The following is a 55,410-nucleotide window of genomic DNA, read 5'->3' as shown; positions in this document are numbered from 1 at the left end:
GAAGGACGAGCCGCGGCCCACGGGGTACCTGGCCGTTGTCGACCGGCCCGCGCAGAGCGCGGACGGCAAGGCCGAGGGTGACACGGCGGCGCCGTCCCCCGCGGGCGTGCCGCCGGCTCCGTACGAGGAGGTGTTCGACGAGGAGGGCTTCCGGCTCGCGGTGCCGCGGGGCTGGGTCCGCCAACTGGTCGAACCGACCGAGGATTTCAACGTCGTCAACTACCGCAGTCCGAAGGGTGACCGGCGGCTGCAGGTGTACCGGGTGAGCGAGCCGTCGCCGTACGACTCGCTGCGGACCTGGCTCGACGAGACATCGATGCCCGTTGGCTTCGACCAACTCGCGCCGCTGGAGCGCATGGACGATGAGGGGCGCCCGGCCGCCCGCCTTGAGTACGTGGCCGACACGTTCAAGGACGAGCCGGACATCGGGACGTGGCACGTCATCGACCACCGCTTCGAATCGGTGGACGGCGAGCTGTACGCCCTCGCGGTGTACGGCTCGGACGCGGACGGCAGGGACGACGAGGAGGAGCTCATGGCCACCGCCCTGTCGTGGTTCTGCCCGCCGGACGAGATCTGTCCCGCTCCTTGATCCCCAAGAGCCGCCCTTCGTTGCCAACCTGCTCATCGATGTAGTACTTCTTATACATGAGCGAGCAAGTGCACAACAGGTTGGCGATGGTGCGCGCGGAGCGGAAAGTGTCGCGCCAGAGCCTGGCCGAGGCGGTGGGGGTCCACTACCAGACCATCGGCTACATCGAGCGCGGGCAGTACAACCCGAGCCTCGACCTGGCGCTGAAGATCGCGGTGTTCTTCGGGCTGCCGGTGGAGGCGCTGTTCTCCCTCGAGCCGTTCCGCCCGCTCACGGACGAGGTCTACGGGAGGAGTCAGGGATGACGGGCCAGCAGGTGCGGGAGACGGGGACCCAGCGGATGACCGGCTACGACCGGCGGATGTTCGCGCTCATGAACCGGCGCGAGGCGGCGCCGATGTACGCCACCGCCACGCGAAGGCGCCTTGCGGTCGGCGCCCACATCGCGCTGACGGCGGCGAGCGTCGCGGCCTGGCTGCTCACGGTCGTCGGCGACCAGCGCTGGGCGATGTGGACGATGCTCGGTCTCCTTCTGCCGTGGTGCGTCGCCACCGGCGTCATCAACGGCGCCACGCGCGGACTTCTCGAACTGCGGGAGCGCGCCCTCGACGAGCGGCAGCGCGCGGAGCGCGTGCGGGTCGCCGCACGGGCCCGGCAGATCATGCTGTGGCTGCTCCTGGCCGCCGCCGCGGGTGCGGGCGTCGCCGCGTACCAGGGGTGGGACGCCGAAGGGCTGCTCTTCCCCGTCCTCTTCACCGCGTTCGTCGTGCACTGGCTGATGCCCCTGTGGGTGGCGGGACTCGCCGTGCAGGACGAGCCGGCGGACCTCGATGACATCGACGCGTAGCGGCCCATAGCGCCACCTCTGTTCCCAAATGCCCCTTCACGCGGACGTATTGCCCCAGGTGCCTGCACGCGCAGTGACACAGCGCACTTTCGGTTATCTAATGCGCATGGTTTCTCCGCCTCGGGGCATGTGCCCCCGGCTACCGCGAGTGACAGGCGGGGCGTATGACAGGAATGGAAGGCAAACGGGACGTGTCCGCACAACAGACCATCCATGTGGGCGGAGAGTGGCGTAGCGCCCTCTCCGGCGCCACACGCGAGATCCTCGACCCCGCGGATGCCAAGCCGTTCGCGACGATCGCCGAGGGCGGCACCGAGGACACCGACGCGGCCATCGCCGCCGCCCGCGAGGCCTTCGACAACGGACCGTGGCCGGCCACACCCGTCGCCGAACGGGCCGCGCTGCTGCGCCGCGTGGCAGACCTCCTCGTACGCGACCGCGAGAAGATCGGGCTCTTGGAGAGCCGCGACGCGGGCAAGACCGTCGAGGAGGGCCGCGTCGACGTCGACTGCGTCGCCGACGCCTTCCGCTACTTCGCCGATCTGGTGATCGGCGAGGGCGCGGGCCGCGTGGTCGACGCCGGGTCCGACGACATCCACAGCGTCGTCGTGCACGAGCCCGTCGGCGTCTGCACGATGATCACGCCCTGGAACTACCCGCTCCTCCAGGCCAGCTGGAAGATCGCCCCCGCGCTCGCCGCGGGCAACACCTTCGTCATCAAGCCGAGTGAGGTCACTCCGCTGACGACGGTCGCGCTGATCGAACTGCTCGTCGAGGCGGGCCTCCCGGCCGGCGTCGCGAACATCGTGACCGGTCCGGGCCACACGGTCGGGGCGCGCCTCTCCGACCACCCCGACGTCGACCTGGTCTCCTTCACCGGCGGCCTCGTCTCCGGCACCAAGGTCGCCCAGGCAGCGGCCCTCGGCGTCAAGAAGGTCGCCCTCGAACTCGGCGGCAAGAACCCGAACGTCGTCTTCGCCGACGCCTGCGCCACCGAAGAGGGCTTCGACACCGCCGTGGACCAGGCGCTCAACGCCGCCTTCATCCACAGCGGGCAGGTCTGCTCCGCCGGTGGCCGCCTCATCATCGAGGAGTCGGTGCGCGAGCGCTTCGTCGCCGAACTCGCCCGCCGTGCGAGCCGCATCAAGCTCGGCCGCGGCACCGAGGACGGCGTCGAGTGCGGCCCGCTCGTCTCGCAGCAGCAGCGCGAGAAGACCGAGATGTACGTCGCGTCGGCACTGGAGGAAGGCGCTGTCCTGCGCACCGGCGGCAAGCGCCCCGAGCCCAGCGACGTGCGCCCCGCGACCGGCTACTTCTACGAGCCGACCGTCCTCGACCAGTGCCACCGCGAGATGCGCGTCGTGCGCGAGGAGGTCTTCGGCCCGGTCCTGACCGTCGAGACCTTCCGCACCGAGGACGAGGCCGTCGCGCTCGCCAACGACACCGAGTACGGTCTCGCGGGCGCCGTCTGGACCAACGACGCCGGCCTCGGCCGCCGCATGGCCCGGCGCCTGCGCCACGGCACGGTCTGGATCAACGACTTCCACCCCTACCTTCCGCAGGCGGAGTGGGGCGGCTTCGGCAAGAGCGGCGTGGGGCGCGAGCTCGGACCCGCCGGACTCGCCGAGTACCGCGAGTCCAAGCACATCTACCAGAACCTCGCCCCGCGGCCGGTCCGCTGGTTCGCGGGCTGAGCCCGACTCTCAGAAGCGTGCGCGGGGGCGGCAGTCCCGCCCCCGCGCACGTATCTGTATCCGTACGTCCGAGCGCCCCCCCCGCTCTATACGCGCAAGCACCTTGCATCACACCTCGCAGGAAGAGGAGCAGCACGCATGGCTGAGACCACTGAGTACGACTACGTCATCGTCGGTGGCGGAACCGCAGGGTCGGTGATCGCGTCCCGGCTCACCGAGGACCCGGGAGTCACCGTCGCCGTCATCGAGGGCGGCCCCAGCGACATCGACCGCGAGGACGTCCTCACGCTGCGCCGCTGGCTCGGCCTGCTCGGCGGCGACCTCGACTACGGCTACACCACCACCGAGCAGCCGCGCGGCAACTCGCACATCCTGCACAGCCGCGCCAAGGTCCTCGGCGGCTGCTCGTCGCACAACACCCTGATCTCCTTCAAGCCGCTGCCGTCCGACTGGGACGAGTGGGAAGAGGCGGGCGCCACCGGCTGGAACGCCAAGGCGATGGACCCCTTCTTCGGCAAGCTGCGCAACAACATCGTGCGCGTCGCCAAGAAGGACCAGAACCAGATCGCCACCGACTGGGTGGAGGCGACGAAGACCGCACTCGGCGTCCCCGAGGTCGTCGGCTTCAACGACAAGCCCTTCGACGAGGGCGTCGGCTTCTTCGACCTCTCCTACCACCCGGAGAACAACAAGCGTTCCTCCGCCTCCGTCGCCTACCTCCACCCCCACATGGAGGCCGGCGACCGTCCGGGCCTCCACCTGTTCCTGGAGACCTGGGCCACCAAGCTGGAGCTCGAGGGCAAGACCGCGCGCGGCGTCCACATCCGTACGAAGGACGGCGAGGCGCAACTGCTCACCGCCCGCCGCGAGGTGCTCGTCTGTGCCGGCGCCGTCGACACGCCCCGGCTGCTCCTGCACTCCGGCATCGGCCCCGCCAAGGACCTCGAAGCCCTCGGCATCCCCGTCACGCACGACCTGCCGGGCGTCGGCGAGAACCTCCTGGACCACCCCGAGTCGGTCATCGTCTGGGAGACGAACGGGCCGATCCCCGGCAACTCCGCGATGGACTCCGACGCGGGCCTCTTCGTCAAGCGGGACCCGGACCACAAGGGCCCTGACCTGATGTTCCACTTCTACCAGATCCCGTTCACGGACAACCCGGAGCGCCTGGGCTACGAACGCCCGGAGCACGGCGTCTCGATGACGCCGAACATCCCCAAGTCCCGTGCGCGCGGCCGCGTCTACCTGACGTCGGCCGACCCCGAGGTGAAGCCCGCCCTCGACTTCAATTACTTCGAGTACGACGAGAACGGCGTCGACTACGACGGCCAGACCCTCGTCGACGGCATCAAGCTGGCCCGCAAGGTCGCGCAGGCCGAGCCCTTCGCCAAGTGGCTCAAGCGCGAGGTCTTCCCGGGCCCGGACGTCACAGACGACGCCGAGATCAGTGAGCTCGTGCGCAAGGCGGCGCACACTGTGTACCACCCGGCCGGAACCTGCCGAATGGGAGCTTCCGCTGATGAACTTGCTGTGGTCGACCCGGAGCTGCGGATCCGGGGTCTCGAGGGAATCCGAATCGCGGACGCATCCGTCTTCCCGACGATGCCTGCCGTGAACCCGATGATCGGAGTGCTCATGGTCGGGGAAAAGTGCGCGGAACTGCTGACCGGGAGTGATGTCCGATGACCACCACCACCGACAAGACGCCGGCCCCTGAGGCGCCCGCCTCCGACGAGGCCGCGCCCGTGTTCGCCGTCCGGGACCTGTGGAAGGTCTTCGGGTCCAAGGCCAAGAGCATCCCGGGCAACGAGGAGTTCGCGGATCTCTCGGCCACCGAGCTGCGTGAGCGCACCGGCTGCACCGCGGCCGTGCGGGACGTCAGCTTCGACGTCAGGCGCGGCGAGGTCTTCGTCGTCATGGGCCTTTCCGGCTCGGGCAAGTCGACCCTGGTGCGCACCCTGACCCGGCTCATCGAGCCGACCAGCGGTTCCATATCCATGGACGGCCAGGACGTGCTCGGCATGGACAAGAACGAGCTGCGTGCGCTGCGTCGCCACAAGGCCGCGATGGTCTTCCAGAACTTCGGCCTGCTGCCGCACCGCTCGGTCCTCGACAACGTCGCGTACGGCCTGGAGATCCAGGGTGTCGGCAAGGCCGAGCGCCGCGCCAAGGCCCTGGAGGTCGTCGCCAAGGTCGGCCTCGAAGGCATGGAGGAGCGCCGCCCCACCCAGCTCTCCGGCGGCCAGCAGCAGCGCGTCGGCCTGGCCCGCGCCCTCGCCGTCGACCCCGAGGTCCTGCTCTTCGACGAGCCGTTCAGCGCGCTCGACCCGCTGATCAGGCGGGACATGCAGGAAGAAGTCATCCGCCTGCACCGCGAAGAGGGCCGCACGATGGTCTTCATCACCCACGACCTGAGCGAGGCGCTGCGCCTGGGCGACCGCATCATGCTGATGCGGGACGGCGCCATCGTGCAGCTCGGCACCCCCGAGGAGATCGTCGCCAACCCGGCCGACGACTACGTACGCGACTTCGTCCAGGACGTGTCGCGCGAGCAGGTCATCACCGTGCGCCGCGCCATGCGCCCCGCCGAGGGCGACGAGGCCGAGTCCGGTGCCGCGATCGGCCCGGACACGCTGGTCGTCGACGCGATCGAGGCGGTGGCCCGCAGCGGCGCGTACTGCCGTGTCGTGGACAACGGACGCACCCTCGGCATCGTCGACCACGAGCAGCTCCTCGCGGTGGTCGCGGGCCTCGACAGTGATCCCCGGGACAAGGCGGTGGCCGCCGTATGAGCGCAGCCCCGACGTCCGTGATCGACAAGACGGAGGGCGTGTCCCCGCCGGGCCCGCCCGCCGAAGGACCCGGCCCGCTGGCCGCGTTCCTGCGCAACCCCAAAGCGATCCTGCTGCTCTGCGCCCTGCTGGTCGCGGTCGTCTCCGCGGCCGTCACCGCCAACGGCGCCTGGCCGTCCGACCTGACCTTCGACGTGCGCTCGCCGCTCGACGACGTCAACACCTGGATGGCGCAGAACCGCGACACCCACCCGATCTTCCTGTACTTCCTGCTACACATCAGCAACACCTCGGAATCCGCGGTGGACGGTGTGCTCAGCGGTCTGGAGGCCCTCGGCTTCATCGGGGTGACCGTCGCCGCGGTACTCATCTCCTGGTACGCGGGCGGGGCGAACCTGCGCCGCCGCGCGCTGACCCTCGCGGGCGTCGCCTTCGGCACGTTCGCCGTGATCGGCGTGCTCGACGTGTGGGAAGAGGCGATGGAGACCCTCGCCCTGATGGTCGTCTGTGTGGCCGTCGCTGGGCTTGTCGGTGTCCTGCTCGGCCTCGCCGCCGGGCTCTCGGACCGTGCCGAGCGCATCCTGCGGCCCGTCTTCGACACCATGCAGGTGCTTCCGGCCTTCTCGTACCTGCTGCCCTTCGTTCTGATGTTCGACGTCGGCACGCCGGCCGTCTTCATGGCGACCGTCATCTACGCCGCACCGCCGATGGCCAGGCTCACCTCGCTCGGCCTGCGCGGCGCCGACGCGGCGGCCCTCGAAGCCTCGCAGTCGCTGGGCGCCAGCGCCTGGCAGCGGCTGTGGACGGCGCGGCTTCCGCTGGCCCGCAAGCCGATGCTGCTCGGCCTCAACCAGACGATCATGATGTGTCTCTCGATGGTCGTGCTCGCGACGGTGGTCGGCGCCGGTGGTCTCGGCGACCCGATCTTCACCGCGATCTCCACCCTCGACGTGGGCCTCGCGGTACCGGCCGGCATCGCGATCGTGCTGATCGCCGTCTGGCTGGACCGCACGACCGCCGGGTTCGGCGAACGCGTCGACGACGCGGCGCCCGCGCGCAGCGCCTTCGCGACGCGCGTCCTGTGGGCCGTCATGGCCGCCGTGGTGGCGGGCGCCGCCGTGCTCGGCCAGGCGCTCGGCCGTACGGAGTGGCCGGAGAACTGGGTCGTCTCCATCTCCCAGCCCATCAACGAGGCCGTCGGCTGGATCGAGCGCGAGCTCGGCTCCGGCATCCCGGTCATCGGCGGCACGCTCACCTGGGCCAACGCCTTCATCGACTACGGCATCAACCCGCTGTTCGACGCCCTGCTCGCCACCCCGTGGTGGGCGGTGCTCCTGGTGGCCGGTGTCCTCGCCTACCTCGCGGGCCGCTGGCGCGCGGCGGTCACCGTCGTGCTAGCGCTCGCCGCGATCGGCGCGATGGGGCTGTGGAGCCGCTCGATGGACACCCTCTCGCAGGTGATCGCCGCCCTGGTCGTCACGCTGATCCTGGGCTTCGCCATCGGTGTGCTCGCGGCCCGGGTGTCCTGGGTGGAGCGTGGCATCCGGCCGGTGCTCGACACCATGCAGACCCTGCCGGCGTTCATCTACCTCATCCCGATGATCGCGCTGTTCGGCTCCAACCCCGCGGCCGCCGCGGTGGCCTCGATCATCTACGCGCTGCCCGCCGTCATCCGCATCACGACCCAGGGCATCCGCCAGATCGACCCCTCCGCCCTGGAGGCGGCCCGCTCGCTCGGCGCCTCCACCGGCCAGCAGCTCCGGCAGGTCCAGCTCCCGCTGGCCAGGCCCGCGCTGCTCGTCGCCCTCAACCAGGGTGTCGTCCTCGTCCTGTCCATGGTCGTCATCGGCGGCATGATCGGCGGCGGCGCGCTCGGCGTGGACGTGGTCAGGGGCCTCACCAAGGGCGACCTCGGTCTCGGTCTGACGGCCGGCATCGCGATCGTCTGCCTCGGTCTGCTGCTCGACCGCATCTCTCAGCCCGGCGCCGACGTCAAGGCACGCACACTGCGCTGACGTACGCTTCCGGACCCCGCTCTCCTGCTACGTAAGGGAACAATCTCGTGAACTACAGCAAGCGGATACGCACTTCGGTCATCGCCGGTCTCGGCGCCGCGTCCATGGTGGCGCTCAGCGCCTGCGGTGCCGCCGACACGAAGTCCTCCGGTGGTGCCGACGAGGTCACCATCACGGTCCCCTCGTGGGTCGGCGCGCGCGCCAACGCCGAGGTCGCCAAGAAGCTCCTCGAGGACGAGGTCGGCGTCAAGAAGGTCGAACTGCAGCAGCTCGACGAGCCGATCGCCTGGGACGCCCTGAACAACGGCAAGGCCGACGCGATCCTGGAGGACTGGGACGGCCAGCCCAAGAAGCAGAAGCTCTACATCGACCAGAAGAAGACGGTCGTCAAGGGCGGCGACCTGGGCGTCACCGGGCACATCGGCTGGTACGTGCCGAAGTACTACGCGGACAAGCACCCGGAGATCCTGGACTACAAGAACCTCAACAAGTTCGCCAAGGACTTCAAGAGCAACCGCAGCGGTGACAAGGGCGAGTTCATCGGTGCGGCGCCCTCGTACACCACGTACGACGAGTTCCTGATCAAGAACCACAAGCTGAACTTCAAGATCAAGGACACCGGCAACGAGGCCGCGCAGATCAAGGAGATCCAGCGCAAGTACGCCGCCAAGGAGCCCTTCATCAGCTACTGGTGGGAGCCCCTGTGGGCGAACGCCGACATGGACATGGTCGAGGTGAAGCTCCCGCCGTTCAAGGAGGGCTGCAACGAGCCCGAGACCAAGACCGAGTGCGGCTACGCCAACACCCCGCTGCAGAAGTACTTCAACGCCGACTTCGCCAAGGACGGCGGCGACGCCGCGGAGTTCCTGAAGAACTTCAAGTGGACGACCGAGGAGCAGAACGAGGTCGCCATGTCGATCGCCAAGGACAAGATGTCCGGCGAGGCCGCGGCCGAGAAGTGGATCAAGGACAACAAGGCGACGTGGGAGAAGTGGCTCCCGAAGAAGTGACGTCGTCGCTGAACGCACTGGTGTGACGATGACGGTGCCGGGGGTGTCCTTCGCGAAGGACACCCCCGGCACCGTCACGTCTGCTGCAAGCTCTCCGCGATCTCCCGCAGCGCCTCCGACGCACGGAACAGCAGGCCAGGGCCGAACGTGATGCGCGTGGCGCCCAGTTCGCCCAGCTCCCGCGGGGACGGCGGCCCTGCCGGCTTCGCCGCCACGTTGACGGGGCCCTCGATGCCCGCACGCAGCCGCGGGAGCACCGCGGTCGGCGCGAGGATCGGATAGACGCAGTCCGCGCCCGCCTCGACGTACAGCCGTGCCCGCTCGATCGCCTGCTCCGGATCGCCGTCGCCGTGCACGAACGTGTCCACCCGGGCGTTCACGAACAACCGGTCGCCCGCGACGGAACGCACCTCCGCGAGCCACTCCGCCTGCTCGCGCGGGTCCTTCAGGTCCCCGCCCGACGAATCCTCCAGGTTGCAGCCGACCGCGCCCGTCTCCAGGAGCCGCTCCACCAGCTCCTTCGGCGGCAGCCCGTAGCCGTCCTCGATGTCCGCGGACACCGGTACGGGCACCGACCGTACGATCCTGCGCACGGCGGCGAACATCTCGTCCGGCGGCACCGCACCGTCCGCGTACCCCAGCGACGCCGCGACCCCCGCGCTCGGCGTGGCAAGGGCCGGGAACCCGGCGTCCACGAAGACCCGCGCGCTGGCCGCGTCCCACGGCCCGGGAAGGACCAGCGGATCACCGGGCGCCCGCCCGTGGTGCAGCGAGCGGAAGTCGTCCACCAGGCTCACGGCGCGTACCCGCCCGGCTCGATGCGGCGGCTGACCATCAGCCGGTTCCAGCTGTTGATGACGGTGATCACCCCGATGAGATGGGCGAGTTCGGCCTCACCGAAGTGCTTGGCGGCCGCCTCGTAAACCTCGTCGGGGACGAACGCTCCCCCAGAGCCGAAAGCCTGGGAGGTGCCCCCAGTCAAGACCGTGACCGCCTCGGTCAGCGCGAGAGCGGCCCGCTCGCGCTCGCTGAACAGCTCACCCGCCTCGGCCCACGCGTTGAGGAGAGCGATCCGCTTGACCGTCTCGCCGTTCTTCACGGCGATGTCCACATGCATGTCCAGACAGAACGCACACGCGTTGATCTGCGAGGCCCGGATCATCACGAGCTCGGCGAGCACCGGGTCGCCGAGCCCCTTCTTCGCGGCCGCGCTCAGCGCGGACAGCGCGCCGGCGACGCCCTTGTCGAGGTGGTTGGTCCGAGCGCTCACTTGTGGTCCCCGGCCTTGTAGTGGCCCGGCACCTGCCGCGTCGAGACGCCGAAACGGTTCCACGCGTTGATCACCGTGATCGCGGCGATCAACTGCGTCAGCTCCTCCTCGTCGAAGAGGGCCGCCGCCTTGTCGTACACCGCGTCCGGCACGAAGCCGTCCGTCAGGACGGTGATCGCCTCCGCCAGCTCGATCGCGGCGACCTCCTTCGCCGTGTAGAAGTGCTGCGACTCCTCCCACGCGCTGAGCTGGATGATCCGCTCCACGCTCTCGCCCGCCGCGAGGGCGTCCTTGCTGTGCATGTCGACGCAGAGCGCGCAGTGGTTGATCTGCGAGGCCCTGATCTTGACCAGTTCGAGGATCACCGGGTCGACGCCCTTACGGGCGGCCGCGTCGAGCCTGACCATCGCCTTGAAGACCTCGGGGGCCCGGGAGTGCCAGTCGAGGCGGGGGGTGTGCTCGTGGAGGTATTCCTTGGCCTGCGGCTGCCCGGGGGTGCTTTCGGGGGTGTTCTCGATCGTCGTCATGACATCGACCGTACGGCGGGAGTAGCCCACGGGTATGGTCCATTTCCATGGAAGAATCCTGGGCCACTCTGGGCGTCGACCTCCACCTGGAGACCGGGGCAGAGGCGACGCGCTCCGGCGTGCGCAAGGGCCTCACGGACGCCCTGCGTGAGGCGGTGCGCGGCGGCAGGCTCGCTCCCGGCACCCGCCTGCCCTCGTCCCGCTCCCTCGCCGTCGACCTGGGCATCGCCCGCAACACCGTCGCCGACGCGTACGCGGACCTCGTCGCCGAGGGCTGGCTCACCGCACGCCAGGGCTCGGGCACCCGCGTCGCCGAACGCTCCGTGCCGCGCCCCGCGGAGCCCGCGCCGCGCCGCAGGGCGGCGGGCGGCCCGACGTACGACCTGATGCCGGGCACCCCCGACCTCTCGGCGTTCCCGCGCGCCGCCTGGCTCAAGGCCGCGCGCCGGGCCATGGCCACCGCCCCGAACGACGCGCTCGGCTACGGCGACCCGCGCGGCCGCGTCGAGCTGCGCACCGCCCTCGCCGACTACCTCTCCCGGGCGCGCGGCGTCCGCGCGGACCCGGACCGCATCGTCATCTGCGCCGGGTTCGCGCAGGGCCTGAGCCTGCTGGGAGGCGTACTGCGGGCCCGCGGCCAGCGGGAGGTGACGGTCGAGTCGTACGGCCTCGACGTGCACTGGGATCTGCTGAAGCGGGCGGGGCTGCGGACGAGGCCGCTGCCGTTCGACGAACTGGGCACTTCGACGGCCGAGTTGGGGGCGGGTTCCGGGTCGGGCTCTGGCTCCGGTTCGGGTTTCGGTTCGGCCAAGGCGGTGCTCCTCACGCCTGCCCACCAGTTCCCCATGGGCGTCCCGCTGCACCCCGACCGGCGTGCCGCCGCCGTCGACTGGGCGCGGCGCGAGGGCGGCCTGATCCTGGAGGACGACTACGACGGGGAGTTCCGCTACGACCGGCAGCCGGTGGGCGCGCTCCAGGGCCTCGACCCCGACCGCGTGGTCTACCTCGGCACGGCCAGCAAGTCCCTGGCCCCCGGGCTCCGGCTCGGCTGGATGGTGCTGCCCGAGCCCATCGCCGCCGAGGTCGTCGAGGCGAAAGGGGGCGCGGAATGGGCCTGCGGGGCGCTCGACCAGCTGACGCTCGCGGAGTTCATCACGTCGGGTGCGTACGACCGCCATGTGCGGGGCGCGCGGCTGCGCTACCGCCGCCGACGGGACCAACTGGTCGCCGCGCTCGCCGCTCGGGCGCCGGAGGTACGGGCCACGGGGATCGCGGCGGGCCTGCACGCGGTGCTCGAACTCCCGCCGGGAACGGAACGGACGGTGATCCAGGCGGCAAGCTGGCAACGCCTGGCGGTGCAGGGCCTGTCCAGCTTCCGCCACCCTCTGGCACGCCCGGCGGAGCGGGACGCGCTGGTGGTGGGGTACGGGACACCGGCGGACCATGGGTGGGCGGGGGCGCTGGAGGCGTTGTGCAGGGTGTTGCCGTAAGGGGGGAATCCAGCCCGTCCGGCGTTTGAGGACACTTGTAAGGGGGTCCAGGGGGCGGAGCCCCTTGGTTTCGGGAAGGGGCGGGGTGGGGGAAAGCCCCGCAGGGCCGGCCCCTACCGAGCCCCACCCCCAGGCCCGCCTACCCCGGGGGCCGCTTCCGCGCTCTCCGCAGGAGCCGCCGCCTCCCCGAACCGCGCCAGCGCCAACGCCCCCGCCACAGCCACCACGAACCCCAGCACCGCCACCCACGCCATGCCGCTGCGAGTCCGATCCCCGAGCCACACCACCCCCACCACCGCGGGCCCGACCGTCTCCCCGATCACCATTCCCGCGGTGGCGGTCGTCACCGACCCCCGCTGCAACGCGGACGTCAGGAGCAGGAACGCCGCACCCCCGCCCACCAGCAAGGCGTAGGCGGCCGGATTCCGGACCAACGCTCCCGGCGAGACGTCGTCGATGAGCCGCACCGCCACCTCCACCACGCCGAAGCCGAGCCCGGCCCCGAGCCCCAGGGCCGGCGCCCGCCCCCGCCCCGGCAGCCGCCCGGCCACCGCGCCGAGCAGCAGGACCGCCACCGCCACGCCCAGCAGCACGTACCGCAGAGTCGTCGATCCGGTGCTCTCCCCTTCGTCCCCCGACGCCAGCCCCAGCATCGCGAGCCCCGCGCACACCACCCCCACCGCTGCCCACTCCACCCCGCTCAACCGCACCCGCAGCATCCGCGAGGCCACCACGGCCGTGACGGCGAGGCTCGCGGCGAGCGCCGCACCGACGGCGTAGATCGGGATGGAGCGCAGCGCCACGATCTGCAGCAGGAACCCGAGCCCGTCGAGCCCGAGACCCACGACGTACCGCCACTGCTTCACCGCGCGCAGCAGGAGCGCGGGGTCGACCCCGGAGCCCGTGCCCGGCGCCGTGGCGCGGGCGGCGATGGCCTGGAAGACGGAGGCCGTGCCGAAGCAGACCGCTGAACCGAGCGCGCAAATCATCCCAAGAGACACGAAGTGACTGTAGAGGAAGGGGATTCGGCTGAGCCGGTTGGCACGACCCGGGGCCCCTTACCTACGCTGATCGCCGATCACGTAGGGCAACGGGGGAACGGAAGCACAGATGGCACCGGAACAGCAGACGCAGACGCAGACGGAGCAGAGGGAAGAGCGCAAGGCCCCGCGAAGGCTGCGTTCCAGCACGGTCGTACTCGGCGGAATGGGCGTCCTCGCGGCGGCCCTGACCTCGTGCGGCTCGGAGCCGGACAGGCGGTGCGTGGACCGCGACAGCTACGACCTCCTCACCGGCTACAGGATCGTCGCCGACAAGAACTGCAAGAGCGGCGCCAATTCGTCGTCCTCCTCCTCGTACGGCAAGGGACGCAGCGGCAGCGGCAGTTCCTACGGAACAGGGTCGAGCTCCGGCACCGGCACTGGCAAGTCCGGCCGCATGGACGCCGACTGGTACTACGACGCGGACATCGACGGCCGCCGCGCCGACTACGGCACCTTCAGCCGCAGCGAGGCCGTCGACCGCGACGGCTTCGGCTGCTCGGGCAGCGGCAGCGGCGGCGGCTGACCCGCAAGCGAGCGAGCCCCCGACCCGCTACTTCCCGCGACCTGCGACCCGAGACCCGAGACCCGAGGCCATGGAACGCCGCACCATCACCCCCCGCCCCGGCTGGCAGCAGACGGTCGAGGATCAGGGGCTCATCTACCCGCTGACCCGCTACCCCGACGACTCCCTCCGCCCCTACTGGGACGAGTCCGCGTACTACGCGTTCACGCTCCCCGAGGTGGAGGCCCTGGAGGAGGTCGTCGAGGAACTGCACGCGATGTGCCTCGCGGCCGCCGAGCACATCGTCACGCGGGGGCGCCTCGCCGATCTCGGCATCACCGACCCCCGGGTGGCGGACGCGGTCACCGAGGCATGGCACCGCCGCGCCGAACTCCCGTCCCTCTACGGCCGGTTCGACCTGCACTACGACGGCACGAGCGGCCGCCCGGCCAAGATGCTGGAGTACAACGCCGACACCCCCACCTCGCTGGTCGAGGCCGCGAGCCCCCAGTGGTTCTGGATGGAGGAATGCTTCCCGGGCGCCGACCAGTGGAACTCCCTCCACGAGCGCCTTGTCGACGCCTGGAAGAAGCAGGCGCCGCTGCTTCCGCCCGGCGGCCCGCTGTACTTCGCGCACTCCGCGGGCGACGAGCTCGGCGAGGACCTGATGACGGTCGCGTATCTGCGCGAGACCGCGCAGCAGGCCGGGCTCGACACCGAGGCGATCTCCATGGAGGACATCGGCTGGGACCGGCTCTCGCGGCGCTTCGTCGACAAGAAGCTCGGCTTCATCCGCAGCTGCTTCAAGCTCTACCCGTGGGAGTGGCTGACCACCGACCGCTTCGCCCCGCACGTCCTGGAGACCCTGGACAACGGCGGCGGCACCGGCTCCACCCTCTGGATCGAGCCCGCCTGGAAAATGCTCCTCTCCAACAAGGCGCTGCTGGCCGTCCTCTGGGAGCTCTACCCCGGCCACCCCAACCTCCTCCCCGCCTACCTGGACGGCCCCCGGGAGCTCGCCGCCGAGCGGGGTTACGTCGCCAAGCCCCTCCTCGGCCGCGAAGGCGCCGGAGTCACGGTCCACCCGCCGGGCGCCGAACCCCTCGTACGCGAGGACGCCTGCTGCTACCAGGAGTTGGCGCCCCTGCCCGACTTCGACGGCAACCGTGTGGTGCTCGGTGCGTGGGTCGTCGAGAACGAGGCGGCGGGGCTCGGCATCCGGGAGTCGGCGGGCCTGATCACGGACGAGTACGCGAGATTCCTGCCGCACGTCATCCTCTGAGCCGACCTTGGGCTGCCCCACCGAACCCCAAGTCGCCTGAGTACGCTGCCGATTGATCGACGACTGACTCGGAGGCGACCGCGCACATGGCCGACAGCAGGATCAACACGACGCAGCCTCACACGGCCCGTATCTGGAACTACTGGCTCGGCGGCAAGGACAACTACCCCGTCGACCAGGCCGCCGGGGACCAGATCCGCACGCTGCACCCCGGCATCGGCGCCTACGCGCTGGCCGACCGGCAGTTCCTCGGGCGCGCTGTGAGCCACCTGGTCACCGAGTGCGGGATCCGGCAGTTCCTCGACATCGGCACCGGGCTGCCGACCGCCGACAACACCCACGAGGTCGCCCAGCGGATCGCCCCCGAGACCCGTGTCGTCTACGTCGACAACGACCCGCTGGTTCTCACCCACGCGCGCGCCCTCCTCACCAGCACCCCCGAGGGCAGGACCGACTACCTCGACGAGGACCTGCGCAACGTCGACACCATCCTCGAACACGCCGCCAGGACCCTGGACCTCGACCAGCCGGTCGCGCTGATGCTGCTCGGAGTCGTCATCTTCATCGACGACGACTCCGAGGCGTACGGCATCGTGCGCCGCCTGCTCGACGCGCTCCCGGCCGGCAGCCACCTGGTCCTCTCGCACACGATCACCAGCCCGGAGATGCCCGACGTCGACGAGGCGGTGGCGTTCTGGAACGAGAACGGCACGCCCAAGCTGACGCAGCGCACGCCCGACCAGGTGGCGCGTTTCTTCGAGGGCCTGGAGCTCCTCGAACCCGGAGTCGTCTCGTGCAACCGCTGGCGCACGGAGCCGGCGGCCGGGGTCGAGGACGTGGCCATGTTCGGCGGAGTCGGCATCAAGCGCTGACGTCGGCACCAAGCGCTGACGCCGAGGTCGACGTCGGCCTCCGCCCCACGCGGCGCCCCACGAGGCGCCCCCCGCGGAACTACGCCAGCACGGCCCGCAGCTGATCGAGCCCCCAGTCCAAATCCTCCTTGCTGATCACCAGTGGGGGAGCGATCCGGATGGTGGACCCGTGGGTGTCCTTGACCAGCACACCCCGGTCCATCAGCTTCTGGGAGATCGCGCGGCCCGTGCCGTGCGAGGGCTCGATGTCGACGCCCGCCCACAGCCCGCGGCCCCGCACCTGCGTCACCGCGCCCGTACCGGCGAGGAGCCCCAGCTCGGCGTGCAGATGCTCGCCGAGCTCGGTGGCCCGCTGCTGGTATTCGCCCGAACCCAGCATCGCCACGACCTCCAGCGCCACCGCGCAGGCGAGGGGATTGCCGCCGAACGTCGACCCGTGCTCGCCCGGCTTGAACACCCCAAGGACATCCGCGTCCGCCACCACCGCGGACACCGGCACCACGCCCCCGCCGAGCGCCTTGCCCAGGATGTACACGTCCGGCACCACGTCCTCGTGCTCGCACGCGAACGTCCTGCCCGTCCTGCCGAGCCCCGACTGGATCTCGTCCGCCATGAAGAGGACGTTCCGCTCCCGCGTCAACTCCCGTACGCCCGCCAGATATCCGGCCGGCGGCACCAGGACCCCGGCCTCTCCCTGGATGGGTTCCAGGAGCACGGCCACGGTGTTCTCCGTGACCGCGGCGCGCAGCGCGGTCAGATCGCCGTACGGCACGATCTCGAAGCCCGGCGTGTACGGGCCGAAGTCCGCCCGCGCCTCCTGGTCCGTCGAGAAGCTGACGATGGTCGTGGTCCGCCCGTGGAAGTTGTCGCGCGCGACGACGATCTTCGCCCGCCCGTCGGGCACGCCCTTGACCTGATACCCCCACTTCCGCGCGGTCTTCACGGCCGTCTCCACCGCCTCCGCCCCGGTGTTCATCGGCAGCACCATCTCCTTGCCGCACAGCTCCGCGAGCCGCGTACAGAAGTCGGCGAACCGGTCGTGGTGGAAGGCCCGCGAGGTGAGCGTCACCCGCTCCAGCTGCGCCTTGGCCGCGTCGATCAGGCGGCGGTTGCCGTGCCCGAAATTCAGCGCCGAGTACCCGGCCAGCATGTCGAGATAGCGGCGCCCCTCGACGTCCGTCATCCAGGCACCCTCCGCCGTCGCGACCACGATGGGCAGCGGGTGATAGTTGTGCGCGCTGTGCGCTTCGGCCGAGGTGATGAACTTTTCGGTAGTCGACACGGGGTCTCCGTTCGTCCTGCGGCGTGGGGCGGTTGTGGCGCCCAATTTCTATCGTCGCTCGGATCGTGGACGAAGAAACCTGCCGACCCGGCGTGCCCGATACGCTGGCCCTGACAGCACGGCGACTGGCGCACGGGGAACGGACCCCGAGGAAGCCGTGCGAGGCAGAACCTTCGAGGTGCCGACCGCCTGGGCACCCCGGGACCACGACCGGACACTCACCGCTCGCCCCGGAGGACGCCATGACTCACTCTCCTTCCCTCAGCCACCCCGCGCTCGCCGCGCAGGACCCCGAACTGTCCGCTCTCGTCGGCGCCGAGGAGCAGCTCCAGGCCGACACCCTGCGCCTGATCCCCAGCGAGAACTACGTCTCCTCCGCCGTCCTCGAAGCCTCCGGCACGGTCCTGCAGAACAAGTACAGCGAGGGCTACCCGGGCCGCCGCTACTACGAGGGCCAGCAGAACATCGACCCGATCGAGCGCCTCGCCGTCTCCCGGGCCAAGGCCGTCTTCGGCGTCGAGCACGCCAACGTCCAGCCCTACTCCGGCTCCCCGGCCAACCTCGCCGTCTACCTCGCCTTCGCCGAGCCCGGCGACACCGTGATGGGCATGGCCCTCCCGATGGGCGGCCACCTCACCCACGGCTGGGGCGTCTCCGCCACGGGCAAGTGGTTCCGCGGCGTCCAGTACGGCGTCCGCCACGACACCGGCCGTATCGACTTCGACGAGGTGCGCGACCTCGCCCTCAAGGAACGCCCGAAGCTGATCTTCTGCGGTGGCACCGCCCTCCCCCGCACCATCGACTTCGCCGCCTTCGCCGAGATCGCCCGCGAGTCGGGGGCCGTCCTCGTCGCCGACGTCGCGCACATCGCCGGCCTGATCGCGGGCGGCGCCCACCCCTCACCGGTGCCGCACGCCGACGTGATCTCCACGACGACCCACAAGACCCTGCGCGGTCCGCGCGGCGCGATGCTGATGTCCCGCGAGGAGCACGCCAAGGCCATCGACAAGGCGGTCTTCCCCGGTCTGCAGGGCGGCCCGCACAACCAGACCACCGCGGCCATCGCCGTCGCCCTGCACGAGGCATCGCAACCCTCCTTCCGCGACTACGCCCACGCGGTCGTCGCCAATGCCCGGACCCTCGCCGAAGCGCTGCTCGTCCGCGGCTTCGACCTGGTCTCCGGCGGCACCGACAACCACCTGATCCTGATGGACCTCACCCCCAAGGAAGTCCCCGGCAAGGTCGCCGCCAAGGCCCTCGACCGGGCCGGGATCGTCGTCAACCACAACACCGTGCCGTACGACCCGAGGAAGCCCTTCGACCCCTCCGGCGTCCGTATCGGCACCCCTTCCCTCACCTCCCGCGGTCTCGGGACGGAGCACATGCCGACCGTCGCCGACTGGATCGACCGGGGTGTCGCCGCGGCCCGTGCCGGTGACGAGGACGCCCTGACGAAGATCCGTTCCGAGGTCGCCGACCTGATGTCCGCCCACCCGGCCCCGGGCCTGTCGGCCCACTGACCCACCGGACCGGACAACCACGTCGAACAGCTACCCCGGCCGGCCGACGCACCGGCCGGGGCCGGCCGCAGCCCTCACAGGTCCCGCAACTCCTGCCGCGGGCCGCCCTCATGAGGCCGCCGCCCGACGAGCGACCCCCGCAGCAGCAGCGCCCCCGCGGCCCCCGCCGCGGCGCCCGGTATCGCCCACCACCAGTCCGTGCCGCCGTCGCCCGGCGTGACATCGGTCCCGCCACGCGCGGCGGCCTGCCCGGACTCGGCTCCGGCTTCGGCTCCGGCCCCGGCTTCGGCTTCGGCTTCCGAGGCGGGCGTCGGTGGCGGGTTCGAGTCCGACCCCGGCCCTATCGCCTGGTTGCCCTTGTCCGTCGGCGGCCCCAGGACCCCGAGCTTCTTGAACAGCGCCGTCAGGTGAGCAGGGTCCTTCGCCTTGTGCCAGACGCCCCTCATGGACTCGACGTCCGTCGTGGTGTGGATCCACACCGCATCGGCGCCCTTGCCGCCCTTGCTGCCCTTGCCGTCCCCGCCGCCCTTCGTGCCGGGCGCCACCGGATAGGCCCGGTCCACCCGCCACGGCCGCACGTCGTGGACCATCCACGTCACATTGATCTGACGGCTTCCGTCACCCATGGCCAGCCCTGGTGGCTGCTCACGCTGTCCCTTGCCGATGTCGGCCCCGAGGTGGCCAAGACCGGCCTCCAGCTCGGCGTACTCCTTGTCGCTGACGTAGAGCGCCGTGCTCTCCCCGCTTCCCGGCGCGACCACGAGGACGCTCGTCGAGCCGCCCGCCACCGCCTGCGGCGCCCCCGCCACCACCAGCGCCAGCGCGGCCGCGAACCCCGTCACCGACCCGCACACTGCCCTTGCCGTCCGCATCCGCATCTCGATCCCCCAGCCGATCTCCGCCACGACCCGTCCGCCGCGCCGTGCGCCCGGCGCTCCGCAGCGCCGCCACCGCCGGACCGCCGAACGTACTGTGTTCCTCGTCTCATTGGCGACGATCGCGAGCAGCCACGGCTCGAACGCCGAACCGTCCACTGGGCCTCCCCGGCGCGCACACGCGCGACCACCGCACCCTCGTCGACGGCGCGGCCCCCCTCCAGGACCTCCGCGGGCGGGACACGGCCGCGGGACAAGATCGCGGCACACCCGTCACATGGCTGTTTCCGAGCAATGAGAGACACCTGAGAGAATGGCTCCATGGCCCTTGATCGTCCTCGCGTGCTCTCCGGAATCCAGCCCACCGCAGGCTCGTTCCACCTCGGCAACTACCTTGGCGCGGTCCGCCAGTGGGTGGCGCTGCAGGAGTCCCACGACGCGTTTTACATGGTGGTGGACCTGCACGCGATCACGATCCCGCAGGACCCGGCCGAGCTCCGTGCCAACACCCGGCTCGCCGCCGCCCAGCTCCTGGCCGCCGGTCTCGACCCGGAGCGCTGCACGCTCTTCGTGCAGAGCCACGTCCCCGAGCACGCCCAGCTCGGCTGGATCATGAACTGCCTGACGGGCTTCGGCGAGGCGTCGCGCATGACGCAGTTCAAGGACAAGGCGGCCAAGCAGGGCGCGGACCGCGCCTCCGTGGGCCTCTTCACGTACCCGGTGCTCCAGGTCGCCGACATCCTGCTCTACCAGGCCAACCAGGTCCCGGTCGGTGAGGACCAGCGCCAGCACATCGAGCTGACCCGCGACCTCGCGGAGCGTTTCAACGGCCGCTTCGGCGAGACGTTCACCGTCCCGGCGGCGTACATCCTCAAGGAGACGGCCAAGATCTTCGACCTTCAGGACCCGTCGATCAAGATGAGCAAGTCGGCGTCCACCCCGAAGGGCCTGATCAACCTCCTCGACGAGCCCAAGGCCACCGCCAAGAAGGTCAAGAGCGCGGTCACCGACACCGACACGGTCGTGCGTTACGACACCGAGAACAAGCCGGGTGTCAGCAACCTCCTCACCATCTACTCGACGCTCACCGGCACCGGTATCCCGGAACTGGAGCAGAAGTACGCCGGCAAGGGCTACGGTGCGCTGAAGACTGACCTCGCCGACGTCATGGTCGACTTCGTGACGCCCTTCCGGGACCGGACCCAGGCCTATCTGGACGACCCGGAGACGCTCGACTCGATCCTGGCCAAGGGTGCGGAGAAGGCGCGTGCCGTCGCCGCGGAGACCCTCGCCCAGGCGTACGACAGGGTGGGCCTCCTGCCCGCCAAGCACTGAGCCACACAGCCCCCTGCACCACGCCAGGTACAACAGCGCCCTCTGCCCGCCACCCGACCGACAGGAGTACGACGTGGGGACCGTAACGATCGGTGTGTCGATCGCGGTCCCGGAGCCTCACGGCAGCCTGCTCCAGGAGCGGCGCGCGGGCTTCGGGGACCCCGCGGCGCACGGCATCCCCACCCACGTCACGCTGCTGCCGCCGACCCTGGTGGACGCCGCGGCGCTGCCCGCCGTGGAGGCGCACCTGGGGGCCGTCGCGGCCGCCGGGCGCCCCTTCCCGATGCGGCTCTCCGGGACGGGCACGTTCCGGCCGCTGTCGCCCGTCGTCTTCGTCCAGGTGGTGGCGGGCGGGTCGGCCTGTGGCTGGCTCCAGGAGCGGGTGCGGGACGCGTCCGGGCCCATCGCGCGCGAGCTGCAGTTCCCGTACCACCCGCACGTCACGGTGGCGCACGGCATCTCCGAAGAGGCCATGGACCGGGCGTACGCGGAGCTTTCCGAGTACGAGGCCGAGTGGCCCTGCACCGGCTTCGCGCTCTACGAGCAGGGCGCGGACGGCGTGTGGCGCAAGCTGCGCGAGTTCGCCTTCGGCGGTGGCGGCCCGGTCGTTCCTCCACAGGCGGCGGCCCCGGCGGCGCACGGCGCGCTGCCCACCCGCTGACCGGCGCCCCCGCAGAGCCTCACACCGGAAGCCGCCGGAACACCGTCCGCGGCACGTGCCGCAGCGCCGACATGACGACCCGCAGCGCGCCGGGCACCCACACCGTCTCCGAGCGCCGCCGCAGCCCCGTCTCGATGGCCTCGGCGACCGCCTCCGGAGTGGTCGCCATGGGAGCCTCCTCCAGGCCCGCCGTCATCTTGGAGCGCACGAAGCCGGGGCGGACCACCATCACGTGCACCCCGGTGCCGTGCAGCGCGTCGCCCAGGCCCTGCGCGAAGGCGTCGAGGCCCGCCTTGCTCGACCCGTAGATGAAGTTCGAGCGCCGGGCACGCTCGCCGGCGACCGAGGAGAGCACCACCAGGGAGCCGTGCCCCTGGGCCTGCAGCGACCGCGCGCACACCAGGCCGGCCGAGACCGCCCCGGTGTAGTTCGTCTGCGCGACCCGCACCGCCGACAGTGGCTCGTCCTCGTCGCGTGCCTGGTCTCCGAGGATGCCGAAGGCCAGCAGGACCATGTCGATGTCGCCCTCGGTGAAGATCTTCCCGAGGGTGGCCTCGTGGGACTCGGAGTCGAGTGCGTCGAAGGCGACGGTGCGGACGTCCGCACCCATGTCGCGCAGGCCCTCGGCGGCCTTCTCCAGGCCCGGGGAGGGCCGCCCGGCCAGCCACACGGTCCGGGTGCGCCGCGCGACCAGACGGCGGGCCGTGGCGAGGCCGATCTCGGAGGTGCCGCCGAGTACGAGCAGGGACTGGGGGGTGCCGAAGGCGTCCTTCATGGGACCAACTCCTGGAGTTGCTAGATAGCGAGGCGGCGCGAGAGGTCCGAGCGGAACACGCCGCGCGGGTCGAGGTCGGCCCGCAGCGCGCGGAAGTCGTCGAGCCGCGGATACATCGCGGCGAGCATCTCCGGCCGCAGGCGGGAGTCCTTGGCCAGATAGACGCGGCCGTCGGCGGAAGCGACCTCCTCGTCGAGGTCGTCGAGGAAGGCGCCGAGCCCCGGCAGTCCTGCCGGGATGTCCAGGGCGAGGGTCCAGCCGGGCATCGGGAAGGAGAGCCAGCCCGGATCGCCCTCTCCGAAGCGCTTCAGTACGGCGAGGAAGGACGGGCAGCCGCGCTCCGAGATGCGCCGCACGATGCGCCGCAGGGCCTCTTCCTTGCCGTACCCGACGACGAATTGGTACTGCACGAAACCGCCGCGGCCGTACACGCGGTTCCAGTGCGGGACGCCGTCCAAGGGGTGGAAGAACGTCGACATCTTCTGGAGTTCGCCCACGCGGGAGCGGGGCGCCTTGCGGTACCAGAGCTCATTGAAGAGGCCCACCGACCGGCGGCCGAGCAGCCCGTCGGGCAGGAAGCGCGGGGCGGGAGGCAGTTGCCCGGGGCGGAAGGTGAGCGGGGCTCTACGCGCGCGTGGCGGAAGGGCGTCCAGGGGAGCGTGATCGCCGCGTGTGAGCACCGAGCGGCCCATCGACGCCCCGCGCGCGAGGAGGTCGATCCACGCCACGGAGTAGCGATAGCGGTGGTCGGTGGCGGTGAGGCGGGCCATCAGGTCGTCCAGGTCGGTGGCGCGCTCCGTGTCCACCGTCATCAACGAGGTCTCGACCGGCTGCAGTTGCAGCGTCGCGGCGAGGATCACGCCCGTCAGGCCCATGCCGCCCGCCGTCGCGTCGAACAGGGGGGTGCCGCGCTCGACCGCCTGCACGGCGCCGTCGGCCGTGAGCAGTTCGACGGCCATCACGTGGCGCGAGAAGGACCCGGAGCCGTGGTGGTTCTTGCCGTGGATGTCCGTGCCGATCGCGCCGCCCACGGTCACATAGCGGGTCCCCGGAGTGACCGGCACGAACCAGCCGAGCGGGAGCAGGACTTCCATCAGGTGGTGCAGGGAGACCCCGGCGTCGCACAGGACGGTGCCCGCGTCCGCGTCGATGGCATGGATACGGTCCATGCCGGTCATGTCGAGCACCGCGCCGCCCGCGTTCTGCGCGGCGTCCCCGTACGCCCGCCCAAGGCCTCGGGCGATGCCTCCGCGCTCCCCGCACGCCTGGAGGGCCGCCACGGCCTCCTCGGGCGAACGAGGGCGGATCAGACGGGCGGTGGACGGGGCGGTGCGCCCCCAGCCCGACACGGACACGTACGGCGCCAGGGGGGCGGCCCCGGGCGCCGTCGCGGTCGCGGGGTCGGCGGGCGGAGCGGAGTCGGCAGGCATACGCGTGACCGTATCGTCCGAGCAAGGGCAGTTTGCCCATATTCGTCAGAGCTCTCACCGAAATGGGTGATTGATGGAGTGTCGTCGTATATTGCCGTAAATATTGAGAGGTCGCCTAGAAGAGTCGGGAGGTCAGGTCCTTGAAGTCCCCGGAGAAGGAGGCCACATGCACGACATGGACCACCGGCTGCTGTCGGCCCTGCGCGACTGCGGCTCCGACGCGCGCGTGGCCGCCGCCGCACGGGCCCTGTCCTGGACCGGCGAGCACGGCGCCCTCTGGCTCGTCGCCGGGCTCGCGGGCGCCGCGGTCGACCGCGAACGGCGCGGCACGTGGCTGCGCGCCACGGCACTGACCGCCGCCGCACACCTGGCCAGCATGGGCGTCAAACGCGTCGTACGGCGTCCGCGTCCCGGCGGTGACAAGGGGCCGGAACCCCTCGTGAGGACCGCGGGCCGGCACTCCTTCCCCAGTTCGCACGCCACTTCGGCCGCCGCGGCCACCGTCGCGTACGGCGCGCTGAGCCCCCTGGGAGCCCGCGTCGTCCCGCCGCTCGCCGCCGCGATGTGTGTCTCGCGGATGGTCGTCGGCGTCCACTACCCCAGCGACGTGGCGGCCGGAGCGGCGCTCGGCGCCCTCACCGCGCGCGTGGGCTCCGCCTGGATGAACGGGAGCCGCGCGCATGGCTGACCGCACCGCCCTGCTCGAACGCCCCCAGCCGCCCGTGCCGTCGGACGCCGGCACCCTCGCCCTGCCGCTCGGCCTCCTGAAGACCGCGCGCCCCCGCCAGTGGGTGAAGAACGTCCTGGTGGTCGCGGCCCCCGCCGCCGCGGGCGAGCTCTTCTCGCGCCATTCGCTGATCCAACTCGTCCTGGTGTTCGCCCTGTTCACGGCCGCCGCGTCCGCCGTCTACCTCATCAACGACGCACGTGACGCCGAGGCCGACCGCGCGCACCCCACCAAGTGCCGCAGACCGGTGGCCGCAGGGCAGGTGCCCGTGACGGTCGCGTACGCGGTCGGCGGGCTGCTCGCCGTGCTCGCACCGGTGACCGCCGCCGCGCTCTGCACACCCCTGACCGCGTGCCTGCTCGGCGCCTACGTAGTGATGCAACTGGCGTACTGCGTCAGTCTCAAGCACATCCTGGTCGTCGATCTCGCCGTCGTCACCACCGGCTTCCTGATGCGGGCGATGATCGGGGGAGTGGCCCTCGACATCCCGCTCTCGCGGTGGTTCCTGATCACCACGGGCTTCGGCGCCCTCTTCATGGTCTCCGCCAAGCGCTACTCCGAAGCCGTGCAGATGTCAGGAAAAGCAGGCGCCACGCGCGCGTTGCTCACCGAATACACCACCGGCTACCTCCGCTTCGTCTGGCAGCTCGCCGCCGGGGTCGCCGTCCTCGCGTACTGCCTGTGGGCCATGGAGAGCGGCGGTACCGCGAACGGCCTGCTGCCCTGGCGGCAGCTGTCGATGGCCGCCTTCGTCCTCGCCGTCCTGCGCTACGCCGTCTTCGCCGACCGGGGCACGGCGGGCGAGCCCGAGGACGTCGTCCTGCGCGACCGTGCGCTGGCCGTCATCGGCCTGGTGTGGATCGCGATGTACGGTCTCGCGGTCGCCGACTGGTGAGCGCCCTCAGGGAGCGGCTACGGGCCATGGGCCCCGAACTGCTCGGCTTCGCCGCCGCCGGGATCTGCGCGTACGCCGTCGACCTCGGCCTCTTCGTCTGGCTGCGCGGACCAGGCGGCCTCGACCCGCTGACCGCCAAGGCGCTGTCCTTCGTGGCCGGCTGCACGGTCGCCTACGCGGGCAACGCGCTCGGCACCTACCGGCGGCGCGAAGGTGCGGGCGTCTCGCGCCTACGCCAGTACGGCGTCTTCTTCGCCGTCAACATCGCAGGCGCCCTGGTGCAGCTGCTCTGCATCGCGGTGTCCCACTACGGCCTCGGCCTCACCTCGCAGCGCGCGGACACCATCTCCGGAGCGGGAGTGGGTATGGCACTCGCCACGGTGCTGCGTTTCTGGGGTACGCGGACCTTGGTCTTCCGCACAACGGGCAGGGAGGCATCATGGACTGGCTGAAAAAGCTCCCCGGCATCGGACCCCAGGTGGAGCGTCTGATGCGCACGCACGCGTGGAGCGCGTACGAGCGGCTCGACAGCGTGCACTGGACGCGCCTCGCGGCGGCGATGACGTTCATCAGCTTCCTCGCGCTGTTCCCGCTGATCACCGTCGCCGCGGCGGTCGCCGCCGCGACGCTCTCCAAGGGCCAGCAGGACAAGCTCGAGGACAGCATCTCCAAGCAGGTCCCCGGCATCGCCGACCAGCTGAACCTGGACGCCCTGGTCGCCAACGCGGGCACCGTCGGCCTCGTCGCCGGCGCCCTGCTGCTCTTCACGGGCATCGGCTGGGTCGGCTCGATGAGGGAGTGCCTGCGGGCCGTCTGGGAGCTGGACGACGGCGACGAGAACCCCGTCATGCGCAAGGTCAAGGACGCCGGGGTCCTCGTCGGTCTCGGCGGCGCGGGCCTCGCGTCCCTGATCGCCTCGACCCTCGCGTCGAGCGCCGTCGGCTGGAGCGCCGACCTCCTCGGGGTCTCCGAGGACGGCTGGGGCGGGCTGCTGCTGCAAGTGATCGCGTTCGCCATCGCCGTCCTCGCGGACTTCCTGCTGCTGCTCTACGTCCTGACGCTGCTGCCGGACGTGCAGCCGCCACGCCGCCACCTCATCACCGCCGGGCTGATCGGCGCGGCCGGATTCGAGCTGCTCAAGCTGCTGCTCGGCGGCTACATCAAGGGCGTCGCCGCGAAGAGCATGTACGGCGCCTTCGGAGTGCCCGTCGCGCTGCTCCTGTGGATCAACTTCACCGCGAAACTCCTGCTGTTCTGCGCCGCCTGGACGGCGACGCGCAAGCAGGCACGTACAGAAGAAGAACAGGAGCAGCACAAGAAGGAGCCGGAAAAGCCCGGCGAGGTCAGCGGCGGCTCTTCGGCAGCGGCAGCCGGCGGCTGATCACGAACCACCCGGCGGCGATCAGCGCGAGGACACCGGCCGCGATCCCCAGGGCGACGCCGGCGCCACCGCCCGACTCCTTGTCGGAGGCGTGCGCCACGTTCTTGGACGAGTCCGAGCCGCCCTTGCCCGCACCGGGAGCACCCTTGCCGCTGCCCGTACCGGCACTCTTCGGAGCGACCAGTTCGCCCACCGGCTCGACCTTGCCGGACGCCTTGAAGCCCCAGTCGAGGAGCCGCTCGGTCTCCTTGTAGACCGCGTGCTGCTCTCCGGAGTCGGGGTTCATGACGGTCACGAGCAGCACCTTGCCGTCGCGCTCGGCAACCCCGGTGAAGGTGTTGCCCGCGTTCGTGGTGCTGCCGTTCTTGACGCCCGCGATGCCCTTGTAGGGGTCGAGACCGTAGTCCCCCGTGAGGAGCCGGTTGGTGTTCTGGATCTCGAAGGACTCGCGCTTCTTCTTGCCCTTGTCCTTGCCCTTCTTGACCTTCTTGGTCTCCCCGGGGAACTTCGCGGTGGCCGTCGAGCAGTACTCGCGGAAGTCCTTCTTCTGCAGCCCGGAGCGGGCGAACAGCGTCAGGTCGTACGCGGAGGAGACCTGCCCCTTCTCGTCGTAGCCGTCCGGGCTGACCACGTGGGTGTCGAGGGCCTGCAGCTCGTCGGCGTGCGACTGCATGTCCTTGACGGTCGCGGGGACACCGCCGTTCATCGCCGACAGGACGTGCACCGCGTCGTTGCCCGAGCGCAGGAAGACGCCGAGCCACAGGTCGTGGACCGTGTACGTCTCGTTCTCCTTGACGCCGACCATGCTGCTGCCCGCGCCGATGCCCGCCAGGTCCGAGAGCTCGACCTTGTGCTTCTGCGTCTTGGGGAACTTCGGCAGGACCGTGTCCGCGAAGAGCATCTTCAGGGTGCTCGCCGGGGGCAGCCGCCAGTGCGAGTTGTGCGAGGCGAGGACCTCGCCCGTCTCGGCGTCCGACACCATCCAGGAGCGCGCCGACAGGTCCTTGGGGAGGACGGGAGCGCCCGCCTTCAGGCTCACCTGGGTGCCCGGCTCGCCGAGCCTGGCGCCGCCGACCGTCGACATGGAGGCGGGCGGCTTGGGCTTCTTCTCGCCTCCCGGCTTGTCGTCCGCCCATGCGGGGGCCGTGGTCGACATGGTGAGCAATGCGGCGGAAGTGACCAACAAGGCGGTCTTTTTTACGGCAGGCACGGACGAGAACGTACAGGGCGCCGCTGTGGGCGTCTCCGCCGAGGTGGGCTGGGTCACGTGCGGCTGGGCCGGCCCGGACTCCCCACCCCGGCGGCGGTGCGGAAGGGAGGCTCGCGATACTGAACGCATGAAGCTCAGCCGCCCGGTCTCCTGGTTCCTGCTCGCCTTCGGTGTGTGGAGCTGGTTCATCTGGATCACTTTCGTCAAGAACCTGTGGAAGGACGGCAGTGGGCTCGCCTTCGATGACGCAGGCGACCCGACCGCATACTTCTGGGTGCACCTGACGCTCGCCGTCGCCTCCTTTGTCTTGGGGACGGTGGTAGGGGCCATCGGGTTGCGCGGAGTACGTGCTCTGCGCCGTACGTCATAGCTTTCGGTTCAGCTGATCGCTACAGCTGACCGGTCACTTCGGGCACTGCTGAGGGGCGCACCACCGTGGTCATCCTGTTCGTGCTGGTCGGCCTCGCCGCGCTCGCGGCCCTCGCCGCGATGCAGTGGTACGCCTGGCGGCGTCTGGTGCGGGACACCACCACCGGGCCGGGGCTCGCCCGGCGTGCGGGTGCCGTGGTCTTCGTGGCGGGGCCGCTGCTGATGTTCGCGGCGGTCGCCAGTGAGCGGGCCGGGGCGCCGTTCTGGCTTCAGAAGGTGCTGGCCTGGCCGGGCTTCATGTGGATGGCGCTGTCGATCTATCTGGTGCTCGCGCTTCTTGTCGGTGAGCTCGTACGGCCCTTCTTCTTGCGGCGGCGTACGAAGCCGTCCTCTACGGAGGATCCCGCCCCCGGCCAGCCGGAGGGCGACCCGGCCCCCGCACCCGCACCCGCACCCGCACCCGCACCCGCACCCGCACCCGCCCCCACTCCCGCTCCCGTGCGCGGGCGACCGACCGCACCCTCGCGCCGCCTCTTCGTCTCCCGCATCGTCGGCGGGACCGCCGCGGCCGTCGCCGTCGGAACGGTGGGGTACGGCACCTACGGCGTCCTGCGCGGCCCCCGCGTGAAGCGCGTCACCGTGCCGCTGGCCAAGCTGCCGCGCGGGGCGCACGGGTTCCGGATCGCGGTGGTCAGCGACATCCACCTGGGGCCGATTCTCGGACGCGGCTTCACGCAGCGCGTGGTGGACACGATCAACGGCACGCAGCCCGACCTCATCGCGGTCGTCGGCGACCTGGTCGACGGCAGCGTCGAGGACCTCGGCCCTGCCGCAGCCCCTCTCGCGCAGCTGCGGGCGCGGCACGGGGCGTACTTCGTGACCGGCAACCACGAGTACTTCTCGGGCGCCGAGCAGTGGGTCGACCACGTACGCGAACTCGGTCTGCGGCCCCTGGAGAACGCCCGCACCGAACTGCCCGGCTTCGACCTCGCGGGCGTGGACGACGTCGCGGGCGAGAGCGAGGGGCACGGGCCCGACTTCGCCAAGGCGCTGGGCGACCGGGACCGCTCGCGGACGGCCGTGCTCCTCGCCCATCAGCCGGTCGTCATCCACGACGCCGTCAAGCACGGCGTCGACCTCCAGCTCTCCGGGCACACCCACGGCGGACAGCTCTGGCCAGGCAATTTCATCGCCGACCTGGCGAACCCGACCCTCGCGGGACTGGAGCGGTACGGCGACACGCAGCTGTACGTGACGCGTGGCGCGGGCGCGTGGGGGCCGCCGGTGCGCGTGGGGGCGCCGTCCGACATCACGGTCGTCGAACTGGCCTCCCGCCAGGCGTAATCGTGCGTTGGTTCGATCCGGGACGAACCTGGCCGGATACAGCCGGGCCATAAGGTGACGGAGTGACACCGAGCACTACCTCTGCGCAGCATTAAGTGTCGGAAGTGTGTGCGGTTCTTGGTGCTTTGGTGTGCCATAGGGGGAACATTGTTGCGACGACAGGCTTTCCGGCTGCCTCCGCATCCGGCATCCGTATCGCTCGCCCGGCTCCGCGTCCATGATCACCTCGCCGCCTGGGGGCACAAGGAGGAGAGCGCGGCGCTGCACGACGCCGTGCTCCTCGTATCGGAGCTCGTGACGAACGCGGTGTGCCACGGCCTGGTCCACGACCGGGAGTTCGAGGTCGCGGTCACGGTCCTCGCCGACGGGGACTGCTTCATAGAAGTGTCCGACGAGAGCCCGACGAGACCGGAGCTGCGAGAGGTGGGGCTCCTGGAGGAGGGCGGCCGCGGCCTGCGCCTGCTCGACGCCCTGGCCGAGGCGTGGGGCGTCTGGCAGCGCGGACGGCACGGGAAGACGGTGTGGGCGCTGGTAAGAGCCTGAGACGCCCCCTGAGTGGCCCTACGCCCCTCCCTGAGCCGCGACCCCGCCCCTTGAGCGGCCTCACGCCCCTCTTTGAGCCGCGACCCCACCCTGCCCGCCCACCTCAACCGCCCGTCCGTGCAGGCAGCGTGACCGTCACCGTGAGCCCCGCCCCCGGCGCCGTCTCCACCCCCACCTCGCCGCCGTGCGCCGTGACGACCCCCTGCACGATCGCCATCCCCAGCCCGCTCCCCGCGCCACCGCCCGCGCGAAAGAACCGGTCGAACACGCGCGCCGCGTCCGCCTCCGCGAGGCCGGGCCCCCGGTCGGCCACGCGCAGCCGCACCACCCCGTCCTGCCGCTCCACGCCCAGCGTGACCGGCGCGTCTACGGGCGTGTGGACACGTACGTTCGCGAGCAGATTGCCGAGCACCTGGCGCATCCCCGACTCATCCGCGCGGATCAGTACCGCCCCTTCGGCGCAGACCGTGAGCGGACGCTCCGGTTCCTGCACCCGCAGATCGTCGGCGGCATCCCGTACGAGACGGCTCAAGTCGACGTTCGTGAAGCGCAGTTCCGGCTGCTGGTCGAGCCGGGCAAGGGTGAGCAGCTCGTCGACGAGGTGCCCCATCCGGTCGGTCTCGGCGATGACGCGGCTCCACGCGCGCGTGCGTTCCGCCGGGTCACGGAGCATCCCCTTGTCGTACAGCTGCACGTAGCCGCGGATCGCCGACAAGGGCGTACGCAGCTCGTGCGAGGCATCGGCCACAAAGCGGCGCAGCTGTGCCGAGCTGCGCTCGCGGGTCTCGAAGGCGGACTCCACCTGGTGGAGCATGGAGTTGAGGGCCAGGCGCAGCTGCTCGGTCTCCATCACCGGGGCGCGGCTCGACGGGACGCGCCGGGTGAGGTCGCCCTCGGCGATGGCGGACGCGGTCTCGACCATGTCCTCCAGAGGCCGCAGCCGGTGATGCGCCGAGAGCATCGTCAGGACGGCGAGCAGCCCCAACAGGACCACTCCGAAGGCGGCGTCGAGCTTGAGCGCCTTCCTGATGCCCGATTCCACGTCCTGCGTGTCCGCGGCCATCAGGACCGTCGTGCCGTCGGCGAGCTCCGCACCCACCATGCGGTGGGCGTTACCGCCCAGGGTGATGTCCTGTGGCTCGGACCGGTCGGCGACCGCCTCGGCGTCGTCGACGGCGGCGGCCAGGGCGCGCTGGCGCGCGGTCGGGGCGAGTGCGCCGATGGCCACGGGCTCACCGCGCTCGTCCACCGCCACGAACACGGTGTTACCGCGCGGCAGGGCACTCGCGCGCTCCTTGCCGCCGGGGGAGAGCTTGTCGAGAGCGATGCCCAGTTCGCTGAGCCGTTCGATCTCCTTCATGGTGAGCCCGGTGTTCAGGAGCGAGTCGCGCGACTGCGTCAGATCGGCGTCCACGTTGTCGAGCAGATAGTGGCGCATGCCCATGACGCTCACGCCGGTCGCCACGATGACACCGAGAGCAAGGAGTGCCACGTTCACCCACGTCAGCTTGGCGCGCAGCGAGCTCATGCCGCGGTGCGCCCGCCTCATGCGAGGCCGTACCCCACACCCCGCCGGGTCGTGATCACCGGTGGGCCGAGCGCGTCCAGCTTGCGCCGCAGATAGCTGATGTAGGTCTCCACGACGGTCGACTCGGCGGGATGCTCGTACTGCCACACATGGCGCAGGAGCTGCTCCTTGGGCACCACACGCCCGCCGTTGCGCACAAGGAAGCGCAGCAGCGCGTACTCCGTGGGTGTGAGCTGCGCCGTGCGGCCCGCGCGGCGCACCACGTAGGCCGTCTCGTCCAGCTCCAGGTCGCCGTAGCGCAGCGGGGGCCGCTGGGGGAGCACGTCGCCTGCCCTGGTGCGGCGCAGGACCGCTCCGATGCGGGCGATGACCTCGTCGATGTTGAACGGCTTGGTGATGTAGTCGTCGCCGAGCCCGAGGGCGCCCACGACCTCCGCGGGCGCGTCCCGCGCGGTCACGAAGAGCAGGGCCGTCTCGGGGCACCTGGCGCGCAGTTCCCCGGCCAGGGCGCGGCCGTCGCCGTCCGGCAGCATCACGTCGAGCAGCGCCACGTCCGGCCGGGTGCGCCCGGTGAGCGCGAGGGCCTCGCGGACGGTGCCCGCCACCATCACGTCGAAGCGGTGGTAGCGCAGGGCGATGGCGAGCACGTCGGCGATGCTCGGCTCGTCCTCGACGACGAGCACGGTCGCCCCGGCGCCCGGACCTGCCGGACCGTTCCGGCCGTCCGGGCCGGTTCGCACTCCGACATCAGTTCCCTGCTGGCCTTCGGCGTGGCTCATGACCTCAGTATCGGCGCGGGCGTTGTACGAAGACCCGGTCCGTGCCTTGGAGTTACTTGAGAATCATGGCCGCGCGGCGCCTTCGCGGCGCGGTGGCGCCGATGCTGAGGCTCCTGAGGCACGGACCCGGGGGACCTGGCGAACGCGAAGGAGGAGTGGATCGTGGCGGCATTGGCACGGTGGTGCTATCGGCACCGTCTGGTGGTCCTTGTGCTGTGGGTGGGGGCTCTGTTCGGCCTGGGAGCCGCGGGGGCCTCGGCGGGAACGAACTACTCGAATGTGTTCTCCCTGCCGGACACCGATTCCAAGCGCGCGTACGACCTGATGACGAAGGCCTTCCCGCAGAGCGCCGGAGACACCGACACGGTCGTCTGGCACGTCGACGAGGGAGCCTCGGCCCGTGACGCGGACGTACGTTCCCGTGTCGAGCCGGCGCTCGAGGAGATCGCCGGCATGAAGGGCGTCGGCGAGGTCACGAGCCCGTACGCCTCCGAGCAGGCCGGCGCGGCCCAGATCAGCAGGGACGGGCGCATCGCCTACGCCCAGGTGACCTTCGCCGAGGAGGCGAACTCGGTCCCCAAGGAACTCGTGCAGGACGTCGTGGACACGGCGCAGAACGCCGAACGCGCCGGTCTGCAGGTCGAACTGGGCGGCCAGGCGATCACCCGCATCCAGGAGCCGCCCACCGGCATCGCCGAGATGGTCGGCATCGCGGCCGCGGCGGTCGTGCTCTTCCTGGCCTTCGGTTCGCTCTTCGCGATGGCCCTGCCCATCGTCATCGCGGTCTTCGGAGTGGGCCTCGGCATGCTCTCCACGATGCTGCTCAGCCACGTCACCGACATCCCCGAAGTGGCCCCGCTGCTCGGCTCGCTGATCGGCCTTGGTGTCGGCATCGACTACGCGCTCTTCATCGTCACCCGGCACCGGCGCGGCATCCTGCGCGGCATGGAGCCCGAGGAGTCCGCGGTGCAGGCCCTGAACACCTCCGGCCGCGCCGTGCTCTTCGCGGGCGGCACGGTGTGCATCGCGCTCGCCGGGATGCTGGTGATGAACATGCGCTTCCTGGACGGCGTGGTCATCGCGGCCTCCCTGACGGTGGTCCTGAGCGTCCTCGCGGCCATCACCCTGCTGCCCTCGCTCCTCGGCCTCCTTGGCCCCCGGGTGCTCAGCCGCAGGCAGCGGCGCCACCTCGCCGCCACGGGACCGGAGCCCGCCGAGGCGAGCGGCCTCGCGGCGCGCTGGTCCTCGTACGTACAGAAGCGACCTCGTTCGATCGCGGCGCTCGCCTTCGTGGTGATGGCCTTCCTCGCGCTGCCGTTGCTCTCCTTGCGGCTCGGCGCGACCGACCAGGGCAACCACCAGGAGTCGACGACGACCCGGCAGGCGTACGACCTCCTGGCCGAGGGGTTCGGTCCGGGATTCAACGGCCCCCTCCAAGTAGTGGCCGAACAAGCCGACACCGGGAACCTGGTGGCGACCATCCGCGAGACGGAAGGCGTCGCGAGGGTCGCGGCCGCCCCACCGGCCAACGGCGTGTCGGTCATCAACGTGGTCCCCACGACATCCCCCCAGTCGGAGGAGACGGACCAGCTCATCGACCGTCTACGGGGAGACGTGATTCCGAAGGCCGGAGTCGATGCCCACGTAGGCGGCGTCACAGCCGTCTTCAAGGACTTCGCCGCGGTGACCGGTGATCGACTGCCCTACTTCGTAGGGGCGATCATCACGCTCGGCTTCCTCCTCCTGCTCGTCGCGTTCCGCTCGCTGGTGGTGCCGTTGACCGCGGCCCTGATGAACCTGATCGCGGCGGCGGCCTCCTTCGGCGTGCTGGTGGCGGTCTTCCAGTGGGGCTGGGGCACGGAGATCCTCGGCATCGGCAAGGAGGGGCCGATCACCGCCTTCCTGCCCGTCATCATGCTGTCGCTGCTCTTCGGGCTGTCGATGGACTACCAGGTGTTCCTGGTGAGCCGCATGCACGAGGAATGGGTGCACACCAAGGACAACGCCCGCGCGGTACGGGTGGGCCTCGCCGAGACCAGCCGGGTCATCAACTGCGCGGCCCTGATCATGATCTGCGTCTTCTCGGCGTTCGTCCTGAGCGGCGACATGGAGGGCGCGATGGCGGGCATCGGCCTGGCCGCGGCGGTCGCCCTGGACGCGTTCATCCTGCGCACGGCCCTCGTCCCGGCCGCCATGCATCTGCTCGGCCGCGCCAACTGGTGGCTTCCCGCGGGCCTGGAGAAGCGCCTTCCGCACCTGGCGGTGGAGCCGCGGGAGGCGCCGGACGAGCCGGCGCCCGTGCCCCACGCGCGCGTGCCTCACTCGTCCGTGCCTCACTCGTCCGTGCCTCACGCGCGCGTGGGGGAGCCTGGGCGCGAGGACGGTGCCTCCGTAGTGCACGGTTTCATCCGCACCACGGAGGGCGACCCGGTGGAGGGCGCGACGCTGACCCTCCTCTCCAAGGGAGGCGGCCAGTTGGACCGTGTGACCTCCCTCGCGGACGGCTCGTACATCGTCGCGGCCCCGTCGGCGGGCGCCTACCTGCTGGCCGTCACGGCCCCCGGCTACGCGTCCCGCGCGCGGCACCTCATGGTCGCGGACGAGCCGCTGGTGTACGACGTGGAGCTGGTGGTGGGGGAGATGGACGCCGTGAACTAGCCGGCGGGTGAGTGGACGCGGTGGACTAGCCGGTGGGTCCGGGGTGCGCGGCCCGGACCCTCGGCAGTCCGGTCACCGACATCACCAGCGAGTAGAGCGACGTCGTCGCCGCGATGAAGAGCCGGTTGTTCCTCGGCCCGCCGAAGGCGATGTTGGCGACGGCCTCCGGGACCGTGATCCGTCCGATGAGGGTGCCGTCGGGGTCGTAGCAGTGCACCCCGTCGTGGAAGGCGGCGGCCCACAGGCGGCCTGCGTCGTCGAAGCGGATGTTGTCGAAGCCGGCCTTCGACTCGGCGAAGACGGCGCCGTCCGTGAGGGCCGTCCCGTCCTCGCTCACGTCGAGGACCCGGATCCTGGAGGCGCGCGAGTCGGACACGTACAACTGCCGCTCGTCGGGCGAGAAGACGAGCCCGTTCGGCCCCTCGAAGCCGTCGGCGACGATCCGCACCTCACCGGTCACGGGGTCGATCCGGTACACGTGACAGCCGTCGATCTCGGCGGCCGCACGATGCCCTTCGTAGTCGCTGGTGATCCCGAAGTCCGGGTCGGAGAACCAGACCGAGCCGTCCGAGCGGACCACGGCGTCGTTCGGGCTGTTGAACCGCTTGCCCTCGAAGCGGTCGGCGAGAACCGTGACACTGCCGTCGTGTTCGGTACGGGTCACGCGCCGGTTGCCCTGCTCGCAGCAGATCAAGCGGCCCTCGCGGTCGAGGGTGTTGCCGTTGACGTATCCGGCGTTCGAACGGAAGACGCCTACCGCACCGGTCGCCTCGTCCCAGCGCAGCAGCCGGTCGTTGGGGATGTCGCTCCAGATGAGCTGCCGCCATGCGGGCAGGTAGAGCGGCCCCTCCGCCCACCGGCAGTCGTCGTACAGCACCTCCAGCTTGGCGTCGCCATTGGCGCACCGCCCCGTACGGAAGCGATCGTCCAGAACTTCGTACGACGTCGGGACTTTCTGGGAAGACATGACGACCCCTGCCTCAGGTGATGAGCAAACATCATTCGGTACTGGGACGATATTGCAGTACGAGGTACGGTGTTCGTCAAGAGTTGATGAACGGATGGCGGGACCACGAGCGGATGGCGGGATCATGAACGGATGGCGGGTTCGCAACTGATGGACGACACCGACCGCGCCCTGCTCGCCCTGCTGCAGGAGGACGCCGCCCAGCCCTACGCGACCCTGGGCAAGGCGGTGGGGCTCTCGGCGGGCGCGACCCACGAGCGCGTACGCAAACTGCGCGAGCGCGGCGTGATCCGCCGCACGACGATCGACGTCGACCCGGCGGCCGTGGACCAGGGCGTGCTCGCCTTCGTCATGGTCGACTCGACGGCGTGGATGGGGGACCGGGCAGCGGACTTCGCCGCGATCCCCGAGATCCAGGAGGCGCACGTCATCGCGGGCGCGGCCAGCGTCCTGGTGAAGGTCCGCACGGGGACGACGGAACAGCTCCAGGACGTGCTGCGGCGGCTGTACGCGATCGACGGGGTGAGTGGGACTCAGGCGACGGTGTCGCTGGAGACGTTCTTCGAGAGGCCGGTTTCGCCGGGGGCGGCCTGAGGGGTGGGGGTGGTGGAGGCGTGCGCCTCGAAACGGCGCACTCCCGGCACGGCTGCCGTCCCCGCGCACGCGATGCCCACCATGGCCGCCGCGATCCACAGCGGGGTCGCCGTGCCCCACGCGTCCGCCGCGAGCGGCCCGAGCACGTACGCGAGGGGCATCGCGGCCAACGAAAGCAGCCAGTCGTACGAGGTGACGCGGGCCAGCGCGCCGGACGGTATCGCCGCCTGGACCGAGGTCTCCCAGACGGGGCTGAGGAAGCCGAGGCCCGCCTGTGCGACTCCGTAGGCGGCGATCACGGCGGGCGCGGGGGCCTCGGCGGCGAGCAGGGCCAGCGGCAGGGCGTACGTCGCGAGGCCGAGGTTGGCCACGAGGATGGGGCGCTTCGGCCTGGCGCGCCCGGCGAGCAATGAGCCGACGAGGAGCCCGATGGCGCCCGCCTGGAGGATGGCGATCCAGGCGCCTTCGCCGCCCAGCTCCTGGATGGCGATGAGAGGCCCGAGGGTCATGAGGACGGCGGCGGCGCCGTTCCACGCGGAGTGCGCGACGAGGCTGGTCCAGTACCAGTCGCGGCTGCGGACCTCGTGCCAGCCTTCGACGAGGTCCTTGCGCAGGGAACGGTGCGCGGTGGGGACTTCGATGGTGCGGCGGGTGCGGACGGCCGTGAGGAGGCACGCGCTGACGGCGAAGGACGCGGCGTCCAGGACGAACGCCCAGCCGGGCCCCGCGACCAGGATCAGCAGCCCCGCGAGGGCGGGGCCGCCGACGCGGGCGCCGCTGTTGACCACGCCCAGGGCGGCGTTGGCCGCGTGCCGGTCCTTCGGGGCGACCGTGGTCGTGATGAGCGGCGAGAGGGTCGGCATGGCGAAGGCGGAAGCGGCGCCGCCGATCGCTTCGGCGACGGCGATGTGCCACAACTGCGGATCGCCGCCTAGCAGTTGTACGCCCACGAAGAGCTGGGTCGCGCACCGCACCAGGTCGGAGGAGAGGGCGACGGTACGGGCATCGAACCGGTCGCCCACGACTCCCCCGAGGGGCAGCAACAGCAACTTCGTTCCCATTGCACAGCCGAGTACGAGCGCGAGCGCGGAGGTGGATCCGGTGACGCGGAGTACGGCGAGGACGAGGGCGGCGGGGATGACGGCGTCGCCGATGAGGGAGAGGGAGCGGCCGAGGAAGAACAACCGGAAGGAGCGGTTGTGCAGCAGGGGGTGCGACAGCATGGGGGGTACTGTATTTCGGTTCCGAAGTACCTGCTAGCGAATTATTAGGCACCGAACCTTCCGGAAGCGAAGTTTACGGAACCGAAGTTTACGGAAGCGAAGGATGCCGAAGTAGGCTGCTGCGTATGGCGAAGAGGCGCGAGAAGAGGACTGCGGGAGCGGACGCGGACGCGGGCGCGAAGGGGCAGCCGGGGAAGCCGGTGGAGCCGAGGGACCCGGGGGAGAGTGGCCCGGCCACCCGTGACTGGACGGACGATCACGTGGAGCGCTGGCTCCCCGTGCTCCCCGCTCTCGACGCCGACATCGAGGGCGCGGTCACGCGCATGAAGAAGCTGACGGTCCATCTGCGCCGGGTCCGCGAACAGTCCCTGGTCGACTTCGACCTGGAACGCCACGAGTTCGACACCCTGCACAAACTGGCCGGCCGCGGCGGCAGGGCCACCCCGTCCGAACTGGCCGCGGACCTGGACCTGGCCCCGGCCTCCGTGACCGGCCGCCTGGACGGCCTGGAACAGCGCGGCCTGCTCCACCGCACCCCGTCGAAGACGGACCGCCGCAGGGTGGACGTGGAACTGACCGCGTCCGGCCGGTCGATCTGGCTGGGGGCGATGGACGTACTGGGCCACGAGGAGTACCGCCTCCTCGGGTTGCTATCCAAGGAGGAGCGGGCGCAGCTCTCGGACATGCTGCGGCGCATCATGGTGGTGGCGGAGGCGGACGGCGGGGCGCGCTGGAACTGATGCGCGCCCCTTTGCTCAACTCCGGGCCAGCTCGGGCCGCTTGCGGTAGTCGGTGAACCCGACGACGTTCCCCCACGGATCGGCGACCTCGACGGTCCACCCCGTGGCGACGGAGGCGGGCGGGGCCAGCGCCTTGACCCCGGCGGCCTCGAGCGCGCGCCCGGCAGCGCGCGCGTCCCCCACCTCGAGCCACACCCGCGGCATGGCCCACGCGGTGGGCCGATGCTCGACCCCCTCCTCCACCCGCAACAGAATCCCGGGCGTCTCCTTGCCCACCTTCAGGATCGCGAGCCCGATCTCGTCGATCCGGTGCGTCACGGGAAACCCGGCACGCTCATAAAAGGCGACGGCCTCACCGAGGTCACCGACGGGAAACAGGACGTTGTCGAAGCCGAGCAACTCGATCGACCGGTCTTCGGCCGACTGGTCAACGGATTGACGAACGGGCTGCTCAACGGACAGGCCGACCGACTGGTTGTCTGACATTTCGTCAGGGTAAATGTCGGAAGTCGAGTTCCCACGTACCGCGGGCGGCCGGGCGCGACCTGTCAGGTCATGTCACCCGGTTGGCGAAGCCGACGCCGGTACGGCTGGCCACGGGTGGCCCTTCCCCCGGCTACCGGTTGATCGACTGAATCTCCTGGACCTGGACGTCCTGTGTCCCGTCGAACGTGCCGTTCGGCAGGTCGCCGCCCGTGCCGCCCGATCCCTCCCAGGTGATTTCCCAGGTGATGGACGCCCTCAGTTGGAATGCCTTGTCGCCCGTTGAGCGCAGGTAGGCAATGCCGCACGGTGGGTCCTCGTTGGACGAGCCCTTCGTGTAGGGCGTGCCGATGCTGCCGTCCTCGTTCACCTTGCACTCGCCCGACGCCGGGAACAGTGTCGCGTCAGCGGTGCCGGGCTCCAGGTGCAGGCTGACCGGCTTGGCCGTGGTCTCCGCCCACAAGCCTGTTCCGGGGAGCTCCGCGCGGACCTTGACGTTCTCGAACTTGCCCTTGTCCAACCAGATCCACGTGGGCAGATTCACCGTCGACCTGCCTTCCGGCTTCAGCTCGACCTTGGTGTCCGGGACCTTGACCTTGTCGTACGCGTACGAGGCGAGGACCTCAGGTGTGGGGGCGTTGTCGATTTTCGGGAGCGTCCCGGCGTCCTGCCAGAAGAGGGCCTCCTCGCAGTCGTAGGCTCCCGGGTCGTCTTCCATGTCCGGGTTGACGACACCGCGCCAGAACTTGCCGTCCTTGCCGAGGTTGAAGTTCTTGTAGCTCTTCGTGCCGTCGCTCTGCGGCTTGCCCTTCTCGTAGTAGTCCACCATCAGCTGCTGTCCCCAGCTGAGCGAGGGCGTGACGGGGACCAGGTTCTCGTTCGGGGTCTTCTTGAGCTGGTCCGTCGCGGCCTTCACCTCCTCGGACGTCGCCACGGGCTCGTACCAGCAGGCCGGGGGCTTCCAGTTGGGGTCCACCGGGGCGAGCCCCTTGGCGGAGGAGCCGCCCTTGCCGCCGCTGACCTGGCTGACCTTGATGTTCGTGGCGCCGACCCCGGCGGTCAGGGTGTTGTTGTTCGCGCCGCCCGAAGGTCCGGGTGGATTCTGGTTGTTCTTGCCCCCGATGGCGTACGCGGCCGTCGAGGAGAGGCCGAGGGCGAGAGCTGTGGCGAGCAGGACGGCGCCTGCCTGCGCGGTGGTCCGCATTACTTGCAACCGCCAGGGACCGTCTCCAGCGAGACGGTCTGCCACACGCCCTGCTCGGACTTGGTGAGCCTGGCCCGGTACTGCAGCACGGACTCGGGAGTGTCGGGGGTGGCGGTGACCTTCTTCGTCCTGCGGTTCTTCGTGGACGACTCGCGTTCGTCGACGCAGTAGAAGAACACGGCCGCGTCCTTGCCGCTGACGTTGACCTTCGGGTCGTAGACCTTGATCTCACCGATCAGACTGTCGTCGGTCTCGACGAACCCCTTGATCCATTTACGGGCCGTGGAGAGTGAACTGCCCGCGTCGTAGAACGCCACCGCTTTGGAGTTCGGGTCGGCCTCGATGATCGCCGCATACTTTGCCCGCAGCTCCTCCTTGCCGTCGTCAAGAACTGCCTGGAGCTTCGGATCGCTGTTCGTCCAGCCCGCGAAGTTCGCCCGGAACTCGGCCGGGAGCTTGATCTCTGGCCGCTCGGTACCGCCCGGCTTCGCCGACGCGCTCGCGGAAGCCTTCGAACCACCGTCACCCGCCCCCTCGATCTTGTCGGAGGAAGAGTCGTCGCCTCCTCCCGAACCACACGCGGTCAACAACAGGGCTGCGGATGCGGCGAGCGCGGTCGACACGAGGCGGGTGGGGCGGTTCACTCTGGGCTCCCGGTGGGGGTGGGGGGTTACGCAAGCGAACCAAACGCTATCTCCGCGGCTTGCGAGGAGATCACGCGGGATTGCCTCGACGGGCAGTCAACGGGCATGGGGATTGCAGTGATTCGAGCTCATTTCCCTGCGAATCCCCCGTGCCGGGCGCGATCGGCGATGCCCTGGTTCCGCGGCGGCGAGCGGTCGACGTCCGGCATCGTTTGCCGTCGCTAGCATCGCTCGGGCCTGAGAGGCGAGGCCCGGGGTGTGAGGCCTGAGACGCGTTCGTCTGGGCGTAGCGGCCCCGCCCCGTACTCGAATGAGTGAGGCCCCGGGATTCCCGCTCGGTACTCTGAGGCGCAACGCGAGACTCCGTCGCATGGGAGCAATCATGAGCGCCGCATCCGGGAACGGGCTCGAGGACGAGTCGGCTTACCGCTGGCCGATCCCGCCCGCCGAGGGCTGGACCGCTGACGACCTCGACCGGATTCCGGGCCTCCCGCCGCACACGGAGTTGATCGACGGGAGTCTCGTCTTCATGAGTCCGCAGACCCGGTTCCACATGCGTTGCATGCGCCTGTTGGAGCACAGCCTCCTCCAGCAGGCGCCGGAGCATCTGGATGTCGACCGGGAGTTCACGATCAAGCTGGATGCCAGGAACCGGCCGGAGCCCGACATCCTGGTGGTTCCCGCCGAGGCTGCCACCTGTTCGAATCAGACCTGGCACAAGCCGGAAGACGTCCTCCTCGCCATCGAAGTCGTCTCCCCCGACTCCCGCGAGCGTGACCGCGAGGTCAAGCCCCGCAAGTACGCCCAAGCCGGCGTCCCGCACTTCTGGCGCGTCGAGCAGGACGAGGAGAAGGGGCTCCCGGTCGTCTACGTCTTCGAACTCGACCCGGCCACGAGGTCCTACGGGCTGATCGGCATCTTCCACGACCGGCTCAAGGTCTCCTTGCCCTTCGACGTAGAGATCGACCTGACCGCCATGAACCGCCGCCCCGGCCCGCCGCGGCCGTAAAGGCGAAGGCCCCGCCCCCGGTGCGAAACCGGGAACGGGGCCCACGTACAGCCGACGGCGTACTCAGAAGCGACGCGTGATCAGCGCGCGCTTTACTTCCTGGATCGCCTTCGTGACCTCGATGCCTCGCGGGCACGCGTCCGTGCAGTTGAACGTCGTGCGGCAGCGCCACACGCCGTCCTTGTCGTTCAGGATCTCCAGGCGCTGCTCGCCCGCTTCGTCACGGCTGTCGAAGATGAAGCGGTGCGCGTTGACGATCGCGGCCGGGCCGAAGTACTGGCCGTCGTTCCAGAAGACCGGGCACGACGACGTGCACGCCGCGCACAGGATGCACTTCGTGGTGTCGTCGAAGCGCTCGCGGTCCTCGGGGGACTGCAGGCGCTCGCGCGTCGGCTCGTTGCCCGTGGTGACCAGGAACGGCATGACGTCGCGGTACGCCTGGAAGAACGGGTCCATGTCGACGACCAGGTCCTTCAGGACCGTCAGACCCTTGATGGCCTCGACCGTGATCGGCTTGGACGGGTTGATGTCCTTGATCAGGGTCTTGCAGGCCAGGCGGTTGCGGCCGTTGATGCGCATGGCGTCGGAGCCGCAGATGCCGTGGGCGCAGGAGCGACGGAAGGTCAGCGACCCGTCCAAGTCCCACTTGATCTTGTGAAGGGCGTCGAGGACACGCTCCTTCGGGTCGATCTCGATCTCGAAGTCTTCCCAGGTCGCGTCCGCCGAGATCTCCGGGTTGAAGCGGCGGATGCGGAAGGTGACCGTGATGTACGGGGAGTCGGCGAAGCCGGCCTCGGGCTTGGCGTCTTCCTTGTCGAGGGTCGGGGTTGCCATCAGTACTTACGCTCCATCGGCTGGTAGCGGGTCTGCACGACCGGCTTGTAGTCGAGTCGGATCGACTCGGCGCCGTCGTCGCCTACCTCGCGGTACGCCATGGTGTGGCGCATGAAGTTGACGTCGTCGCGGTTCGGGAAGTCCTCGCGGTAGTGACCGCCGCGCGACTCCTTGCGGGCCAGGGCCGACTGCGCCATGACCTCGGCCAGGTCGAGCAGGTTGCCCAGCTCGATGGCCTCGAGGAGGTCGGTGTTGAAACGCTTGCCCTTGTCCTGGATCGAGACGTTGAGGTAGCGCTCGCGGAGCTCCGCGATCTTCTCCACCGCCGTCTTGATCGTCTGCTCCGTGCGGAACACCATGACGTTGGCGTCCATGGTCTCCTGCAGCTCCTTGCGGAGCTCGGCGACCCGCTCGTTGCCCGTGGCGTCGCGCAGGCGCTCGACCTGGGCGACCACGAGCTCTTCCGCGTTCTCGGGAAGTTCCACGTAGTCGTTCTTCGCCGCGTACTCCGCGGCGGCGACGCCCGCGCGCTTGCCGAAGACGTTGATGTCCAGGAGCGAGTTGGTGCCGAGGCGGTTGGCGCCGTGCACGGAGACACAGGCGACCTCACCCGCCGCGTACAGGCCGGGAACCACCGTGGTGTTGTCCGCGAGGACCTCACCCTCGACGTTCGTCGGGATGCCGCCCATGGCGTAGTGCGCGGTCGGCTGGATCGGGATCGGGTCCGTGTAGGGCTCGATGCCGAGGTAGGTGCGAGCAAACTCCGTGATGTCCGGGAGCTTCGCGTCCAGCTGCTCCGGCGGGAGGTGCGTGAGGTCGAGGTAGACGTGGTCGCCCTCGGGGCCGCAGCCGCGGCCCTCACGGATCTCCGTGTAGATGGAGCGGGACACCACGTCTCGCGACGCGAGGTCCTTCATCACCGGCGCGTACTTCTCCATGAAGCGCTCGCCGTCCTTGTTACGGAGGATGCCGCCCTCACCGCGGGCGCCTTCCGTGAGGAGGATGCCCATGCGCCAGATGCCGGTCGGGTGGAACTGGAAGAACTCCATGTCCTCCAGCGGCAGACCGCGGCGGTAGCAGGCCGCCTGGCCGTCGCCCGTCAGCGTGTGCGCGTTCGACGTCACCTTGAAGAACTTGCCGGTGCCGCCCGACGCGTAGACCACGGCCTTCGCCTGGAAGATGTGGATCTCGCCGGTCGCCAGTTCGTAGGCGACGACGCCCGCGCTCTTCTTGACGCCGTCGACCTCCACCAGGAGCTGGTCGAGGACGTAGAACTCGTTGAAGAACTCCACGCCCTCCTTGATGCAGTTCTGGTAGAGCGTCTGGAGGATCATGTGGCCGGTGCGGTCGCCCGAGTAGCAGGCACGGCGGACCGGGGCCTCGCCGTGGTTGCGGGAGTGACCGCCGAAACGGCGCTGGTCGATCTCACCCTTGGGCGTACGGCCGAACGGCAGGCCCATCTTCTCCAGGTCGAGGACCGCGTCGATGGCCTCCTTCGCCAGGATCTCGGCGGCGTCCTGGTCGACCAGGTAGTCGCCGCCCTTGATCGTGTCGAAGGTGTGCCACTCCCAGTTGTCCTCCTCCACGTTGGCGAGCGCGGCGGCCATGCCGCCCTGCGCCGCGCCCGTGTGGGAGCGGGTCGGGTAGAGCTTCGTCAGGACCGCGGTGCGGCTGCGCTTCGTCGACTCGATGGCCGCGCGCATGCCCGCGCCGCCGGCGCCGACGATGACAGTGTCGTACTTGTGAATCTTCACTGGGTTCGCCTCGGCTTTAGCGGATGTTCGGGTCGAAGGTGAAGATCACCAGCGTGCCCAGAAGGATGGTGAACACCGTGGCGGTGTACAGCAGGCCCTTGAGCCACAGGCGCGTGTTGGCGCGCTCCGCGTAGTCGTTGATGACCGTGCGCAGGCCGTTGGCCCCGTGCAGCATCGCGAGCCACAGCATCAGCAGGTCCCAGACCTGCCAGAACGGCGAGGCCCAGCGACCGGCGACGAACGCGAAGCCGATCTTGCTCACGCCGCCGTCGAGCACCAACTGGATCAGCAGGTGGCCGAGGACCAGGACGACCAGGACGACGCCGGACAGGCGCATGAAGAGCCATGCGGCCATCTCGAAGTTGCCGCGGGTCGAGCGCGGGGTCTTGGAGGTGCGCTTGCGCGGCGCCTCAATGAGGGGGGCCGGGTTGTCGGCGTCGTAGAGCGAGGCGCCTTCGACGGGACCCACTCCGGACCCGCCGGACTTCTCGAGCGTGGTGTCGGACATCAGGCGTCAGCTCCCGAAGACTTCGCGGACGGCGTGGCCGAGGACCGGGTAGAGCGCCCCCACCATCAGGACGACCCAGATGCCCACGACGGTCCAGAGCATCTGCTTCTGGTAGCGCGGGCCCTTCGACCAGAAGTCGACGGCGATGACACGCAGGCCGTTCAGCGCGTGGAAGAGGATGGCGGCGACCAGGCCGTACTCAAGGAGTGCGACGAGGGGGGTCTTGTAGGTGCTGACGACATCGTCGTACGCCTCCGGGGAGACGCGGACGAGAGCGGTGTCCAGCACATGCACGAACAGGAAGAAGAAGATGAGGACGCCGGTGACTCGGTGAGCCACCCAGGACCACATTCCTTCCCGGCCGCGGTACAGCGTTCCAGCCGGCACGGCAGAACCCTCCGGGAGCGGGGATTGGGGCCAGCCGGCTTGGGTGGTCGGACGGGCCCGGCCGGGTACGGTCCACCGGCCGCTCGTCATCGTATCGACGAGTTGTCGGTTCGCTCGCGCGGGGTAGCCAGGTGTGATCAAACAGGCAATCAAACAGGCACGTACGGGCTATTCAGGTCGTGTGCGAGCCGGGCGAGCCGTCCGCGGGCCAGCTTGCGCATTTCCTCGGCCGCGAGGACCCGCTCCTCCTCCGGGTCGTTGGTGAGGCGGGTGCGGATTCCGGCGAGCAGATGGTCGAGGGCCTGGCTCGGCGGGACGTCGTCCAGGCAGATCACGAACACGTGACCGAACCGGCTCTCGTACGCGGCGTGGGCGGCCCGCAGGGCGGTGTGGGCCGCGGTGTACGTCCCCTGCCGGGGGAGTACGGGACGCAGAGGTTCGCAGGCCAGGGCCTCGGCGAGGTCCGCGGGCGGCAGGTCGTACGCCGCTTCGTCGGACGCGGCGAGCAGCGCTTCCAGGTCGGGGTACGGCCGGTGGTCGACCAGTCGGCGGGCCCAGAGGTGGCTGCCGCAGCAGGTGAGCAGCGCGGTTTCGGCGGCGCCGGGCTCGGCTGTGTTCAGTTGCTCCGGGACGGGGCTCGGTGAACGGTGCGGGGACAGCGGGGGCTCCTGGGCAGGGGGCAGCGACGAGGGAGGAGTGGGGGATTTGTCGTAACGCTAGCGAGGCTTGGTGGGGGCTGTCTGACGGATGCGTGAATTTCACCCGGATGGGAGAGTTTCGCTTCGCGTGGTGGACGGTACCTGTGCGGGGGCCGTTTTACCGTGGCCGGATGACTGCCGCCTGCGCTGCTGTTCGTCTTGTCCCCGCTGCTTGCTCTGCTCCCGCTGCTCGTCTTGTCCCCGTCGGCCGGTGGGGGGCTCCCTGCGCCGCCGCTGCGCGGCGGATGTCTCCCACCCACCCACCCGTTCACCCTGCGGCCGTAGGTGGTCTCCGGTGAAGCAGCAGCGGCGTTTCGCGTTTGCCTCCGTGGGGCTTGTTGCCGGGGCCGTCGTGCTTGCCGTGGCCGTCTGGCCCGGTGGTGGGGGCGGAGGCGCGCCCGCGGCTTCGCCGTCCGACAGCAAGGCCGCCGTCGCCCCGACCCCCTCGCCCACGAAGTCGTACCCCCTCTCCAAGGCGCCCGCCACCATCCCTGCCGTACGCGAGCACAGCGCGGCGCGCGGGCCGGGATGGAAGCCCGAGGGCGGCGGGCGTGTCGTCATCGGTGACGAAGATCTCGCCGACGAGGGCAAGCTGCTCGCCGGCGAGCTGAAGCTCTCGTATGCGGGTGATGCCGACCCTCGGAAGGGTGATGTGCAGCTAGCGCTCGACCCGGACGACGCCGACGCCTCCGAGGGCAGGGACGAGTCGTACACCCTCTCCGTGAAGGCGCAGCGGGTGAAGATCTCCGCGCCCGAGGAAGCGGGCGTCTTCTACGGGACGCGCACCCTGAAGCAGGAGGTGCACGGCGGCGGCACCGCGCCCGAAGGCGTCGTACGCGACAAGCCCGCCAAGCCGCAGCGTGGCTTCATGCTCGACATCGCGCGCAAGCACTTCGACGCGCAGTGGATCGAGGACCGCATCCGCGAGCTCGGCGACCTCAAGTACAACCAGCTCGGCCTGCACTTCTCCGACGACCAGGCCTTCCGCATCGAGTCCGACTCGCACCCCGAGATCGTCTCGGGCGATCACCTCAGCAAGGCACAGGTCCGCCGCATCCTCGAGCTGGCGGCGAGCCGGCACATCACCGTCGTGCCCGAGATCGACTCACCGGGCCACCTCGGCACGGTCATCAAGGCACACCCCTCCCTCCAGCTCCGCGACACCCGTGGCGTCGCCGCGCGCGGCGCGGTCGACATCTCCAAGCCGCTGGCCGCGGAGATCGTCGACGATCTGCTCGAGGAGTACGCGGACCTCTTCCCGGGCCGCTACTGGCATCTCGGCGCGGACGAGTACCAGGCCCTCACGGTCGCGAACCCCGAGGCCAGCTATCCGCAACTGGCCTCCGCTGCCCGCGACAAGTACGGCCCCGACGCCCGCGTGCAGGACCTCGCGACCGGCTGGCTCAACGACCGGGCCGAGACCATGCGCCCCTACGAGCGCGGCCTGCGCGCCTGGAACGACGGGTTCTTCCGCGGCGGGGTCGAGAAGGCCGACGACGACATCGACGTCGCGTACTGGACGGGCAAGGAGATCGGGTCGAGGGAGCCGGCCGAGTATCTGAAGGAGGGCCGCAAGGTCATCAACTACAACGACGAGTACCTCTACTACGTCCTCGGCCAGCCCAACACCTTCCGCTATCCCACCGGTCAGCGGATCTACGAGCAGTGGACCCCGCTGGTCATCCGTGGGACGAAGCCGGTGGACGCGAAGTACGACGACCAGATCCTCGGCGGCTCCCTCGCGGTCTGGTGCGACCTGGCCGGCTCACAGACGCAGGAGCAGGTGGCGCAGGGCATCCGGATGCCGCTGAAGGCGACGGTCCAGAAGCTCTGGGATGCGCGCCGACCGAGCCTGTCCTGGAAAGAATTCGTGAAGCTGGCCGATCAGGTGGGGTAGGTTCCGGAGGCCGCCGGCGCCCTGGGGAGGGACGCGGGCGGCCTCTGTCGTATCGGATGCACCCGTGGGGGGTCGCTCAGCCATGCTGTGTACGGAATGTCGGTTCAACGCGGCGACGACGCCGGACGGCCTCTGCAACATCTGCTCCACGGCCGCCGCGCAGGTGCTGCCGACGCCTCGGCCCGGATACATGTCCGACGGGCGCCCCGCGTACCTCCGCTCGCCGGTCGGGCTCGCCCGTGCGGCCATCGCGCTCCTGGGCGTCGTCATCGCCGCCGATCTGTACTCGCTGTGGGCGGGCACGGTCGTCCAGGGCGTGATGGAGGATCTGCTCAGTGCGCCGTACATGACGGGCTATGGACCGGATCTGGTGCGTGAGGCAGAGCGGGCCGACAAGCTGTACGCCGTCTCCGGCTGGCTCCAGACGGCCGCGCTCGTCGCCACCTGCGTCGTCTTCCTCTGCTGGTTCCATCGCGTCCGCGTGAACGCCGAGGTCTTCGAGCCGCACATCCACAGCAAGACGCGCGGCTGGACGGTGGGCGGCTGGTTCGTGCCGGTCGTGAACCTGTGGTTCCCGCGGCGGATCGCCCTGGACATCTGGGACGCGAGCGGCGACCGCTCCGCGGCCCTGGACCGGACGATGACCCTCGGCGACCCCACGACCCGCGCCACGCACCCGCTGATCAACGGCTGGTGGACGCTGTGGCTGGCGAGCCTCGTCGTCGGGCGGTGGGCGTCGACGGCGTACTGGGGCGCGGAGGAGGCCGACGAGATCGACGCGGCGGTCTCCCGGCTGATGCTGTCGGACGTCCTGGACATCGCGGCCGCGGTGATGGCGATCCTGTTCGTACGCCGACTGACGCGGATGCAGGACGCGAAGGCGAAGGCGGGCCTGCTGACGAGCGGGCACGCTTCGGCCTGAGAGGTCCGCGAGATCCGTTTTCGGCTTTCTGGTGGCGAACTTGCCTACGTCTGTGGTGTATTCGGCCCAAAGGCGAGCGCAGTCGGCGAGCGCAAGTGCGCAGGGTCGAGTACACGTCGAGAACACGGGGAGACGCGGGCATGGGCTACTGGGGTTATTACGTCGTGGGCAGAAGCGAGCGGCCGCTCGTCGAGCTCTCGGCGGTGGCCGGGGTGCGGGACGAGCTCAGCCTCCTCGTCCAGCGGGACGACGGCTGGCAGGTGTGGGAAGTGCCCGGCGGCGACGGCACGCGCGACGTCGGCAACATGAACACCCTGGCCCTGGAGACGGGTGCGCCCGCCCTCTTCGGATACGTCATGGACAGCGACTGCGTGGTCGTCGAGGCCGCCGCCCCGGAGAGCGGGGTATGGACGACGTGCCTGGCCCGCGACGCGATGGCCGGGTACCTCGGCGACGACGGCCTGAGCCTCGACGACTACTTCCTGGAGCCGCGCGACGCCGCGGACCGTGCGGTGACCTGGGCGGCGGAGTCGGGCCGGACCGTGGCGCCGGGCACGCTGCTCGACGTGCTGAACGCCGCCGCGGAACCGTCCGCCGAAGAGCTCTTCTTCCGCTTCCTGGACCGGCTCGGCGTGGTGCCGCAGTGACGTTACCGAGGGCGCGCACGCAGTAGGGGACATGCATGGTCCCCGACGGGAGGCGTACGACATGAGCGGCGCGAGTCTGGTCGAGCTGATTGCCGAGGCCGACGAGAGAGGTCTGGCGGCGAGCGGGCTCGCCTGCCTCGACCGCTGTGTGCCCCTGCTCGGCGGTGATGACGAGGTGCTGCGCCCGCTGTGGGGGAACCTCGCGGAAGGCGGGGCCTGGGACGTGGCGCTCGCGGACGCGCGGGTGAGGCTGGGCGGCGCGGACATCCTTGAGGACCCCTCCGCCGACGAGGCCAGCACCCTCGCCTACCGCATGCTCGGCGCCGTGCCTTCCCGGCGTTCCGCAGCCGAACTCCGGGAGTGGGCCGACGCCTGCTCCGTGGCCGCGCTGCAGATCCACCGGCTGCTCGACACCGGGCCGGACGGAGGCACCCGGGCATCGGCCCTGAGCGCGCGCCGCGCGGAACGCACGGAGGGGATGTCCCCCCTCGTGGCCGCCGAACTGAGACGCCAGGTACGGATTCTGGAGCTCCTCGCCCACCGGGGCGGGGGCGGGGACGGGGTCGCCGGCGCGGGCGCGGTCGGGCTCCGGCAGGCGCTGGACATCTCGACGGAGGGGCGCCGGGTCCTGCGGGCCGTGGTGTCACGACGGGAGCGGGGGAGCAAGATCAGCAAGGTCGGCAAGGCCGACACGGTCAGCAAGGTCTGACCGCAGAAAAATCCCGCGGAAGCCGGTGCGACCGGCGTGTCCGCGGGATTTTTCTGCACTCGCGCGCTTACGGCGTCAACGTCTGGCCCAAGTGGGCTGCCGCCGGGGTGCCGAGCTGCGTGCGTCCGTAGTAGACGCCGCTCGACGGCGAGACGCCGGAGGCGCCCGTGTCGAGCTGGAGGAGCGTGCCGTTGCCCTCGTCCTCGCCGTCCGCGCCGATGGCGAGGTCGGCGCGGCCGTAGCCCGAGAGGTCCGCGAGGACCACTGACGCGCCCAGGCGGTCGGCGGACTCCGTGGAGCCCGTGATGCCCTCCGTGTCCTGAGAGAAGGCCTGGGCGCCGGTGCCCGTCAGGCCCGATGTCGTGCCCTTCAGGAGCAGGCTCGTGCCCGCGTCCGTCTTCGCCTTGCCGTCCCGCGTGATGTCCTCGTTCGGGGCGCCCGTCAGGACGTCCGCGTAACCGTCCAGGTTGAAGTCGCCCGCCGAGACCGACCAGCCCATCGCGTCGCCCGACTCGGCGGCGCCCGGGACCCCGGACGTGTCCTGGTGGACGGTCTTGAGGCCCGTGGTCGTGAACCCGGTGGACGTGCCGGGCACCACCGTGACCTGCCCGCCCGCGTGTGCGCCGGACTCCGCCGTGTACGGCTGGCCGATGACCAGGTCGTCGTAGCCGTTGCCGTTCACGTCGCCGACGGCGAGGGAGCGGCCGCCCTTGACCGAGAGTGAACCGACCCTGCTCAGGCCCGTCCTCGTGCCCTTGAACCACTGGACCTTGCCGACGCCGGCCTGGTCGCGGTAGTTCAGCGCCACGTCCGCGTATCCGTCACGGTTGAAGTCGCCGGACGCGGCATCGGCGTACGAGATGGCCGTGTCGCCCGAGGTGAGGGTGCCGCCCACCTCGCTGCCCGCCTTGAAGCGCGCCGCCCACGTGCCGCCCGTGCCGGTGGACGCCGAGAAGACGTCCGCCTTGCCGTCGGCGTTGAAGTCGCCGACCGCCACGGCCGAGCCGAACTTGGCGCCCGGGTAGTGGAAGTCGTCCGCCAGCTGCATGTCCGTGCCGGTGTCGAAGGCGGGACCATAGAGGATCGTGACCGCGCCGCGGTCCTTGTTCGTGGCGTCGTCCTCGCCGGGGGCGCCGATCGCCAGGTCCGCGTGCCCGTCGCCGTTGATGTCGCCCCATGCCGTGGCCGCGGCCCAGTTGTCGCCCGCCTCGGAGGCGCCGGGGACGCCGGGACTGGACTGGGTGAGCGTCTTCTTGGAGCCGGCCACCGGGCCGTCGAGGCCGCCGGGGACGATCGTCAGCGTGCCGACGCCGCCGGACGCCTTGGGCGTGCCCGCCACCAGGTCCGTGATGCCGTCGCGGTTGAAGTCCGCCGTGGGGATCGCGGAGTTGCGGCCCGCGCTCGTCGCGTACCGGCGGATCTCGCCGAGCTTGGAGTACAGGTTCTTGCCGGGGCAGAGGGTCGCGAAGCCGTCCCGGTGGCCCGAGATCGTGTTCAGGGAGGGGGTGTCGCCCTTCTTCCACACGCCCGTGTCGTCGGCCGCCGTCAGCGTCACCTTGGCGGACGGGTCGCCTCCGTACTGGCCGAGCTTCCAGGCCGCGACGCGGGAGACCGACTCGAGGGCGGCGCGGGTCGGCTTGCCCGCCTTCTTGTACGTCTCGCCCGGGGCCGGGTTCTCGTTGCCCTCGAAGTCACCGAGGACCGCGATGCCCGCGGACTCACCGTTGAACCCGAACGTGTGCGCGCCGCGCACCGGCAGATCGGTGCCGCCGCCGCGGCCCTCGAAGACCTGGCCGCACTTGTCCACGAGGAAGTTGTAGCCGAGGTCGTTCCACCCCTCGGTCTCCACGTGGTACGTCATGAGGCCGCGGACCAGGGACGCCGACTGGGCGCAGCTGTAGTCGTTCGTGCCGACCGTGTGGTGGACGAAGACCGCCTTGACCTTCTCGATGTACTCCGGCGGATCCTCGACCTGGGACTCGTCCGCGCCCCATCCTGCCCTGCTGATCATGGGCGGCTTGGTGACCGTGGACGCGGGAGCGGGCGGAACCGTGGGCTCCGGGTCGGGCGATGCAGAGCCCGAGGGGGCGGGGGACGTGGGCGGCTCGGCGCCGGGGTCCGAAGGGGCTGGGGAGGAGGGCGCGTCCGTGGGCGCCTCGGTCGGGGCCTCTGTCGGGGCGGGCGTGCTCGGGTCCGGGTCGGGGGTCGGCGGGACGGTCTCGTCCGCCGCGAACGCCACCGGCGCCATCGCCGAACCGTCGAGTGCCGGGTTGTTCGCCTCCTTGGACGTCACGCCCGGGTCCACGAGGTTGACCTCAAGTCCCTTGGGCAGCGCGGCACTCGTGGTGCCGTCGGCCGCGACCACGCGGACCTCCACGCCGTCCGACGGACCGACCCACAGCGGCTCGGACGCGGCACGCATGCCGGCCTCGGCCTTCTCGGGCAGGTGCAGCTCGAGGTCCAGGTGCTGCCAGCCGGTCCACTTGTCGTTCTCGACGGAGCGCGTGCGGACCTGGGCCGTGCCCTCGAGTTCCTTCGTCACGCCGGTCCAGGAGACACCGAGCAGCGAGAACTGCTCCGTCGACGTGCGCGGCAGCTCCCTCTTCTTGGTGCCGTCCGCCTTCAGCGCGATGTCGTGCACGCTCACCGGGCGCTTGTCGCGAGAGACGTCGCCGGGGCGGCCCTCGTCCGAAGGATCCGCCATCGCGTACGTGACGGCCCCCGCGCCGCCAAGGACGACGGCCCCGATCGTCAGCCACGCCCTGCGCTTGAGACTCAGCGGCCTGTACGCGTGCGTGCTTCGCGCTGCTTCGCGCGGTTTGCGCGGGCTCAAATGCCCCACCCCTCAACGAAATCGCCGGCTGTCCCGGTTGATCAAAGCGAGTGCGTACGACTGCCCGAGGGGTCAAACGGTTGTACGAGGGAGGGTGAAATGTGACGTGATGTATCCCGCACTTCAAGGGTGTGACAGATGGACGGATCATTGCGCTGAGTCACCTGACAGGTGTGAACGAGGAGTGTGGGTGGGGGCCTTGGTTTCAGGGGTGGGGATGACAGGGGTGGGGATTTCAGGGGCGCGGAAGAGAGGCCTGTGGGTGCGGGGGATCGCCTGCTGTCTCGCGATGGGGGCGCTCGCGGCCTGCGGTGCGAAGGGGAAGGTGTACGAGGGGCTGGTCGAGCGGACACCCGCGGAGCCTTCGGCCCCCGCCGACGAGGTGCGGGGCGGGCGACTCGCACACGAGGCCATGGAGCTCCTCAAGAACGCCGAATCCGTGCGCATCGGGGTCGAGATGACCAGCCCTAAGGGCCACCAGGAGGTCTCCGTGCACATGGACCGCCGGAGCAACTGCACGGGCACCTTCGACTCGGGGCCCATGCAGCAGGGCGAGTTGGTCATGATTGGCAGCGGTGACACGTACATCCGTTTCTCGGACGCGTCACTCGACGCGATCCGGGACGCCGCCGTGGCGCGTGGTCCGCGGATCGCGGCCACGGCCAGGGAGCGGACGGATCTCGCCCGCGGCAAGTACATGAAACTGCCGAAGGGCGGCGCGCGTTCGGGCGCGGCCTCGCCGACGAAGATGTGTGACCTCGACAAGGCGTTCGGTCAGCTCGGCGGCTCGGGGTCGGACGCCGACATGGAGGGCGCCCGCGCGCTGCCGGAGAGGCGGTGGCACGGCGAGAAGGTCACGCCGCTCGCCGCGACGGACAGCGGGCACGACATGACGGCCTATCTGGCGACGGGCGACAAGCCGTACATCGTCGGCATGACGCAGGAGCGTGGCGAAGAGCTGATGGAGATGCGGATGTCCGACTACGACAAGCCGGTCGCCGCGCAAGCTCCCGATCCTTCCCTGGTCCTCGACATCGAAGCGCTCGGCATGGGGCCGGGCGGCGGCTCACTGTTCGAGGTCTGAGACGCCGTCCGCATCCGTGACCCTCACCTGTGACATTTCTGTCGGCTCTGGCGCAGCTCAGCGTGGGGGCACGGACACGGTGAGCTGTGTCGCGTCGGTACGGATGGGAAAGCGTGGGTCGAGGAGGGGAACCCCGTCGCGCACGGGCGCGGGACGAGGAGCTCGGCGCCGCGGTCGCGCGGGCGCAGGAGGGTGACGAGGCGGCCTTCGCGGTCGCGTACCGCCTGGTGCAGCCGGGGCTCGTCGGCTACCTGCGGGGCCTGGTCGGCCACGACGGGGAGACCGCGGAGGACATCGCAGCGGAGGCCTGGCTGGAGATCGCCCGTGATCTGGGGCGGTTCCGCGGTGACGGCGCCGGCTTTCGCGGCTGGACGGCGACGATCGCGCGCCACCGGGCCCTCGATCACCTGCGGCGCCAGAAGGTCCGGCCGCGGCCGTCCGCCCTCGACCAGGACGTGCTCGATCTTCCCGGTCCCCTCAGCACCTCCGAGCAGGCGCTGGAGTCGATCTCCACGGGGGAGGCGCTCGCGCTGATCGCGGGGCTGCCGCGGGATCAGGCGGAGGCGGTGCTGTTGCGGGTCGTGGTGGGACTGGACGCGGGGGCGGCGGCGCGGGTGCTTGGCAAGCGGCCTGGGGCGGTACGGACTGCTGCGTACCGAGGGCTTCGGAGGCTTGCGCGGCAGTTGGGGGGTCCGCGGTGAGTCGGCGGCCGGGGGCGGCTGCCGGGGAGCCCCGCCTCGCCGTGCTCCTGGCGGAGGCGATTCGTGCGGAGCGTGTCGACGCGGAGGCTCAGCGCCGTGCGCTCGCCGCGTTTCGCTCGGCGCGCGAAGCCTTGTCCTTACGGAACCCTCCGCCGACGCGCCCCGGTGACGATTGGCGCGGGTGAGGGGGGCGGGGGAGGGGCTCGCGTGGTCTTTCGCCTGCACGTGCGTGGGGGCTTGTCGGGGGGGGGGGGGCGGCGCGCCGCCGCGGGGGTCGCCGCGCGCGGTGGCGGCGAGTGAGGGGGGGGCCCCGGCGGGTCCGCG

General features: G+C 70.4%; 54 protein-coding genes and 1 riboswitch (1 of these 55 cut by a window edge). Of the genes, 32 read left to right on the top strand and 22 right to left on the bottom strand.

Features of this window, described 5'->3' with window-relative positions; genetic code table 11:
- From AB0M70_RS26290 to AB0M70_RS26255, 8 genes are all read left to right on the top strand, one after another.
- Positions 1-592, top strand: partial view of a hypothetical protein gene (locus AB0M70_RS26290; protein ID WP_365823377.1) — the 3' portion only. Its footprint begins 167 nt before the window's first position; the window shows 592 of its 759 coding nt (coding positions 168-759); its start codon lies off the left edge, out of view; its stop codon occupies positions 590-592.
- A gap of 56 nt (positions 593-648) precedes the next feature.
- Positions 649-897, top strand: coding sequence for a helix-turn-helix transcriptional regulator (locus AB0M70_RS26285; RefSeq protein WP_160506754.1), 249 nt, complete (start codon positions 649-651; stop codon positions 895-897).
- On the top strand, positions 894-1,439 hold the full coding sequence (locus AB0M70_RS26280; protein WP_365823375.1) for a hypothetical protein: 546 nt from the start codon (positions 894-896) through the stop codon (positions 1,437-1,439). Before AB0M70_RS26285 ends, AB0M70_RS26280 begins: the two co-directional genes overlap by 4 nt.
- 173 nt (positions 1,440-1,612) lie before the next feature.
- Positions 1,613-3,133: an aldehyde dehydrogenase family protein gene (locus AB0M70_RS26275; RefSeq protein ID WP_365823792.1), complete on the top strand. Its 1,521-nt coding sequence runs from the start codon at positions 1,613-1,615 to the stop codon at positions 3,131-3,133.
- 138 nt (positions 3,134-3,271) lie between these two features.
- Entirely contained in the window at positions 3,272-4,819 is a 1,548-nt protein-coding gene (locus AB0M70_RS26270) for a GMC oxidoreductase (protein ID WP_365823373.1), read from the top strand.
- Positions 4,816-5,925: a glycine betaine/L-proline ABC transporter ATP-binding protein gene (locus tag AB0M70_RS26265; RefSeq protein ID WP_365823371.1), complete on the top strand. Its 1,110-nt coding sequence runs from the start codon at positions 4,816-4,818 to the stop codon at positions 5,923-5,925. Before AB0M70_RS26270 ends, AB0M70_RS26265 begins: the two co-directional genes overlap by 4 nt.
- Entirely contained in the window at positions 5,922-7,940 is a 2,019-nt protein-coding gene (locus AB0M70_RS26260; protein WP_365823370.1) for an ABC transporter permease subunit, read from the top strand. Before AB0M70_RS26265 ends, AB0M70_RS26260 begins: the two co-directional genes overlap by 4 nt.
- 47 nt (positions 7,941-7,987) lie before the next feature.
- A complete protein-coding gene (locus AB0M70_RS26255) occupies positions 7,988-8,950 on the top strand; it encodes a glycine betaine ABC transporter substrate-binding protein (RefSeq protein ID WP_365823368.1) in 963 nt (320 codons plus the stop codon).
- A gap of 74 nt (positions 8,951-9,024) precedes the next feature.
- Here the strand turns inward: AB0M70_RS26255 and AB0M70_RS26250 are convergent, their stop codons facing one another.
- Genes AB0M70_RS26250 through AB0M70_RS26240 form a run of 3 tightly spaced genes read right to left on the bottom strand, consistent with a single transcriptional unit; the run spans position 9,025 to position 10,747 of the window.
- Entirely contained in the window at positions 9,025-9,747 is a 723-nt protein-coding gene (locus AB0M70_RS26250; RefSeq protein WP_365823366.1) for an isocitrate lyase/phosphoenolpyruvate mutase family protein, read from the bottom strand.
- A complete protein-coding gene (locus tag AB0M70_RS26245; protein WP_365823364.1) occupies positions 9,744-10,220 on the bottom strand; it encodes a carboxymuconolactone decarboxylase family protein in 477 nt (158 codons plus the stop codon). The genes AB0M70_RS26250 and AB0M70_RS26245 overlap by 4 nt, the downstream gene beginning before the upstream one ends.
- Entirely contained in the window at positions 10,217-10,747 is a 531-nt protein-coding gene (locus tag AB0M70_RS26240; RefSeq protein ID WP_365823362.1) for a carboxymuconolactone decarboxylase family protein, read from the bottom strand. The genes AB0M70_RS26245 and AB0M70_RS26240 overlap by 4 nt, the downstream gene beginning before the upstream one ends.
- A gap of 47 nt (positions 10,748-10,794) precedes the next feature.
- On the opposite strand from AB0M70_RS26240, the gene AB0M70_RS26235 reads away from it, so the two are divergent.
- The gene (locus AB0M70_RS26235; protein ID WP_365823360.1) at positions 10,795-12,237 is read left to right on the top strand and encodes a PLP-dependent aminotransferase family protein; all 1,443 of its coding nucleotides are present in this window, start codon (positions 10,795-10,797) and stop codon (positions 12,235-12,237) included.
- A 113-nt stretch (positions 12,238-12,350) separates the two neighbouring features.
- On the opposite strand, the gene AB0M70_RS26230 is transcribed toward AB0M70_RS26235, so the two are convergent.
- Positions 12,351-13,226 (bottom strand): hypothetical protein, encoded by an 876-nt coding sequence (locus AB0M70_RS26230; protein WP_365823790.1) that lies wholly within the window; start codon positions 13,224-13,226, stop codon positions 12,351-12,353.
- Positions 13,227-13,347: 121 nt separating this feature from the next.
- Between AB0M70_RS26230 and AB0M70_RS26225 the strand changes: the two genes are divergently transcribed.
- The 3 genes from AB0M70_RS26225 to AB0M70_RS26215 all read left to right on the top strand — a co-directional run bounded on the left by AB0M70_RS26225 (position 13,348) and on the right by AB0M70_RS26215 (position 15,936).
- Positions 13,348-13,803 carry a hypothetical protein gene (locus tag AB0M70_RS26225; protein WP_365823358.1) on the top strand — a complete coding sequence of 152 codons (456 nt, stop codon included), beginning with the start codon at positions 13,348-13,350 and terminating at the stop codon, positions 13,801-13,803.
- 70 nt (positions 13,804-13,873) lie between these two features.
- The gene (locus tag AB0M70_RS26220; protein WP_365823356.1) at positions 13,874-15,064 is read left to right on the top strand and encodes a glutathionylspermidine synthase family protein; all 1,191 of its coding nucleotides are present in this window, start codon (positions 13,874-13,876) and stop codon (positions 15,062-15,064) included.
- Positions 15,065-15,150: 86 nt separating this feature from the next.
- Positions 15,151-15,936: an SAM-dependent methyltransferase gene (locus AB0M70_RS26215; protein ID WP_365823354.1), complete on the top strand. Its 786-nt coding sequence runs from the start codon at positions 15,151-15,153 to the stop codon at positions 15,934-15,936.
- Positions 15,937-16,015: 79 nt separating this feature from the next.
- Here AB0M70_RS26215 and rocD read toward each other — a convergent pair whose 3' ends face one another.
- Complete coding sequence (gene rocD / locus AB0M70_RS26210) at positions 16,016-17,218, bottom strand: ornithine--oxo-acid transaminase (RefSeq protein WP_365823352.1); 1,203 nt, start codon at positions 17,216-17,218, stop codon at positions 16,016-16,018.
- A 111-nt stretch (positions 17,219-17,329) separates the two neighbouring features.
- A riboswitch (ZMP/ZTP riboswitch) is annotated at positions 17,330-17,420 on the top strand.
- Between the two features lie 40 nt (positions 17,421-17,460).
- On the opposite strand from rocD, the gene glyA reads away from it, so the two are divergent.
- The gene (glyA, locus tag AB0M70_RS26205; RefSeq protein WP_365823350.1) at positions 17,461-18,738 is read left to right on the top strand and encodes a serine hydroxymethyltransferase; all 1,278 of its coding nucleotides are present in this window, start codon (positions 17,461-17,463) and stop codon (positions 18,736-18,738) included.
- A 74-nt stretch (positions 18,739-18,812) separates the two neighbouring features.
- Here glyA and AB0M70_RS26200 read toward each other — a convergent pair whose 3' ends face one another.
- Positions 18,813-19,772 carry a hypothetical protein gene (locus tag AB0M70_RS26200; protein ID WP_365823824.1) on the bottom strand — a complete coding sequence of 320 codons (960 nt, stop codon included), beginning with the start codon at positions 19,770-19,772 and terminating at the stop codon, positions 18,813-18,815.
- Positions 19,773-19,934: 162 nt separating this feature from the next.
- On the opposite strand from AB0M70_RS26200, the gene trpS reads away from it, so the two are divergent.
- Together trpS and AB0M70_RS26190 are read left to right on the top strand one after the other, a co-directional pair.
- On the top strand, positions 19,935-20,948 hold the full coding sequence (gene trpS / locus AB0M70_RS26195; protein ID WP_365823348.1) for a tryptophan--tRNA ligase: 1,014 nt from the start codon (positions 19,935-19,937) through the stop codon (positions 20,946-20,948).
- A gap of 73 nt (positions 20,949-21,021) precedes the next feature.
- Positions 21,022-21,609 (top strand): 2'-5' RNA ligase family protein, encoded by a 588-nt coding sequence (locus AB0M70_RS26190; RefSeq protein WP_363208822.1) that lies wholly within the window; start codon positions 21,022-21,024, stop codon positions 21,607-21,609.
- A 19-nt stretch (positions 21,610-21,628) separates the two neighbouring features.
- Here the strand turns inward: AB0M70_RS26190 and AB0M70_RS26185 are convergent, their stop codons facing one another.
- Positions 21,629-22,384 carry a decaprenylphospho-beta-D-erythro-pentofuranosid-2-ulose 2-reductase gene (locus AB0M70_RS26185; protein ID WP_365823345.1) on the bottom strand — a complete coding sequence of 252 codons (756 nt, stop codon included), beginning with the start codon at positions 22,382-22,384 and terminating at the stop codon, positions 21,629-21,631.
- A 20-nt stretch (positions 22,385-22,404) separates the two neighbouring features.
- Positions 22,405-23,814, bottom strand: a complete 1,410-nt coding sequence (locus AB0M70_RS26180) for an FAD-binding oxidoreductase (RefSeq protein ID WP_365823343.1) — start codon at positions 23,812-23,814, stop codon at positions 22,405-22,407.
- Between the two features lie 166 nt (positions 23,815-23,980).
- Between AB0M70_RS26180 and AB0M70_RS26175 the strand changes: the two genes are divergently transcribed.
- From AB0M70_RS26175 to AB0M70_RS26160, 4 genes are read left to right on the top strand one after another with little or no spacing between them, the layout of a single operon-like run.
- Complete coding sequence (locus AB0M70_RS26175; protein WP_365823341.1) at positions 23,981-24,502, top strand: phosphatase PAP2 family protein; 522 nt, start codon at positions 23,981-23,983, stop codon at positions 24,500-24,502.
- A complete protein-coding gene (locus AB0M70_RS26170; RefSeq protein WP_365823339.1) occupies positions 24,495-25,436 on the top strand; it encodes a decaprenyl-phosphate phosphoribosyltransferase in 942 nt (313 codons plus the stop codon). Before AB0M70_RS26175 ends, AB0M70_RS26170 begins: the two co-directional genes overlap by 8 nt.
- Positions 25,437-25,462: 26 nt before the next feature.
- Entirely contained in the window at positions 25,463-25,888 is a 426-nt protein-coding gene (locus AB0M70_RS26165) for a GtrA family protein (protein WP_365823788.1), read from the top strand.
- The gene (locus AB0M70_RS26160) at positions 25,876-26,817 is read left to right on the top strand and encodes a YihY/virulence factor BrkB family protein (RefSeq protein ID WP_365823337.1); all 942 of its coding nucleotides are present in this window, start codon (positions 25,876-25,878) and stop codon (positions 26,815-26,817) included. The genes AB0M70_RS26165 and AB0M70_RS26160 overlap by 13 nt, the downstream gene beginning before the upstream one ends.
- On the opposite strand, the gene AB0M70_RS26155 is transcribed toward AB0M70_RS26160, so the two are convergent.
- Positions 26,780-28,027: a D-alanyl-D-alanine carboxypeptidase gene (locus AB0M70_RS26155; RefSeq protein ID WP_365823335.1), complete on the bottom strand. Its 1,248-nt coding sequence runs from the start codon at positions 28,025-28,027 to the stop codon at positions 26,780-26,782. The two genes, AB0M70_RS26160 and AB0M70_RS26155, sit on opposite strands and share 38 nt — an antisense overlap.
- Positions 28,028-28,154: 127 nt before the next feature.
- Between AB0M70_RS26155 and AB0M70_RS26150 the strand changes: the two genes are divergently transcribed.
- The 3 genes from AB0M70_RS26150 to AB0M70_RS26140 all read left to right on the top strand — a co-directional run bounded on the left by AB0M70_RS26150 (position 28,155) and on the right by AB0M70_RS26140 (position 30,283).
- On the top strand, positions 28,155-28,397 hold the full coding sequence (locus tag AB0M70_RS26150; protein WP_160506782.1) for an SCO4848 family membrane protein: 243 nt from the start codon (positions 28,155-28,157) through the stop codon (positions 28,395-28,397).
- Between the two features lie 65 nt (positions 28,398-28,462).
- Positions 28,463-29,740: a metallophosphoesterase gene (locus AB0M70_RS26145; protein WP_365823332.1), complete on the top strand. Its 1,278-nt coding sequence runs from the start codon at positions 28,463-28,465 to the stop codon at positions 29,738-29,740.
- Positions 29,741-29,887: 147 nt separating this feature from the next.
- A complete protein-coding gene (locus tag AB0M70_RS26140) occupies positions 29,888-30,283 on the top strand; it encodes an ATP-binding protein (protein ID WP_365823330.1) in 396 nt (131 codons plus the stop codon).
- 103 nt (positions 30,284-30,386) lie between these two features.
- On the opposite strand, the gene AB0M70_RS26135 is transcribed toward AB0M70_RS26140, so the two are convergent.
- Together AB0M70_RS26135 and AB0M70_RS26130 are read right to left on the bottom strand one after the other, a co-directional pair.
- Positions 30,387-31,832, bottom strand: a complete 1,446-nt coding sequence (locus AB0M70_RS26135; RefSeq protein WP_365823328.1) for a HAMP domain-containing sensor histidine kinase — start codon at positions 31,830-31,832, stop codon at positions 30,387-30,389.
- A complete protein-coding gene (locus tag AB0M70_RS26130; protein ID WP_365823786.1) occupies positions 31,829-32,494 on the bottom strand; it encodes a response regulator transcription factor in 666 nt (221 codons plus the stop codon). Before AB0M70_RS26130 ends, AB0M70_RS26135 begins: the two co-directional genes overlap by 4 nt.
- Positions 32,495-32,761: 267 nt before the next feature.
- Between AB0M70_RS26130 and AB0M70_RS26125 the strand changes: the two genes are divergently transcribed.
- The gene (locus tag AB0M70_RS26125) at positions 32,762-35,248 is read left to right on the top strand and encodes an MMPL family transporter (protein ID WP_365823784.1); all 2,487 of its coding nucleotides are present in this window, start codon (positions 32,762-32,764) and stop codon (positions 35,246-35,248) included.
- Positions 35,249-35,273: 25 nt separating this feature from the next.
- Here the strand turns inward: AB0M70_RS26125 and AB0M70_RS26120 are convergent, their stop codons facing one another.
- Positions 35,274-36,215: an SMP-30/gluconolactonase/LRE family protein gene (locus AB0M70_RS26120; RefSeq protein ID WP_365823326.1), complete on the bottom strand. Its 942-nt coding sequence runs from the start codon at positions 36,213-36,215 to the stop codon at positions 35,274-35,276.
- 150 nt (positions 36,216-36,365) lie between these two features.
- Between AB0M70_RS26120 and AB0M70_RS26115 the strand changes: the two genes are divergently transcribed.
- On the top strand, positions 36,366-36,809 hold the full coding sequence (locus tag AB0M70_RS26115) for an Lrp/AsnC family transcriptional regulator (protein ID WP_365823782.1): 444 nt from the start codon (positions 36,366-36,368) through the stop codon (positions 36,807-36,809).
- Here AB0M70_RS26115 and AB0M70_RS26110 read toward each other — a convergent pair.
- Positions 36,749-38,032 carry an MFS transporter gene (locus AB0M70_RS26110; protein WP_365823324.1) on the bottom strand — a complete coding sequence of 428 codons (1,284 nt, stop codon included), beginning with the start codon at positions 38,030-38,032 and terminating at the stop codon, positions 36,749-36,751. The genes AB0M70_RS26115 and AB0M70_RS26110 overlap by 61 nt on opposite strands.
- A gap of 125 nt (positions 38,033-38,157) precedes the next feature.
- On the opposite strand from AB0M70_RS26110, the gene AB0M70_RS26105 reads away from it, so the two are divergent.
- Positions 38,158-38,772: a MarR family transcriptional regulator gene (locus AB0M70_RS26105; RefSeq protein WP_365823322.1), complete on the top strand. Its 615-nt coding sequence runs from the start codon at positions 38,158-38,160 to the stop codon at positions 38,770-38,772.
- A 15-nt stretch (positions 38,773-38,787) separates the two neighbouring features.
- On the opposite strand, the gene AB0M70_RS26100 is transcribed toward AB0M70_RS26105, so the two are convergent.
- The 3 genes from AB0M70_RS26100 to AB0M70_RS26090 form a co-directional block, all read right to left on the bottom strand.
- A complete protein-coding gene (locus tag AB0M70_RS26100) occupies positions 38,788-39,258 on the bottom strand; it encodes a VOC family protein (RefSeq protein ID WP_365823320.1) in 471 nt (156 codons plus the stop codon).
- Between the two features lie 130 nt (positions 39,259-39,388).
- A complete protein-coding gene (locus tag AB0M70_RS26095) occupies positions 39,389-40,459 on the bottom strand; it encodes a hypothetical protein (protein WP_365823318.1) in 1,071 nt (356 codons plus the stop codon).
- On the bottom strand, positions 40,459-41,103 hold the full coding sequence (locus tag AB0M70_RS26090; protein WP_365823316.1) for a hypothetical protein: 645 nt from the start codon (positions 41,101-41,103) through the stop codon (positions 40,459-40,461). The genes AB0M70_RS26095 and AB0M70_RS26090 overlap by 1 nt, the downstream gene beginning before the upstream one ends.
- 382 nt (positions 41,104-41,485) lie before the next feature.
- On the opposite strand from AB0M70_RS26090, the gene AB0M70_RS26085 reads away from it, so the two are divergent.
- On the top strand, positions 41,486-42,112 hold the full coding sequence (locus AB0M70_RS26085) for a Uma2 family endonuclease (RefSeq protein ID WP_365823314.1): 627 nt from the start codon (positions 41,486-41,488) through the stop codon (positions 42,110-42,112).
- Positions 42,113-42,175: 63 nt separating this feature from the next.
- On the opposite strand, the gene AB0M70_RS26080 is transcribed toward AB0M70_RS26085, so the two are convergent.
- From AB0M70_RS26080 to AB0M70_RS26060, 5 genes are all read right to left on the bottom strand, one after another.
- Positions 42,176-42,946, bottom strand: a complete 771-nt coding sequence (locus tag AB0M70_RS26080) for a succinate dehydrogenase iron-sulfur subunit (protein ID WP_365823312.1) — start codon at positions 42,944-42,946, stop codon at positions 42,176-42,178.
- Positions 42,946-44,700, bottom strand: coding sequence for a succinate dehydrogenase flavoprotein subunit (sdhA, locus tag AB0M70_RS26075; protein ID WP_365823310.1), 1,755 nt, complete (start codon positions 44,698-44,700; stop codon positions 42,946-42,948). Before sdhA ends, AB0M70_RS26080 begins: the two co-directional genes overlap by 1 nt.
- A 16-nt stretch (positions 44,701-44,716) precedes the next feature.
- Positions 44,717-45,208 (bottom strand): succinate dehydrogenase hydrophobic membrane anchor subunit, encoded by a 492-nt coding sequence (locus tag AB0M70_RS26070; RefSeq protein ID WP_363208840.1) that lies wholly within the window; start codon positions 45,206-45,208, stop codon positions 44,717-44,719.
- A 6-nt stretch (positions 45,209-45,214) separates the two neighbouring features.
- On the bottom strand, positions 45,215-45,595 hold the full coding sequence (gene sdhC, locus AB0M70_RS26065) for a succinate dehydrogenase, cytochrome b556 subunit (protein WP_076684883.1): 381 nt from the start codon (positions 45,593-45,595) through the stop codon (positions 45,215-45,217).
- A 149-nt stretch (positions 45,596-45,744) separates the two neighbouring features.
- On the bottom strand, positions 45,745-46,179 hold the full coding sequence (locus AB0M70_RS26060; protein ID WP_365823780.1) for a 2-oxo-4-hydroxy-4-carboxy-5-ureidoimidazoline decarboxylase: 435 nt from the start codon (positions 46,177-46,179) through the stop codon (positions 45,745-45,747).
- A 409-nt stretch (positions 46,180-46,588) separates the two neighbouring features.
- Here AB0M70_RS26060 and AB0M70_RS26055 point away from each other — a divergent pair, with 409 nt between their 5' ends.
- The 4 genes from AB0M70_RS26055 to AB0M70_RS26040 all read left to right on the top strand — a co-directional run bounded on the left by AB0M70_RS26055 (position 46,589) and on the right by AB0M70_RS26040 (position 50,468).
- Positions 46,589-48,190, top strand: coding sequence for a glycoside hydrolase family 20 protein (locus AB0M70_RS26055; RefSeq protein ID WP_365823307.1), 1,602 nt, complete (start codon positions 46,589-46,591; stop codon positions 48,188-48,190).
- A gap of 82 nt (positions 48,191-48,272) precedes the next feature.
- On the top strand, positions 48,273-49,112 hold the full coding sequence (locus AB0M70_RS26050; protein WP_365823305.1) for a DUF4328 domain-containing protein: 840 nt from the start codon (positions 48,273-48,275) through the stop codon (positions 49,110-49,112).
- A gap of 140 nt (positions 49,113-49,252) precedes the next feature.
- Positions 49,253-49,759 (top strand): hypothetical protein, encoded by a 507-nt coding sequence (locus AB0M70_RS26045; protein WP_365823303.1) that lies wholly within the window; start codon positions 49,253-49,255, stop codon positions 49,757-49,759.
- Between the two features lie 61 nt (positions 49,760-49,820).
- Positions 49,821-50,468 carry a hypothetical protein gene (locus AB0M70_RS26040; RefSeq protein ID WP_365823301.1) on the top strand — a complete coding sequence of 216 codons (648 nt, stop codon included), beginning with the start codon at positions 49,821-49,823 and terminating at the stop codon, positions 50,466-50,468.
- Positions 50,469-50,535: 67 nt separating this feature from the next.
- On the opposite strand, the gene AB0M70_RS26035 is transcribed toward AB0M70_RS26040, so the two are convergent.
- Positions 50,536-53,301: an FG-GAP-like repeat-containing protein gene (locus tag AB0M70_RS26035; RefSeq protein WP_365823299.1), complete on the bottom strand. Its 2,766-nt coding sequence runs from the start codon at positions 53,299-53,301 to the stop codon at positions 50,536-50,538.
- Positions 53,302-53,563: 262 nt separating this feature from the next.
- Here AB0M70_RS26035 and AB0M70_RS26030 point away from each other — a divergent pair, with 262 nt between their 5' ends.
- Positions 53,564-54,385: a hypothetical protein gene (locus AB0M70_RS26030; protein WP_365823297.1), complete on the top strand. Its 822-nt coding sequence runs from the start codon at positions 53,564-53,566 to the stop codon at positions 54,383-54,385.
- Positions 54,386-54,498: 113 nt separating this feature from the next.
- Positions 54,499-55,086, top strand: coding sequence for an RNA polymerase sigma factor (locus AB0M70_RS26025; protein WP_365823295.1), 588 nt, complete (start codon positions 54,499-54,501; stop codon positions 55,084-55,086).
- Positions 55,087-55,410: the final 324 nt, after the last annotated feature.

The organism is Streptomyces sp. NPDC051214 (genome assembly GCF_040682375.1).
Classification (GTDB): domain Bacteria; phylum Actinomycetota; class Actinomycetes; order Streptomycetales; family Streptomycetaceae; genus Streptomyces.
Note: the sequence above shows the minus strand (reverse complement) of the source record. Positions and strands in the feature narration are given on the sequence as shown.

Excerpts from the sequence above, each read along its gene's own strand:
- AB0M70_RS26285 (WP_160506754.1), top strand. The coding sequence starts at position 649 with ATGAGCGAGCAAGTGCACAACAGGTTGGCGATGGTGCGCGCGGAGCGG.
- AB0M70_RS26280 (WP_365823375.1), top strand. The coding sequence starts at position 894 with ATGACGGGCCAGCAGGTGCGGGAGACGGGGACCCAGCGGATGACCGGC.
- AB0M70_RS26275 (WP_365823792.1), top strand. The coding sequence starts at position 1,613 with ATGGAAGGCAAACGGGACGTGTCCGCACAACAGACCATCCATGTGGGC.
- AB0M70_RS26270 (WP_365823373.1), top strand. The coding sequence starts at position 3,272 with ATGGCTGAGACCACTGAGTACGACTACGTCATCGTCGGTGGCGGAACC.
- AB0M70_RS26265 (WP_365823371.1), top strand. The coding sequence starts at position 4,816 with ATGACCACCACCACCGACAAGACGCCGGCCCCTGAGGCGCCCGCCTCC.
- AB0M70_RS26260 (WP_365823370.1), top strand. The coding sequence starts at position 5,922 with ATGAGCGCAGCCCCGACGTCCGTGATCGACAAGACGGAGGGCGTGTCC.
- AB0M70_RS26240 (WP_365823362.1), bottom strand. The coding sequence starts at position 10,747 with ATGACGACGATCGAGAACACCCCCGAAAGCACCCCCGGGCAGCCGCAG.
- AB0M70_RS26235 (WP_365823360.1), top strand. The coding sequence starts at position 10,795 with ATGGAAGAATCCTGGGCCACTCTGGGCGTCGACCTCCACCTGGAGACC.
- AB0M70_RS26230 (WP_365823790.1), bottom strand. The coding sequence starts at position 13,226 with ATGATTTGCGCGCTCGGTTCAGCGGTCTGCTTCGGCACGGCCTCCGTC.
- AB0M70_RS26225 (WP_365823358.1), top strand. The coding sequence starts at position 13,348 with ATGGCACCGGAACAGCAGACGCAGACGCAGACGGAGCAGAGGGAAGAG.
- AB0M70_RS26220 (WP_365823356.1), top strand. The coding sequence starts at position 13,874 with ATGGAACGCCGCACCATCACCCCCCGCCCCGGCTGGCAGCAGACGGTC.
- AB0M70_RS26215 (WP_365823354.1), top strand. The coding sequence starts at position 15,151 with ATGGCCGACAGCAGGATCAACACGACGCAGCCTCACACGGCCCGTATC.
- glyA (WP_365823350.1), top strand. The coding sequence starts at position 17,461 with ATGACTCACTCTCCTTCCCTCAGCCACCCCGCGCTCGCCGCGCAGGAC.
- trpS (WP_365823348.1), top strand. The coding sequence starts at position 19,935 with ATGGCCCTTGATCGTCCTCGCGTGCTCTCCGGAATCCAGCCCACCGCA.
- AB0M70_RS26185 (WP_365823345.1), bottom strand. The coding sequence starts at position 22,384 with ATGAAGGACGCCTTCGGCACCCCCCAGTCCCTGCTCGTACTCGGCGGC.
- AB0M70_RS26180 (WP_365823343.1), bottom strand. The coding sequence starts at position 23,814 with ATGCCTGCCGACTCCGCTCCGCCCGCCGACCCCGCGACCGCGACGGCG.
- AB0M70_RS26175 (WP_365823341.1), top strand. The coding sequence starts at position 23,981 with ATGCACGACATGGACCACCGGCTGCTGTCGGCCCTGCGCGACTGCGGC.
- AB0M70_RS26170 (WP_365823339.1), top strand. The coding sequence starts at position 24,495 with ATGGCTGACCGCACCGCCCTGCTCGAACGCCCCCAGCCGCCCGTGCCG.
- AB0M70_RS26165 (WP_365823788.1), top strand. The coding sequence starts at position 25,463 with ATGGGCCCCGAACTGCTCGGCTTCGCCGCCGCCGGGATCTGCGCGTAC.
- AB0M70_RS26160 (WP_365823337.1), top strand. The coding sequence starts at position 25,876 with ATGGACTGGCTGAAAAAGCTCCCCGGCATCGGACCCCAGGTGGAGCGT.
- AB0M70_RS26150 (WP_160506782.1), top strand. The coding sequence starts at position 28,155 with ATGAAGCTCAGCCGCCCGGTCTCCTGGTTCCTGCTCGCCTTCGGTGTG.
- AB0M70_RS26135 (WP_365823328.1), bottom strand. The coding sequence starts at position 31,832 with ATGAGGCGGGCGCACCGCGGCATGAGCTCGCTGCGCGCCAAGCTGACG.
- AB0M70_RS26120 (WP_365823326.1), bottom strand. The coding sequence starts at position 36,215 with ATGTCTTCCCAGAAAGTCCCGACGTCGTACGAAGTTCTGGACGATCGC.
- AB0M70_RS26115 (WP_365823782.1), top strand. The coding sequence starts at position 36,366 with ATGGACGACACCGACCGCGCCCTGCTCGCCCTGCTGCAGGAGGACGCC.
- AB0M70_RS26110 (WP_365823324.1), bottom strand. The coding sequence starts at position 38,032 with ATGCTGTCGCACCCCCTGCTGCACAACCGCTCCTTCCGGTTGTTCTTC.
- AB0M70_RS26105 (WP_365823322.1), top strand. The coding sequence starts at position 38,158 with ATGGCGAAGAGGCGCGAGAAGAGGACTGCGGGAGCGGACGCGGACGCG.
- AB0M70_RS26100 (WP_365823320.1), bottom strand. The coding sequence starts at position 39,258 with ATGTCAGACAACCAGTCGGTCGGCCTGTCCGTTGAGCAGCCCGTTCGT.
- AB0M70_RS26095 (WP_365823318.1), bottom strand. The coding sequence starts at position 40,459 with ATGCGGACCACCGCGCAGGCAGGCGCCGTCCTGCTCGCCACAGCTCTC.
- AB0M70_RS26085 (WP_365823314.1), top strand. The coding sequence starts at position 41,486 with ATGAGCGCCGCATCCGGGAACGGGCTCGAGGACGAGTCGGCTTACCGC.
- AB0M70_RS26080 (WP_365823312.1), bottom strand. The coding sequence starts at position 42,946 with ATGGCAACCCCGACCCTCGACAAGGAAGACGCCAAGCCCGAGGCCGGC.
- AB0M70_RS26070 (WP_363208840.1), bottom strand. The coding sequence starts at position 45,208 with ATGTCCGACACCACGCTCGAGAAGTCCGGCGGGTCCGGAGTGGGTCCC.
- AB0M70_RS26050 (WP_365823305.1), top strand. The coding sequence starts at position 48,273 with ATGCTGTGTACGGAATGTCGGTTCAACGCGGCGACGACGCCGGACGGC.
- AB0M70_RS26045 (WP_365823303.1), top strand. The coding sequence starts at position 49,253 with ATGGGCTACTGGGGTTATTACGTCGTGGGCAGAAGCGAGCGGCCGCTC.
- AB0M70_RS26040 (WP_365823301.1), top strand. The coding sequence starts at position 49,821 with ATGAGCGGCGCGAGTCTGGTCGAGCTGATTGCCGAGGCCGACGAGAGA.